The sequence below is a fragment of the Pseudomonas aegrilactucae genome (genome assembly GCF_019168305.1).
In the GTDB taxonomy this organism is placed as follows: Bacteria; Pseudomonadota; Gammaproteobacteria; order Pseudomonadales; family Pseudomonadaceae; genus Aquipseudomonas; species Aquipseudomonas aegrilactucae.
Genome location: NZ_JAHTBI010000080.1, coordinates 1 through 54453, shown reverse-complemented (window position 1 = coordinate 54453; position 54453 = coordinate 1). Strand labels below are relative to the sequence as shown.

Annotated in this window: 58 protein-coding genes, 1 pseudogene and 1 riboswitch (1 of these 60 only partly in view); of the genes and pseudogenes, 37 read left to right on the top strand and 22 right to left on the bottom strand. The window is 64.7% G+C overall.

The genetic code is table 11. The annotated features are described in order from the left end of the window. Nucleotides 1-685 carry the 5' end (the start) of a ribonucleoside-diphosphate reductase subunit alpha gene (locus KUO17_RS20810; protein WP_217977393.1) on the bottom strand. It extends 2195 nt beyond the left edge of the window, so 685 of the gene's 2880 nt are visible here — the first part of the coding sequence; it begins with the start codon at nucleotides 683-685; its stop codon lies off the left edge, out of view. Nucleotides 686-1411: 726 nt separating this feature from the next. Between KUO17_RS20810 and KUO17_RS20805 the strand changes: the two genes are divergently transcribed. From KUO17_RS20805 to KUO17_RS20795, 3 genes are read left to right on the top strand one after another with little or no spacing between them, the layout of a single operon-like run. Continuing rightward, nucleotides 1412-2137 carry a response regulator gene (locus tag KUO17_RS20805; protein WP_217977392.1) on the top strand — a complete coding sequence of 242 codons (726 nt, stop codon included), beginning with the start codon at nucleotides 1412-1414 and terminating at the stop codon, nucleotides 2135-2137. Then, nucleotides 2134-3759, top strand: a complete 1626-nt coding sequence (locus KUO17_RS20800; protein WP_217977391.1) for an ATP-binding protein — start codon at nucleotides 2134-2136, stop codon at nucleotides 3757-3759. The genes KUO17_RS20805 and KUO17_RS20800 overlap by 4 nt, the downstream gene beginning before the upstream one ends. After that, on the top strand, nucleotides 3740-4255 hold the full coding sequence (locus KUO17_RS20795) for a (2Fe-2S)-binding protein (protein ID WP_217977390.1): 516 nt from the start codon (nucleotides 3740-3742) through the stop codon (nucleotides 4253-4255). Before KUO17_RS20800 ends, KUO17_RS20795 begins: the two co-directional genes overlap by 20 nt. A 9-nt stretch (nucleotides 4256-4264) precedes the next feature. Here KUO17_RS20795 and KUO17_RS20790 read toward each other — a convergent pair whose 3' ends face one another. Both KUO17_RS20790 and KUO17_RS20785 read right to left on the bottom strand, forming a co-directional pair. Next, entirely contained in the window at nucleotides 4265-4966 is a 702-nt protein-coding gene (locus KUO17_RS20790) for a 4'-phosphopantetheinyl transferase family protein (protein ID WP_217977389.1), read from the bottom strand. A 161-nt stretch (nucleotides 4967-5127) separates the two neighbouring features. Further along, a complete protein-coding gene (locus KUO17_RS20785) occupies nucleotides 5128-5919 on the bottom strand; it encodes a dienelactone hydrolase family protein (RefSeq protein WP_217977388.1) in 792 nt (263 codons plus the stop codon). A gap of 134 nt (nucleotides 5920-6053) precedes the next feature. On the opposite strand from KUO17_RS20785, the gene KUO17_RS20780 reads away from it, so the two are divergent. The 4 genes from KUO17_RS20780 to KUO17_RS20765 all read left to right on the top strand — a co-directional run bounded on the left by KUO17_RS20780 (nucleotide 6054) and on the right by KUO17_RS20765 (nucleotide 10410). Beyond that, nucleotides 6054-6656, top strand: coding sequence for a hypothetical protein (locus tag KUO17_RS20780; protein WP_217977387.1), 603 nt, complete (start codon nucleotides 6054-6056; stop codon nucleotides 6654-6656). 110 nt (nucleotides 6657-6766) lie between these two features. Then, complete coding sequence (locus KUO17_RS20775; RefSeq protein ID WP_217977386.1) at nucleotides 6767-7444, top strand: response regulator; 678 nt, start codon at nucleotides 6767-6769, stop codon at nucleotides 7442-7444. After that, nucleotides 7441-8787, top strand: a complete 1347-nt coding sequence (locus tag KUO17_RS20770) for an ATP-binding protein (protein WP_217977385.1) — start codon at nucleotides 7441-7443, stop codon at nucleotides 8785-8787. Before KUO17_RS20775 ends, KUO17_RS20770 begins: the two co-directional genes overlap by 4 nt. A 294-nt stretch (nucleotides 8788-9081) precedes the next feature. Next, complete coding sequence (locus tag KUO17_RS20765; RefSeq protein WP_217977384.1) at nucleotides 9082-10410, top strand: dicarboxylate/amino acid:cation symporter; 1329 nt, start codon at nucleotides 9082-9084, stop codon at nucleotides 10408-10410. 151 nt (nucleotides 10411-10561) lie between these two features. Here the strand turns inward: KUO17_RS20765 and KUO17_RS20760 are convergent, their stop codons facing one another. Continuing rightward, nucleotides 10562-11056: a SprT family zinc-dependent metalloprotease gene (locus tag KUO17_RS20760; protein ID WP_217977383.1), complete on the bottom strand. Its 495-nt coding sequence runs from the start codon at nucleotides 11054-11056 to the stop codon at nucleotides 10562-10564. Nucleotides 11057-11184: 128 nt separating this feature from the next. Then, on the bottom strand, nucleotides 11185-11784 hold the full coding sequence (locus KUO17_RS20755; protein ID WP_163944059.1) for a Yip1 family protein: 600 nt from the start codon (nucleotides 11782-11784) through the stop codon (nucleotides 11185-11187). 269 nt (nucleotides 11785-12053) lie between these two features. Between KUO17_RS20755 and ttcA the strand changes: the two genes are divergently transcribed. Both ttcA and KUO17_RS20745 read left to right on the top strand, forming a co-directional pair. After that, nucleotides 12054-12878, top strand: a complete 825-nt coding sequence (gene ttcA, locus KUO17_RS20750; RefSeq protein WP_217977382.1) for a tRNA 2-thiocytidine(32) synthetase TtcA — start codon at nucleotides 12054-12056, stop codon at nucleotides 12876-12878. A gap of 5 nt (nucleotides 12879-12883) precedes the next feature. Next, on the top strand, nucleotides 12884-13555 hold the full coding sequence (locus KUO17_RS20745; RefSeq protein ID WP_217977381.1) for a DNA-3-methyladenine glycosylase I: 672 nt from the start codon (nucleotides 12884-12886) through the stop codon (nucleotides 13553-13555). Nucleotides 13556-13666: 111 nt separating this feature from the next. On the opposite strand, the gene KUO17_RS20740 is transcribed toward KUO17_RS20745, so the two are convergent. The 3 genes from KUO17_RS20740 to arsC are packed head-to-tail and all read right to left on the bottom strand — an operon-like array spanning nucleotide 13667 to nucleotide 15031. Then, nucleotides 13667-14083, bottom strand: a complete 417-nt coding sequence (locus tag KUO17_RS20740; protein ID WP_217977380.1) for a DUF2069 domain-containing protein — start codon at nucleotides 14081-14083, stop codon at nucleotides 13667-13669. Then, the gene (gene wrbA / locus KUO17_RS20735; RefSeq protein ID WP_217977379.1) at nucleotides 14076-14681 is read right to left on the bottom strand and encodes an NAD(P)H:quinone oxidoreductase; all 606 of its coding nucleotides are present in this window, start codon (nucleotides 14679-14681) and stop codon (nucleotides 14076-14078) included. The genes KUO17_RS20740 and wrbA overlap by 8 nt, the downstream gene beginning before the upstream one ends. Further along, a complete protein-coding gene (arsC, locus tag KUO17_RS20730) occupies nucleotides 14678-15031 on the bottom strand; it encodes an arsenate reductase (glutaredoxin) (protein WP_217977378.1) in 354 nt (117 codons plus the stop codon). Before arsC ends, wrbA begins: the two co-directional genes overlap by 4 nt. A gap of 86 nt (nucleotides 15032-15117) precedes the next feature. On the opposite strand from arsC, the gene KUO17_RS20725 reads away from it, so the two are divergent. Next, the gene (locus KUO17_RS20725) at nucleotides 15118-15582 is read left to right on the top strand and encodes a TlpA disulfide reductase family protein (RefSeq protein ID WP_217977377.1); all 465 of its coding nucleotides are present in this window, start codon (nucleotides 15118-15120) and stop codon (nucleotides 15580-15582) included. Nucleotides 15583-15695: 113 nt separating this feature from the next. Here the strand turns inward: KUO17_RS20725 and KUO17_RS20720 are convergent, their stop codons facing one another. From KUO17_RS20720 to KUO17_RS20705, 4 genes are all read right to left on the bottom strand, one after another. Further along, a complete protein-coding gene (locus tag KUO17_RS20720) occupies nucleotides 15696-16100 on the bottom strand; it encodes an META domain-containing protein (protein ID WP_217977376.1) in 405 nt (134 codons plus the stop codon). Continuing rightward, nucleotides 16097-16534 carry a hypothetical protein gene (locus KUO17_RS20715; RefSeq protein WP_217977375.1) on the bottom strand — a complete coding sequence of 146 codons (438 nt, stop codon included), beginning with the start codon at nucleotides 16532-16534 and terminating at the stop codon, nucleotides 16097-16099. The genes KUO17_RS20720 and KUO17_RS20715 overlap by 4 nt, the downstream gene beginning before the upstream one ends. A gap of 31 nt (nucleotides 16535-16565) precedes the next feature. After that, entirely contained in the window at nucleotides 16566-17555 is a 990-nt protein-coding gene (locus tag KUO17_RS20710; RefSeq protein ID WP_217977374.1) for a 2-hydroxyacid dehydrogenase, read from the bottom strand. Nucleotides 17556-17622: 67 nt separating this feature from the next. Beyond that, nucleotides 17623-20376 (bottom strand): response regulator, encoded by a 2754-nt coding sequence (locus tag KUO17_RS20705; RefSeq protein WP_217977373.1) that lies wholly within the window; start codon nucleotides 20374-20376, stop codon nucleotides 17623-17625. Between the two features lie 215 nt (nucleotides 20377-20591). Between KUO17_RS20705 and KUO17_RS20700 the strand changes: the two genes are divergently transcribed. The 6 genes from KUO17_RS20700 (at nucleotide 20592) to KUO17_RS20675 (ending at nucleotide 27569) form a co-directional block, all read left to right on the top strand. Then, entirely contained in the window at nucleotides 20592-21308 is a 717-nt protein-coding gene (locus KUO17_RS20700) for a response regulator transcription factor (RefSeq protein WP_217977372.1), read from the top strand. A 153-nt stretch (nucleotides 21309-21461) separates the two neighbouring features. Beyond that, nucleotides 21462-22364, top strand: coding sequence for a cysteine synthase CysM (gene cysM, locus KUO17_RS20695; protein WP_217977371.1), 903 nt, complete (start codon nucleotides 21462-21464; stop codon nucleotides 22362-22364). Continuing rightward, entirely contained in the window at nucleotides 22364-23722 is a 1359-nt protein-coding gene (gene rlmD, locus KUO17_RS20690) for a 23S rRNA (uracil(1939)-C(5))-methyltransferase RlmD (RefSeq protein WP_217977370.1), read from the top strand. The genes cysM and rlmD overlap by 1 nt, the downstream gene beginning before the upstream one ends. 98 nt (nucleotides 23723-23820) lie before the next feature. Then, the gene (gene relA / locus KUO17_RS20685) at nucleotides 23821-26061 is read left to right on the top strand and encodes a GTP diphosphokinase (RefSeq protein ID WP_217977369.1); all 2241 of its coding nucleotides are present in this window, start codon (nucleotides 23821-23823) and stop codon (nucleotides 26059-26061) included. A gap of 111 nt (nucleotides 26062-26172) precedes the next feature. Further along, on the top strand, nucleotides 26173-27003 hold the full coding sequence (gene mazG / locus KUO17_RS20680; RefSeq protein WP_217977368.1) for a nucleoside triphosphate pyrophosphohydrolase: 831 nt from the start codon (nucleotides 26173-26175) through the stop codon (nucleotides 27001-27003). A 26-nt stretch (nucleotides 27004-27029) separates the two neighbouring features. After that, nucleotides 27030-27569 carry a DUF2058 domain-containing protein gene (locus tag KUO17_RS20675; RefSeq protein ID WP_163951070.1) on the top strand — a complete coding sequence of 180 codons (540 nt, stop codon included), beginning with the start codon at nucleotides 27030-27032 and terminating at the stop codon, nucleotides 27567-27569. A 48-nt stretch (nucleotides 27570-27617) separates the two neighbouring features. Here the strand turns inward: KUO17_RS20675 and KUO17_RS20670 are convergent, their stop codons facing one another. The 4 genes from KUO17_RS20670 to purM form a co-directional block, all read right to left on the bottom strand. Beyond that, nucleotides 27618-27800, bottom strand: coding sequence for a hypothetical protein (locus KUO17_RS20670; protein WP_217977367.1), 183 nt, complete (start codon nucleotides 27798-27800; stop codon nucleotides 27618-27620). A 262-nt stretch (nucleotides 27801-28062) separates the two neighbouring features. Next, nucleotides 28063-28773: a DUF3108 domain-containing protein gene (locus KUO17_RS20665; protein WP_217977366.1), complete on the bottom strand. Its 711-nt coding sequence runs from the start codon at nucleotides 28771-28773 to the stop codon at nucleotides 28063-28065. A gap of 8 nt (nucleotides 28774-28781) precedes the next feature. Further along, entirely contained in the window at nucleotides 28782-29435 is a 654-nt protein-coding gene (gene purN / locus KUO17_RS20660; protein ID WP_217977365.1) for a phosphoribosylglycinamide formyltransferase, read from the bottom strand. Next, the gene (gene purM / locus KUO17_RS20655; RefSeq protein WP_217977364.1) at nucleotides 29435-30493 is read right to left on the bottom strand and encodes a phosphoribosylformylglycinamidine cyclo-ligase; all 1059 of its coding nucleotides are present in this window, start codon (nucleotides 30491-30493) and stop codon (nucleotides 29435-29437) included. The genes purN and purM overlap by 1 nt, the downstream gene beginning before the upstream one ends. 330 nt (nucleotides 30494-30823) lie before the next feature. On the opposite strand from purM, the gene KUO17_RS20650 reads away from it, so the two are divergent. The 6 genes from KUO17_RS20650 (at nucleotide 30824) to KUO17_RS20625 (ending at nucleotide 35701) form a co-directional block, all read left to right on the top strand. After that, on the top strand, nucleotides 30824-31864 hold the full coding sequence (locus KUO17_RS20650; RefSeq protein ID WP_217977363.1) for a DUF2066 domain-containing protein: 1041 nt from the start codon (nucleotides 30824-30826) through the stop codon (nucleotides 31862-31864). A gap of 13 nt (nucleotides 31865-31877) precedes the next feature. Beyond that, nucleotides 31878-32951 (top strand): AI-2E family transporter, encoded by a 1074-nt coding sequence (locus tag KUO17_RS20645; RefSeq protein ID WP_217977362.1) that lies wholly within the window; start codon nucleotides 31878-31880, stop codon nucleotides 32949-32951. Nucleotides 32952-32967: 16 nt separating this feature from the next. Next, on the top strand, nucleotides 32968-33450 hold the full coding sequence (locus KUO17_RS20640) for a hypothetical protein (protein WP_217977361.1): 483 nt from the start codon (nucleotides 32968-32970) through the stop codon (nucleotides 33448-33450). 131 nt (nucleotides 33451-33581) lie between these two features. Then, nucleotides 33582-34286, top strand: coding sequence for a DnaA regulatory inactivator Hda (gene hda / locus KUO17_RS20635; RefSeq protein ID WP_217977360.1), 705 nt, complete (start codon nucleotides 33582-33584; stop codon nucleotides 34284-34286). 114 nt (nucleotides 34287-34400) lie between these two features. Continuing rightward, on the top strand, nucleotides 34401-35033 hold the full coding sequence (locus KUO17_RS20630; protein WP_217977359.1) for a C40 family peptidase: 633 nt from the start codon (nucleotides 34401-34403) through the stop codon (nucleotides 35031-35033). A 134-nt stretch (nucleotides 35034-35167) separates the two neighbouring features. After that, the gene (locus tag KUO17_RS20625) at nucleotides 35168-35701 is read left to right on the top strand and encodes a C40 family peptidase (protein ID WP_217977358.1); all 534 of its coding nucleotides are present in this window, start codon (nucleotides 35168-35170) and stop codon (nucleotides 35699-35701) included. A gap of 46 nt (nucleotides 35702-35747) precedes the next feature. On the opposite strand, the gene KUO17_RS20620 is transcribed toward KUO17_RS20625, so the two are convergent. Together KUO17_RS20620 and KUO17_RS20615 are read right to left on the bottom strand one after the other, a co-directional pair. Further along, on the bottom strand, nucleotides 35748-37064 hold the full coding sequence (locus KUO17_RS20620; protein WP_217977357.1) for a PQQ-dependent sugar dehydrogenase: 1317 nt from the start codon (nucleotides 37062-37064) through the stop codon (nucleotides 35748-35750). A gap of 77 nt (nucleotides 37065-37141) precedes the next feature. Continuing rightward, nucleotides 37142-37720 carry a hypothetical protein gene (locus tag KUO17_RS20615; RefSeq protein ID WP_217977356.1) on the bottom strand — a complete coding sequence of 193 codons (579 nt, stop codon included), beginning with the start codon at nucleotides 37718-37720 and terminating at the stop codon, nucleotides 37142-37144. 152 nt (nucleotides 37721-37872) lie between these two features. Beyond that, nucleotides 37873-38096: riboswitch (cobalamin riboswitch) on the top strand. Nucleotides 38097-38234: 138 nt separating this feature from the next. Between KUO17_RS20615 and cobO the strand changes: the two genes are divergently transcribed. The 14 genes from cobO to KUO17_RS20545 all read left to right on the top strand — a co-directional run bounded on the left by cobO (nucleotide 38235) and on the right by KUO17_RS20545 (nucleotide 50713). Next, nucleotides 38235-38846: a cob(I)yrinic acid a,c-diamide adenosyltransferase gene (gene cobO / locus KUO17_RS20610; protein WP_217977355.1), complete on the top strand. Its 612-nt coding sequence runs from the start codon at nucleotides 38235-38237 to the stop codon at nucleotides 38844-38846. Next, nucleotides 38843-40138, top strand: a complete 1296-nt coding sequence (locus tag KUO17_RS20605) for a cobyrinic acid a,c-diamide synthase CobB (protein ID WP_217977354.1) — start codon at nucleotides 38843-38845, stop codon at nucleotides 40136-40138. Before cobO ends, KUO17_RS20605 begins: the two co-directional genes overlap by 4 nt. After that, the gene (gene bluB, locus KUO17_RS20600; protein ID WP_217977353.1) at nucleotides 40135-40782 is read left to right on the top strand and encodes a 5,6-dimethylbenzimidazole synthase; all 648 of its coding nucleotides are present in this window, start codon (nucleotides 40135-40137) and stop codon (nucleotides 40780-40782) included. Before KUO17_RS20605 ends, bluB begins: the two co-directional genes overlap by 4 nt. After that, nucleotides 40782-41690, top strand: coding sequence for an adenosylcobinamide-phosphate synthase CbiB (gene cbiB / locus KUO17_RS20595; protein WP_217977352.1), 909 nt, complete (start codon nucleotides 40782-40784; stop codon nucleotides 41688-41690). Before bluB ends, cbiB begins: the two co-directional genes overlap by 1 nt. Continuing rightward, nucleotides 41683-42675 carry a threonine-phosphate decarboxylase CobD gene (gene cobD, locus KUO17_RS20590; protein ID WP_217977351.1) on the top strand — a complete coding sequence of 331 codons (993 nt, stop codon included), beginning with the start codon at nucleotides 41683-41685 and terminating at the stop codon, nucleotides 42673-42675. Before cbiB ends, cobD begins: the two co-directional genes overlap by 8 nt. Next, nucleotides 42672-44126, top strand: a complete 1455-nt coding sequence (locus tag KUO17_RS20585; protein WP_217977350.1) for a cobyric acid synthase — start codon at nucleotides 42672-42674, stop codon at nucleotides 44124-44126. Before cobD ends, KUO17_RS20585 begins: the two co-directional genes overlap by 4 nt. 1 nt (nucleotide 44127) lies before the next feature. Next, complete coding sequence (gene cobU / locus KUO17_RS20580; RefSeq protein WP_217977349.1) at nucleotides 44128-44649, top strand: bifunctional adenosylcobinamide kinase/adenosylcobinamide-phosphate guanylyltransferase; 522 nt, start codon at nucleotides 44128-44130, stop codon at nucleotides 44647-44649. Next, nucleotides 44646-45701, top strand: coding sequence for a nicotinate-nucleotide--dimethylbenzimidazole phosphoribosyltransferase (cobT, locus tag KUO17_RS20575; protein ID WP_217977348.1), 1056 nt, complete (start codon nucleotides 44646-44648; stop codon nucleotides 45699-45701). Before cobU ends, cobT begins: the two co-directional genes overlap by 4 nt. Beyond that, nucleotides 45698-46267, top strand: coding sequence for an alpha-ribazole phosphatase family protein (cobC, locus tag KUO17_RS20570; protein WP_217977347.1), 570 nt, complete (start codon nucleotides 45698-45700; stop codon nucleotides 46265-46267). The genes cobT and cobC overlap by 4 nt, the downstream gene beginning before the upstream one ends. Continuing rightward, complete coding sequence (locus tag KUO17_RS20565) at nucleotides 46267-46995, top strand: adenosylcobinamide-GDP ribazoletransferase (RefSeq protein WP_217977346.1); 729 nt, start codon at nucleotides 46267-46269, stop codon at nucleotides 46993-46995. The genes cobC and KUO17_RS20565 overlap by 1 nt, the downstream gene beginning before the upstream one ends. Before the next feature lie 104 nt (nucleotides 46996-47099). After that, a complete protein-coding gene (locus KUO17_RS20560; RefSeq protein WP_217977345.1) occupies nucleotides 47100-48293 on the top strand; it encodes a glycoside hydrolase family 5 protein in 1194 nt (397 codons plus the stop codon). 40 nt (nucleotides 48294-48333) lie between these two features. Further along, the gene (locus KUO17_RS20555; protein ID WP_217977344.1) at nucleotides 48334-48738 is read left to right on the top strand and encodes a MarR family winged helix-turn-helix transcriptional regulator; all 405 of its coding nucleotides are present in this window, start codon (nucleotides 48334-48336) and stop codon (nucleotides 48736-48738) included. Nucleotides 48739-48801: 63 nt separating this feature from the next. Continuing rightward, nucleotides 48802-50010, top strand: a complete 1209-nt coding sequence (locus KUO17_RS20550) for an MFS transporter (RefSeq protein WP_217977343.1) — start codon at nucleotides 48802-48804, stop codon at nucleotides 50008-50010. Between the two features lie 151 nt (nucleotides 50011-50161). Further along, a complete protein-coding gene (locus KUO17_RS20545) occupies nucleotides 50162-50713 on the top strand; it encodes a glutathione peroxidase (RefSeq protein ID WP_217977342.1) in 552 nt (183 codons plus the stop codon). A 6-nt stretch (nucleotides 50714-50719) separates the two neighbouring features. Here KUO17_RS20545 and KUO17_RS20540 read toward each other — a convergent pair whose 3' ends face one another. After that, a complete protein-coding gene (locus tag KUO17_RS20540; RefSeq protein ID WP_217977341.1) occupies nucleotides 50720-50980 on the bottom strand; it encodes a DUF2798 domain-containing protein in 261 nt (86 codons plus the stop codon). A gap of 114 nt (nucleotides 50981-51094) precedes the next feature. On the opposite strand from KUO17_RS20540, the gene KUO17_RS20535 reads away from it, so the two are divergent. After that, nucleotides 51095-52030 carry a LysR family transcriptional regulator gene (locus KUO17_RS20535; protein ID WP_217977340.1) on the top strand — a complete coding sequence of 312 codons (936 nt, stop codon included), beginning with the start codon at nucleotides 51095-51097 and terminating at the stop codon, nucleotides 52028-52030. 40 nt (nucleotides 52031-52070) lie between these two features. On the opposite strand, the gene KUO17_RS20530 is transcribed toward KUO17_RS20535, so the two are convergent. The 3 genes and pseudogenes from KUO17_RS20530 to KUO17_RS20520 form a co-directional block, all read right to left on the bottom strand. Further along, complete coding sequence (locus KUO17_RS20530; protein WP_217977339.1) at nucleotides 52071-53345, bottom strand: OmpP1/FadL family transporter; 1275 nt, start codon at nucleotides 53343-53345, stop codon at nucleotides 52071-52073. A gap of 144 nt (nucleotides 53346-53489) precedes the next feature. Next, complete coding sequence (locus KUO17_RS20525; protein WP_217977338.1) at nucleotides 53490-53972, bottom strand: hypothetical protein; 483 nt, start codon at nucleotides 53970-53972, stop codon at nucleotides 53490-53492. A 182-nt stretch (nucleotides 53973-54154) separates the two neighbouring features. Continuing rightward, a pseudogene (locus tag KUO17_RS20520) lies at nucleotides 54155-54453 on the bottom strand (hypothetical protein); the annotation flags it as partial.

Here is a 54453-nt window from a genome sequence, read left to right as displayed (position 1 = left end):
TGTCCATCAGCAGGCGGGCGGTCACGAACGAGTAGTTCGGCTCGCGCTCTACCAGGGTACGGGCGGTCATCACCAGGGCAGTGTTGACGTCCTTGATGGCCACGCCGTCGTACAGGTTCTTCAGGGTTTCGCGCTGGATCAGTTCGCCATCGACTTCGGCCAGGCCTTCGCAGGCCTCGGTGATGATGGTGTTCAGGCGGTTCATGTCCAGCGGCGCGAAGCTGCCGTCGGCCAGGCTGATGCGGATGCTCGGGTGCGGTTGTACCGAGGCGTCTTCGTTGGTGCGGGTGGCACGTTCCTTGGCACGCTGGTCACGGTAGATCACGTAGTCGCGGGCCACTTTCTGCTCGCCGGCACGCATCAGGGCCAGTTCGACCTGGTCCTGGATCTCTTCGATGTGGATGGTGCCGCCCGACGGCATGCGACGCTTGAAGGTGGCGGTGACCTGTTCGGTCAGGCGGGCGACGGTGTCGTGGATGCGCGACGAGGCGGCGGCAGTGCCGCCTTCAACTGCGAGGAACGCTTTGGTGATGGCCACGGTGATCTTGTCGTCGGTGTAGGCGACGACAGTGCCGTTACGCTTGATCACGCGCAGTTGGCCCGGAGCGGTAGCAGCCAGATCCTGGTTCGAATCGGCCTGCGGCGCCAGGGCCTGCGGGTTCTCGCGAGTTGTGTCGGTTTGCATGGGTGTCTCCACGTTCTCTATGTTTGTTCAGATGCCTTGTGGGCATCCACCGTTCCGTCCGAAAGCTCGAGCACTGGCCCGCCAACGCATCACGCGCCTGGCTGGGCAGGGTGTACCGGCTTCGGACAGATCAGGAAAAAGGGGCAATCGCTTGCCGCTCCCTGGCCGAAGTCAAAGGTCCTGGGCCGCGGCCCAAAAACGGTTGCTGACGGGGTTGAACCTGCAACACCCGTACCCGAAACAAGACCCGTGGCGGGTTTGCATCGGTCGCCTCCGCAGGAGCGGTTTGGCTGCGAATCTGGATCAAAGTTCAAGCAAAAAAAGCGTTGTGCAAGGCTTGAGTTGTTTGCTCGACTTGTGCTTGGGTTTTTTCGTCAAAACCCAACATGTAGTGTTTTGTCGCGCTGGGGATACAAGATAATGCGGTATCGGGGGTATTGCAAGGCAGCCCCCTGTGGATAACATGTGTGTAGATTGTGAGTGATTTGGGGCAAAGCCTTGTAGGCCGCGTCTCACCGCCATTCCACCGTTGGTCACTCTTTTTTTTGCCCGGTCAGCACGTCGCAGGGGCATTTTTAAGGGCGCGAACCCTATCACAAAAAACGCACTTGTCCAGCCGAATTGGCGCGGCTTTTTCCGGCGCCTGGCAGTGGTAGTATCGCGGGCCCATGTTGCCCTTTGTCGAAGGGCTGCCCCCACATTATAAAAAGCCCAGCGAGGTGCCCCGTGGAGCCGTCCAGCAGTCAGGTGTTGATCGTCGAGGATGATGAGCGTCTAGCCGAGCTGACCCGTGACTACCTGCAGGCCAACGGCTTCGAGGTGGCGGTGGAGGGCGACGGTGCCAGGGCGGCGGCGCGCATCATCGCCGAGCAGCCGGCGCTGGTGATCCTCGACCTGATGCTGCCTGGCGAGGATGGCCTGAGCATCTGCCGCAAGGTGCGCGCGCAGTACCCCGGGGTGATCCTCATGCTGACCGCGCGCAGCGACGAGCTGGATCAGGTGCAGGGGCTGGACCTGGGCGCCGACGACTATGTGTGCAAGCCGGTGCGTCCGCGCCTGTTGCTGGCGCGCATCAACGCGTTGCTGCGCCGCAGCGAGGCACCCGCACCGGGCGCCGAGCGCCAGAGCCTGCAGTTCGGCCCGTTGCGCGTCGACAACACGCTGCGCGAAGCCTGGCTGGGCAGCGCCGGTATCGAGCTGACCAGTGCCGAGTTCGACCTTTTATGGCTGCTGGTGAGTAACGCCGGGCGCATCCTGTCGCGCGAGGAGATCTTCACTTCCCTGCGCGGCGTGGGCTACGACGGCCAGGACCGCTCCATCGACGTGCGCATTTCGCGTATCCGCCCCAAGATCGGCGACGACCCGATCCACCCGCGCATGATCAAGACGGTGCGCAGCAAGGGCTACCTGTTCGTCGCCGAAGCCGCCGTCGCCCTGGGCCAGGCGGAATGAACTCGATCTTCCTGCGTATCTATGGCGGCATGCTTGCCGCCCTGGTGCTGGTGGCGGTACTCGGGGTGCTCAGCCTGCACCTGCTCAACGAGGTGCGCGCCGAGCAATACCGCGAACGCCTGGCCCACGGCACCTTTACCCTGATGGCCGACAACCTGGCACCCATGAGCGAGGTGGAGCGTACCCGCGCCCTGGCGATGTGGGAGCGCCTGCTGGGGATTCCGCTGGCGCTGGAGCCGGTCGAGCAGGCCGGCCTTGAGGGCGGCCAGCGTACCCGCCTGCAACGTGGCCAGGTGCTGGTAGAACGCACCGGGCCGCATGCGGCGCGGGTACTGCGCCAGGTCCGCGGGCACAACCTGCTGCTGACCGGCGAGGTGCAGCAGATCAGCGAGCAACTGGCCCGCGCCACCATCTATCTGCTGGCCGACGAGCTGGTGCGTTACCCGGTCGGCGAGCAGCCGCGGCGCCTGGCCGAACTCAAGCAGAGCAAGGGCTTCGGGTTCGACCTGCGCCTGCTCAGCCTCGACCAGACCGACATGGACGATGACCAGCGCCGCCGGGTCGACGAGGGCGACACGGTGATGGCACTGGGCAAGGACGGTGATTCGATTCGTGTGTTTGCCGGCATGGTCGCCACGCCCTGGGTGCTGGAAATCGGCCCGCTGTACCAGATGAACCCTTACCCGCCGCAGTTGCTGGTGTTGATCGCCGCGCTGGGGCTGTGCCTGATCGGCCTGATCGTGTACCTGCTGGTGCGCCAGCTGGAGCGGCGCCTGTCGGGGCTGGAGGTGGCGGCCACGCAGATCGCCCAGGGCAGCCTGGAGGTGCGCGTGGCGGCCGATGACGCCGACTCGGTAGGGCGCCTGGCGGCGGCCTTCAACCATATGGCCGAGCACCTTCAGCAATCCTTGACCATGCAGCGCGAGCTGGTGCGGGCGGTGTCCCATGAGCTGCGCACGCCGGTGGCGCGCCTGCGCTTCGGGCTGGAGATGATCGAAAGCGCCAGCAGCGAACAGGCCCGTGAAAAATACCTGCTGGGCATGGACAACGATATCCAGGACCTCGACCGGCTGGTGGACGAGATGCTCACCTATGCGCGCCTGGAGCAAGGCGCGCCGGCGCTGAATTTCCAGCGCGTCGACCTGGATGCCTTGCTCGACCAGGTGATCGCCGAGCTGGCGCCGCTGCGCCGCGAGGTGCGCGTGCTGCGCGGGCCGTGCCAGGTCGGTGAGCAGGGGGCCTGGGTGGAGGCCGAGCCGCGTTACCTGCACCGCGCCCTGCAGAACCTGGTGAGCAACGCCATGCGCCATGCCGAATCGCAGGTCAGCCTGAGCTATCAGTTGGGCACCCAGCGCTGTCGCATCGATGTCGAGGACGACGGCCCCGGCGTGCCGCAAGCGGCCTGGGACCGTATCTTCACGCCGTTCACCCGGCTCGATGACAGCCGCACCCGTGCCTCGGGCGGTCACGGCCTGGGGTTGTCGATCGTGCGGCGGATCATCTACTGGCATGCCGGGCGCGCCCTGATCGGCCAGAGCGAACGCCTGGGCGGCGCCTGTTTCAGCCTGAGCTGGCCGCGCCAGCCTGCACAGGGGCACGGCGATGACACTGACGCTGGCTGAGCTGCTCACCGCGCAGCGCTTCGACGCGCTGCTGCTGGGGCTGTATGGGCCCCAGTTGATGCCGGCGCAACGGCCGGTGCTGGTATCGCAATGGTCCAAGTACTATTTCAGCCTGCTGTGGCGCGAGGCGCTGGCGGGGCAGGCGCCGCTGCTGGCGGCCACGCTGGCGCTGGACGGGCGTGGGCTGCCTGTTGCGGTATCGGCCCAGGTGATGGGGGCTGGCGTGGCCGAGGTGCTGGAGCAGCACCTGCCCTGGGTGGTTGCTCGACTGGCAACGCTCGGTGATGTGCCGGCGGCGGTGCTGTGGGGCAATGCCGGTGACTGCCTCGAGCAATTGGCCGGCGAGCAGCCGGTGGTACGCCAGCTGTTGGAAACCCCGGGCAATCCTCTATATGCCGCGGTGCGCCACGACGCTCAGGGGCGACGTGTCAGGCGCACCTGTTGCCTGAGCTACAAGGTGGCGTGGGTCGGGCACTGCGAGCACTGCCCGCTCTGAGCGCGGGGTTCAGACGCTGACCAGGCTCAGCAGCTGATCACCTTGCACACTGAACTGGCCGCTGATCTCGCGGCCGTGGTGCCACTGTGCCGACAGGTCGGTGAGCAGGCGCAGGCGTGCGCTGCCGTCGCTGGACCATTCGATGATTTCGGCGTGCTCGAAATAGAAGCGCTTGAGCGCGATCGGGTACAGCGCCTTGAACAGGCTTTCCTTGAGCGAGAAGGTCAGGGTGGCGGTCAGGCTGAGCTGGCTGCGGTCCATGCGCTCGAGCTCTGCGGCGGTGAGTATTTCGCCCGCCAGGCGCTCGGCACGCTCGTCGCCCAGCAGGTTTTCCTGATCCAGGCCCAGGCCCTGGCAGTCGCTGGCGTGGGCCACCACCGCGGCGGCCCAGCCTTTGCCATGGGTGATCGAGCCGCTGATGCCGGTTGGCCAGATCGGTGCACGGTCGTCGCCGGTGGCGGGCAGGTAATCGCGCCCGTCCAGGCGTTGCAGGGCGGTGCGGGCGCACACGCGGCCGGCCAGGTACTCGGCCTGGCGCTTGGCCACCGAGCGTTGCAGGCTTGGGGTCTGTTCGATGGCGGCGCGCTGGAAGTCGTCGGCGGCGAGGTTGGCCGGGTCGAAGGCGCAACTGACCAGCACCGCACCGGGGACCGGGTGGGGCAGGGGCCAATGGTGCTGGAGCGGGGCGCAGCAGAGCGGGAGTCGGTTCATGGGCGTTATTGTGCCGGGGGTGTGGCGCAGGTGCCAGTGGTGCTGGCGTTTTGCGTTGACCGTACTGGCCTCTTCGCTGGCAAGCCAGCTCCCACAGGTACAGCGTGCTATCAAAGGCAGCGCAGAGCCTGTGGGAGCTGGCTTGCCAGCGAAGAGGGCCTTCAGTCGAACACCTTCTTCAGGAACGCCTGCAAATCAGCCCACGAGCGTTCATCCGCCGCCTTGTTGTACCCGATATCCGGCCCACCATGCTCGCCATGGCTCAAGCGGTCGGCATCCGGGTTGGTAAAGCCGTGCTTGGCCCCCTCGATGCTGACGAACTGATAGTTGGCGCCCGCCTTGTCCATCTCCTGCTTGAACGCGGCCACCTGCTCGGGCGTGACCATGCTGTCGTTGGTCCCATGCTCCACCAGCACTGGCGTCTTCACGCTGTTGAGCGTTGCCGGGGTGTCGGTGACCAGCGCCCCATGAAAGCTCGCCACCCCCGCCAGCGCTTCACCCCGGCGCGCGGCATCCAGCACTACCTTGCCGCCGAAGCAGTAGCCGATCGCGGCGATCTTTTCGGCGTCGGTCTGCGGCTGGATCTTCAGCAACTCGACCCCGGCATCGAAACGTGCGGCGGCTGCCTTGGGGTCCTTGAGTGCCGCCTGCATGAACTTGCCGGCATCGGCCGGGTGCTCGGTCTGCTTGCCGTCGCCATACATGTCGATGGCCAGGGCGCTGTAACCCAGGCCGGCGAGGTCGCGCGCGCGGCGCTTGGCATAGTCGTTCAGCCCCCACCACTCATGCACCACCACCACGCCCGGGCGTTGGCCCTCAACGGCATCGTCATAGGCGTAGTAGCCCACCAGGCGCTTGCCGTCGGCGTCCTGGTAAGCGATTTCGCGGGTCTGCACGGCAGCCTGGGCAAGCCCCGTAGCGCCGATCAGGGCAAGTGCGAGCAAGTAACGCATGGTCGATTCTCCTTGTTTTCCAGGTTGTGCGTGTCGTTCAGCCGGTGTTCAGGTGGCATTCAGCGGCGGTTCAGGGCGCCCTGCTTACTCTAGCTTCCACACCAACACCGCGCATCACTCTGGAGTACACACGTATGAAAAGCCTCAATACCCTGCTGATTGCCATGACCGTGCTGGGTGCCAGCTCCCTGGCCCAGGCCGCCGATACCACCTTCGCCGGCCTCACCTACGGCCAGACCAGTGACAAGATCAAGAAGTCCGGCCTGCTTGGCAGCAACGTCGACCACCTCAACACCGACGGCATCATCAGCAAGGATGGCACCTGGGGTGCACGCCTCGGCCAGCAGAACGACCAGGGCCGTTACTACCTCACCTACGACAACGTCTCCAACAACCACAGCGGCCTGAAGATGCGCCAGGAAAACCTGCTGGGCAGCTACGATGTGTTCTACCCGCTGGGCAGCAGCACCAAGGCCTTCGGTGGCGCCAGCCTGGGCGTGACCAAGCTCAGCCAGGAATCTTCCGGCTACAGCCGTGACACCGACACCGGGTATGCCTACGGCCTGCAGGCCGGCCTGTTGCAGCAGGTCAGCGACAACGCCTCGGTCGAGCTGGGCTACCGTTACCTGCGCAGCAACGCCACCACCGAGCTGTCCGAGCATGACGGTGCCAAGCTGGGTGCTCTGCGCCTGAAAAGCAGTGCGCAAACCTACCTGTCGGCCAACTACCTGTTCTGAGTGGCGCGCATCACCCGAACCGGCCCGCATTGCGGCCGGTTCGCTGTTATTCTGCCGCCATGCGGCGTGATGCCCGGCCAGGCCGGCCGGGCCTGGTTGGGGAGGAGCGTATGAAACTGCTGGTGGTCGAGGATGAAGCCCTGTTGCGTCATCACCTGCACACCCGTCTGAGCGAAACCGGGCACGTGGTGCAAGCGGTGGCCAACGCCGAGGAGGCGTTGTACCAGGCCGAACAGTTCCATCACGACCTGGCCATCGTCGACCTGGGCCTGCCGGGCATGAGCGGCCTCGACCTGATCCGCCAGTTGCGCAGCCAGGACAAGACCTTTCCCATCCTGATCCTCACCGCCCGCGGCAACTGGCAGGACAAGGTCGAGGGGCTGGCGGCGGGCGCCGACGACTACGTGGTCAAGCCGTTCCAGTTCGAAGAGCTGGAGGCGCGCCTGAACGCGCTGTTGCGTCGTTCCAGCGGGTTTACCCAGTCGACCATCATTGCCGGCCCGCTGCGCCTGGACCTGAACCGCAAGCAGGCATTGCTTGACGAGCAACCCCTGGGCCTGACGGCGTATGAGTACCGCATCCTGGAGTACCTGATGCGTCATCACCAGCAGGTGGTGGCCAAGGACCGATTGATGGAGCAGCTCTACCCCGACGACGGCGAGCGTGACCCGAATGTCATCGAGGTGCTGGTCGGGCGCCTGCGGCGCAAGCTTGAGGGCGACAACGGCTTCAAGCCGATCGACACCGTGCGCGGCCTGGGCTACCTGTTCACCGAGCGCTGCCGATGATTCGTTCGCTGCGCCTGCGCCTGATGCTGGCCGCGGCGGTACTGGCGCTGCTGTTCATGCTGGCGCTGCTGCCGGCGCTGCAGAAGGCCTTCAGCCTGGCACTGCAGGAGTCCATCGAGAAGCGCCTGGCCTCGGACGTGACCACGCTGATCTCGGCGGCGCGCATCGAGGGCGGCCGGCTGCAGATGCCGGTGTTGCTGCCGGACGAGAAATTCAACCTGCCCGACAGCCGCCTGCTTGGCTATATCTATGATCGCCAGGGCAACCTGGTGTGGCGCTCGCGGGCCACCGCCGAAGAGAACATCAACTACACCCCGCGCTATGACGGGCGCGGCAACGAGTTCGCACGTATCCGCCAGGACCATGGCGAGGAGTTCTTCGTCTACGACGTCGAGGTCAAGTTGCTGGGCGGCAAGAGCGCGGCGTTCAGCATTGTCGCCCTGCAGCCGGTGCGCGAGTACCAGCAGACCCTCAATGGCCTGCAGGAAAAGCTCTACCTGGGCTTTGGCGCAGCCTTGCTGGCCTTGCTGCTGCTGCTCTGGGCCGGCCTCACCTGGGGGTTGCGTTCATTGCGGCGCATGAGTGTGGAGCTGGACGAGGTCGAGTCGGGCGCCCGCGAAGGCCTGAGCGCCGAGCACCCCCGTGAGTTGCTGCGTCTGACCGGCTCGCTCAACCGCCTGCTGCGCAGCGAACGCGAACAGCGCGGGCGTTACCGCGACTCGCTGGACGACCTGGCCCACAGCCTGAAAACGCCCCTGGCCGTGTTGCAAGGGGTCAGCGAAAGCATGGCCCAGCGCGATACCGAACGCGAGCAGGCCAGGGTGCTGCAAAGCCAGATCGAACGCATGAGCCAGCAGATCGACTACCAGTTGCAGCGCGCCAGCCTGCGCAAGAGCGGCCTGGTGCGTCACCGGGTGGCGCTGCGTCCGTTGCTCGACAGCCTGTGCAGCACGTTGGCCAAGGTCTACCGCGACAAACAGGTGCAGGTGACGTACGCGGTGCCCGAGCAGGCGCTGGTGCCGATGGAGCAGGGCGCCTTGCTGGAACTGCTCGGCAATCTGCTGGAAAACGCTTACCGCCTGTGCCTGGGTCAGGTCCGCATCAGTCTGCATGTCAGCGACGCTGTGCTGGAACTGTGCGTCGAAGACGACGGCCCCGGTGTGCCGCCTGGTCAGCGCGAACGCATCCTCCAGCGCGGCGAGCGCCTGGACCGCCAGTACCCTGGCCAGGGCATCGGCCTGGCCGTGGTCAAGGACATCATCGAAAGCTACGACGCCCACCTCACCCTGGATGACTCGCCGCTGGGCGGCGCGGCCTTTCGCATTCGCTTCCCACTCGACTGAGTATCGCCAAGCCTGGCAGTGGGCGGATTACCGCCATTCTATTGCCCGATATTTCGACTCTGGGCGGAAATCCGCCAACCGGCACGCCAGGCTTGCTGTCCAAGCGTGCAAAAAATCCCCATGAATACAGGCTTTGCACTGCTACAGCGCATTCTGGCATCAGGCTTGCTATTGACTCAGCAGAGTTCTGCCACGCAGCTCGACAAAACAAATCCCTCCAGTGCAGGAGGGTTCGCGCTTTAGGTACCGCTCACCTCCTGGGAAGGATGGGGTCGGTACATTGAGGAAATAGCCATGACGACGCGTCAGCCGCTGTACAAATCGCTGTATATCCAGGTGATCGTAGCCATCACCATCGGTATCTTGCTGGGTCACTTCTATCCGGAAACCGGCGTGGCGCTCAAGCCACTGGGCGACGGGTTCGTCAAACTGATCAAGATGGTCATTGCCCCGATCATCTTCTGTACGGTAGTCAGCGGCATCGCCGGCATGCAAAGCATGAAGTCGGTCGGCAAGACCGGCGGCTACGCGCTGCTGTACTTCGAAATCGTCTCGACCATCGCCCTGGTCATCGGCCTGGTCGTGGTCAACGTGGTCAAGCCGGGTGCCGGCATGCACATCGACGTGACCACCCTCAACGCCAGCAGCGTGGCTGCCTATGCCGCCGCCGGCGCGCAGCAGACCACCATCGGCTTCCTGCTCAACATCATCCCTAACACCGTGGTCGGCGCGTTCGCCAACGGCGACATCCTGCAAGTGCTGATGTTCTCGGTGATCTTCGGTTTCGCCCTGCACCGCCTGGGTGCCTACGGCAAGCCGCTGCTGGACCTGATCGATCGCTTCGCGCACGTCATGTTCAACATCATCAACATGATCATGAAGCTGGCGCCGGTCGGTGCCTTCGGTGCCATGGCCTTCACCATCGGCCAGTACGGCGTGGGTTCGCTGGTGCAGCTGGGCTACCTGATGGCCTGCTTCTACATCACCTGCCTGCTGTTCATCCTGGTCATTCTGGGCGGTATCGCCCGTGCGCACGGCTTCAGCGTGCTCAAGCTGATCCGCTACATCCGTGAAGAGCTGATGATCGTGCTGGGTACTTCCTCGTCCGAGTCGGCCCTGCCACGCATGCTGGCCAAGATGGAGCGCCTGGGTGCGAAGAAATCGGTCGTCGGCCTGGTGATTCCTACCGGCTACTCGTTCAACCTGGACGGTACCTCGATCTACCTGACCATGGCTGCGGTGTTCATCGCCCAGGCCACCGACACGCCGATGGACATCGGCCACCAGATCACCCTGCTGCTGGTGCTGCTGGTGGCTTCCAAAGGTGCTGCTGGCGTGACCGGTAGCGGCTTCATCGTATTGGCCGCGACCCTGTCGGCCGTAGGCCACCTGCCGGTTGCCGGCCTGGCGCTGATCCTGGGTATCGACCGCTTCATGTCCGAAGCGCGTGCCCTGACCAACCTGATCGGTAACGCGGTTGCCACCGTCGTGGTTGCCAAGTGGGTCAACGAGCTGGACGAAGACAAGCTGCAATCGGAGCTGGCTTCCGGTGGTGCGCCGCTGATCGATACCCGTCCTACCGATGACCTGGGCGTGGCCGAAGGTGCTGTGCGCCAGAGCTGAGGTTAGCCTGTAACGCCAAAAGCCCATCTTCGGATGGGCTTTTTTGTGCCTGCTGTGCTGGCCCCTTCGCTGGCAAGCCAGCTCCCACAGGTACAGCGGTAATTCCAAGGCCTGCGCATATCCTGTGGGAGCTGGCTTGCCAGCGAAGCTTTTACTCCACCCGCGTCTCGCCAGTGAACACCAGGGCCTGCCGACACCGCCGGCACAGGTACCGCCGCCCCTGGCGCACCAGCCCATGGCGTTGCGCCGAGAACGGAAAGTCACTCCCTGCACAGGGGCACTTGTAGATATAGCGCGTCACGCTACGGCGCTTGACCGCATAGTTGTGGCAGCGATTGGGCGGCAGTTCATACACCCCGCGCATGATCAATTGCCACTCTTGCCCGTGGGGTTGAATGTGATCGCCGAACAACTGGTGCGCTACCAGGTGCGCGACCTCGTGGGGCACGGTCTGCTTGAGGAAGTCTTCACTGTTTTCACGGTACAGCTGCAGGTTGAAGCGCAGCAGGTTCTCGTGCAGGTGCGCGACACCGGCCTTCTGCCCGCGCAGCTTGAAACTCACTTCGGGGCGCAGGAAGGTGCGTTTGAAAAAACGTTCGGCTTGCTGGTAACAGCGTTCGACGCGGGTAGTGAGCAGCTCTGGCATAACGGTTGAATACTCCTGGCCGACAATTATGCCGCAACCCGGGCGGCGTTGCCGAGACCGCTGGTCCACACAGCATCAGGCCGCCTTGCGGCGGCCTGATGGGTACAACCCCTATGTTGGCGTATTTTCTAGTTGGTGTAGACGGGCCCCACGCCCAGTCCCCAGACGATCACGGTGAAGGCCATGATGGCGACCAGCACCACCAGCCCCACCGCCAGCACCGAACTCGAGAACAGAAAGCCTTCATCGGAAGGGATGTTCATGAAGGTCGGCAAACCGACGTACAGCAGGTAGACCGTGTAGCAGATGGCCGCCGTGCCGACGATCATCCCCAGCCACAGGTGCGGGTAAAGCGCCGCCAGGCCGCCGATGAACAGCGGGGTGGCGGTGTAGGTGGCAAACGCGATGCATTGGGCCATGCTCGGGGTGGCATCGTAGGTGCGTGCCATCCAGTGGATGAAGGCGCCCATCACCGCCACGCCGCCGAGCATGGCCAGGTACGACATCACGGTCATCCAGATCGCGCTGTCGACCGTGAGCATGACCGGTGCGCGGTTGCCGATCACCCAGCCGACCTGGGTGGTGCCGATAAAGGCCGAGACGGCGGGGATCGCCGCCAGGATCAAGGTGTGGGTCAGGTACATGTGGCTGATGGTTTCGTCTTCGCCACGGATTTCTTTCCATTCCTGGTCAGGATGGGTGAACAGCCCCAGAACGTGATGGATCATGCCAGTCACTCCCTCGTTGTTGCCATCGCCCCCCAGCGGAGCGCGTACACGGCCCAGAGGTTGGGCCTGACGGGATCAGGTCACGCTTGCTGTGGCCTTATGACGCAGTATAGGAAGGCGTTCGCCGCACAAACCCGCTTTTTTAGAGCAAATCGCGCTGTCAGGCGCGCCCTTGATTCCCTTGCAGTCTTTATCGGATGGGCCTACGCGCAGGCGGGGTTTATGCGTAAAATGTGCGGCTTTTGTCACACCTCGCGGATTCAAGCGCTATGGGCACCCTCTCGGTCAACCAGAACAAACTGCAAAAACGCCTGCGTCGCCTCGCAGGCGAAGCCGTCGCCGACTTCAACATGATCGAGGAAGGCGACAAGGTCATGGTCTGCCTGTCCGGCGGCAAAGACAGCTACACCATGCTCGATGTGCTGCTGCACCTGCAGAAGGTGGCACCGATCAAGTTCGACATCGTCGCGGTGAACATGGACCAGAAGCAGCCGGGGTTCCCCGAGCACGTGCTGCCGGCGTACCTGGCGACGCTGGGCATCGAGTACCACATCGTCGAGAAGGACACCTACTCGGTGGTCAAGGAACTGATCCCCGAGGGCAAGACCACCTGCTCGCTGTGCTCGCGCCTGCGTCGCGGCACGCTGTACACCTTTGCCGACGAGATCGGTGCGACCAAGATGGCCCTGGGGCATCACCGCGACGACATCGTCGAGACCTTCTTTCTCAACATGTTCTTCAACGGCACGCTCAAGGCCATGCCGCCCAAGCTGCGTGCCGACGACGGGCGCAACGTGGTGATCCGCCCACTGGCCTACTGCGCCGAGAAGGACATCCAGGCCTATTCGGACATGAAGGAATTCCCGATCATCCCGTGCAACCTCTGTGGTTCGCAGGAGAACCTGCAGCGCCAGGTGGTCAAGGACATGCTGGTGGAGTGGGAGCGCAAGACGCCCGGGCGCACCGAGAGCATCTTCCGCGGCCTGCAGAACGTGGTGCCGTCGCAGCTGGCGGACCGCAACCTGTTCGACTTCACCAACCTGCGCATCGATGAAAACGCCGCCCCGCGTTTTGTCGATGTACTGAATATCTGACGGGTATGCGCGATTATCAGTGGCTGCATGAATTCTGCCTGAACCGTTTCGGTTCGGCGGCGGCGCTCGAGGCGCACCTGCCCGAGGCGTTCAGCCCGGCGCAGTTGCGCCAGATCAGCGATGACCGTTACCTCTCGACCATGGCCCTGCGGGTGTTTCGCGCGGGGCTCAAGCACAGCCTGGTGGATGCCAAGTGGCCGGCGTTCGAGCAGGTGTTCTTCGGTTTCGACCCGGAAAAGGTCGTGCTGATGGGGGCCGAGCACCTGGAGCGCCTGATGCAGGACACCCGCATCATCCGTCACCTGGGCAAGCTCAGGAGCGTGCCGCGCAATGCGCAGTTCATGCTGGATATTGCGAAGGAACATGGCAGTTTCGGTGCGTTCATCGCCGACTGGCCGGTGACCGATATCGTCGGTTTGTGGAAGTACCTGGCCAGGCACGGCAACCAGATGGGCGGGCTGTCGGCGCCGCGCTTCCTGCGCATGGTGGGCAAGGACACCTTCGTGCCCACCAATGACGTGGTGGCGGCGCTGGTGGCGCAGGATGTGATCGACAAGCAGCCGACCAGCCAACGCGACCTGGCCACGGTACAGCAGGTGTTCAACCAGTGGCATGCCGACAGTGGGCGGCCGCTGTGCCAGTTGTCGATGATGCTGGCGTATACCGTCAACCATTGAGCTTTGTGTTGCCCCCCTTCGCTGGCAAGCCAGCTCCCACAGGTTCTGCGCTGCCGTTGAGAGCACTGCATATGCCTGTGGGAGCTGGCTTGCCAGCGAAAGGAGCGCCGCCTACTCGGCGCCTTCCCCCGCCATCCGCCGCTCATACTGAAAGCGCCAGCGCACATACAACAGCGCACTCACGAACAACCCCAGGCTGATCGCCACCTCCAGCCACCCCAGCAGCGCCCGCGCCGGGTCGAACGCGGCCAGCACGCCCTTGATGAAGTACAGGTTCACCACAAAGCACGTCCATGCATGCGCCCGTGCACTGCCCATCAGCATACCCGGCAGCACCAGCAGCAGCGGCACCAGCTCGATGGCCAGAATCACCCCGGTGCGTGCGCCGTGCAGGTCGGCAAACCACAGGTTGTTCACCGTCAGCAGCGTGATCAGGCCCAGGAACGTCGCCAGGCTCACTACCCGCGTCACACGCAGGCGCGGCGCCAGCCATTGCAGCGGTGGCAGCACCTTGGGCTTCTTAGCCACGGCCGTTCTCCAGCAGCAGGGCGGTACTCGCCAGGCGTTGGCCCAGGGCACGGCACAGGGCGATTTCGTCGGCGTCCAGGTCGCGCTTGCCATCGGCCCCGGCATGGTGGCTGGCGCCATACGGCGTGCCACCGCCACGGGTTTCGAGCAAGGCCGACTCGCTGTAGGGCAGCCCCATGATCAGCATGCCGTGGTGCATCAGCGGCAGCAGCATCGACAGCAGCGTCGATTCCTGCCCGCCGTGCAGGCTGGCGGTGGAGGTGAATGCCGCTGCCGGCTTGCCCACCAGGCCGCCGCTGAGCCACAGGCTGCTGGTGCCGTCGATGAAGTACTTGAGCGGCGCCGCCATGTTGCCGAAACGCGTCGGGCTGCCCAGGGCCAGGCCCGAACAATGGCGCAGGTCGTCGAGGGTGGCATACAGCGCGCCGGTCTCGGGAATGTCCGGGGCCACGGCTTCGCATTCGGTGGAAATCGCCGGCACGGTGCGCAGACGCGCCTCCAGCCCGCCCAGTTCCACGCCGCGGGCAATCTGCCGGGCCATTTCGCTGGTGGAGCCATGGCGGCTGTAGAACAGGATCAGGATGTACGGCGCGCTCACGGCAGAATCTCCAGCACCTTCTCGGGCGGACGGCCGATCACGGCCTTGTCGCCCGCCACCAGGATCGGCCGTTCGATCAGCTTCGGGTGCTTGACCATGGCGTCGATCAACTGCGCGTCGCTCAAGGCCGGGTTGGCCAGCTCGAGGCTTTTGTATTCGTCTTCACCGCTGCGCAGTAGCTGGCGTGCACCGATGCCCAGCTTGCCGAGCAGGTCGTCGAGCGTGGCGGCATCGGGCGGGGTTTCCAGATAGCGCACCACGGTCGGGGCCAGGCCACGGGCTTCGAGCAATTCCAGGGCGCTGCGCGATTTGGAGCAGCGAGGGTTGTGATACAGGGTCAGGTCGGTCATGTTCGGGTCGCATCTGGCAGGGTGTGGCGGCTATTCTAACCGCAGCGAATTGGCATTTTGCCTGAATCTTGAAGAAGGATTGACCCATGACAAGGCGATTGGCGGCAGCCCTGGCCATTACCGCGAGCCTGCTGCTCGTTGGATGCGGTGCGGACTACGGCCTCGACCAGAACGGCAATACGGTGAAGGCCGAGCAGATCGAAGGACGCTGGGTGGTGCTCAACTACTGGGCCGAATGGTGCGGGCCGTGCCGTACCGAGATCCCTGAACTGAATGCCGCCGCCAAGGACTGGCAGGCCCAGGGCGTGACCGTGGTGGGGGTGAATTTCGACGGGTTGCGCGGCGAGGAACTGAAGAAGGCCAGCGAAGCGCTGGGCATCGGCTTCACCGTGTTGGCCGACGACCCGGCCGAACGCTACGAACTGCCGCGCAGCGAAGCCTTGCCGGTGACCTACATCATCGATGACAAGGGCAAGGTGCGTGAGCAGTTGATGGGCGAGCAGACGGCCGAAGGGCTGGCCGAGAAGATCAAGGTGCTCAAGGGCGCCTGATCGGCGCTGCGCCTTTCGCTGGCAAGCCAGCTCCCACAGGGGCAGCACTGCTCTCAAGAACAGTGAAGAGCCTGTGGGAGCTGGCTTGCCAGCGAAGGGCGCGATGCGGTCTGTCAGCCTTCCTCAGGCCAGAACCGCAACGGCTTGCCCTGTTCAGGCCAGAAGCGCACCTGCTCGATCGGCGAGATATCCCAGCGCTGCACGGTTTCCAGTGCCTGGAGGAAGCGTTTTTCCTGCTCCATCAAGGCCGGCGCGCATTGCTTGCGGGTACGGCCGACCTTGCCAAAACTGAGCTTGTCGTCCTGCAGCGTATACGGCGCGAACCAGTGGTTGCAGCCGGCATTGCCATAGGCCCGGCCATCCTCGGCCAGGGTCAGGGTCAGGTGGCTGTAGTCGATCAGCGGACGTTCGCCGATCCACTCCAGCACATAGCTCTGTTCCTGCTTGAGCTTGATCGGCTCGGCTGCGCAGCCCGCCAGGGTTGCCGCAGCGATAGCGCAGAACACCACGGGTTTCACTTTGCAGCCTCCTGACAGTTGCGGCACAGGTGCTTGTCGCCCTGGGTGCTCCAGCCCAGCTCGGCGATGCGAGCCACGGCCGCCGGTTTCTGCGCCTTGCTGCCCAGCTTGGCATCCACGGCAAATTCGAACGCCAGGCTGGCCTCGCAGCCATTGCAGTTGACTTGCCAGGTGTGGATCGCCAGTTCGCCGAACACCGGGCCCGCCGCCACCGCAACCCATTGGCCGGTGGGGTTGATCAGGTGGCGCACGGTCTCGACCGTCAGGCGCATCGACAGGGTCTTGCTGCCCTTGAGGGTCACCAGCAGGACGTCGCCCTTCTGGATCGAGCCGCCGTTGCCGGTGACCTGGTAGCGGCCCGGCACCAGCGAGCGGCATTCGATCAGGGTGTGTTGCGGGTTAAACAGGGTGTAGCGGAAATCGTGTTCGACCATGGGTCCTCCAAATATGCCGCGTATCCTAGCATCAACCCTCGACCAGATTCTGCGGATTACCTGCCGCCCAGCGGGCAATGTTCTCAAGCGTGGTCGCGGCAATCGCTGCCAGCGCTTCGCGGGTCAGGAACGCCTGGTGCGCGGTGACGATCACGTTGGGGAAGGTCAGCAGCCTTGCCAGCACGTCGTCCTGCAGCGGCAGGTCGGAGCGGTCTTCGAAAAAGAGCTGCGCTTCCTCCTCGTACACATCCAGCCCCAGGTAGCCGAGCTGGCCGCTCTTGAGCGCCTCGATCAGCGCCGGGGTGTTCACCAGCGCACCGCGCCCGGTATTGATCAGCATCGCGCCAGGTTGCAGGCTGGCCAGGCTTTGCGGGTTGATCAGGTGCTGGGTCTGCGCGGTCAGCGGGCAGTGCAGGCTGATGATCTGGGCTTCTCGCAGCAGGTCCGGCAGGTCCAGGTAACGCGCACCCAGCGCCTGGACCTGCGGGTTGGGGCAGGGGTCGTAGGCCAGCAACTGGCAGCCGAAGCCGGCCATGATGCGCGCAAAGGCCAGGCCGATCTGGCCGGTGCCGACCACGCCCACGGTCTTGCCGTGCAGGTCGAAGCCGGTCAGGCCGTGCAGGCTGAAGTCACCTTCGCGGGTGCGGTTGTAGGCACGGTGCAGGCGTCGGTTGAGCGCAAGTATCAGCGCCACCGCATGTTCGGCCACGGCATGCGGCGAGTAGGCCGGCACACGTACCACCGCCAGCCCCAGGCGCCTGGCGGCCGCCAGGTCGACATGGTTGTAGCCGGCCGAGCGCAGCGCGATCAGGCGTGTGCCGCCGGCCTGGAGGCGTTCCAGTACCGGTGCACCGAGGTCGTCGTTGATGAAGGCGCAGACCACCTCGTAGCCGGCCGCCAGGGCTGCGGTGTCTTCGCTCAGGCGGGCGCTCTGGTAGTGCAGCGCCAGCTGCGCCGCCCCCGGCGCCGTGCTGAAGCTGTCCTGATCATACGGTTGGCTGCTGAAGAGCAAGGCGTGCATGGCATCGTTCCTGACAATCGAATGCCGCCAGTGTAGCCAACCGATACAACCCTGGCCTTGCCCGAGATCAGGCGCTCAGTCGCGCCGCCAGCGTGAGGCGGCTGATGGCCTGGTCCAGCTCGTCGAGGGCTTGCTGGGCTTCGGGGGCGTCCTGTTTGAGCAGCGTTTCGCTGCGCTGGCAGGCGGCGCGCAGCTGCGGTACGCCACAGTAGCGGGTGGCACCGTTGAGGCGGTGCACGCGCTCGATGGTGGCATGCCGGTCAGCGGCCTCGCGGGCTTCACGGATGGCATCCCGGTCCTCGTCCAGCGAAGCCAGCAGCATGGCCAGCATGTCGGCGGCCAGATCCGGCTTGCCGGCTGCCAGGCGCAGGCCTTCGTCCGGGTCGAGCACCTTGAGTTCCTGACTGTCCACGGGTGTTTCGGCGCTGCGCTCGCTGGCCGGGCTGCCCAGTTGCAGGCCGGTCCACTTGAGCACCACCTGGGACAGCTGGCGCTCGCTGATCGGCTTGGTCAGGTAATCATCCATGCCGCTGTGCAGCAGGGCGCGCTTCTCGTTGGCCATGGCGTGGGCGGTCAGGGCCACGATCGGCAACGCAGGGTCGGTGCGCGTGCTTTCCCAGCTGCGGATCTGTTCGGTGCACTCGCGCCCGTCCATCACCGGCATCTGCACATCCATCAATACCAGGTCGAAGGTGTCGTTCTGTACCGCGCTGATCGCCGCATGCCCGCTGTCGACCGCCAGCACGTCGGCGCCCAGGTCCTCGAGCAAGGTCTGCACCAGCAGCAGGTTGGCCGGGTTGTCGTCGACGCACAGCACCTTGGGTTGGCGCTGGCCGCTGGGTACCTTGATTTCGTGGCTGATGCGCCGTGGCTGCACCAGCTCCAGCAGCGCCCGGCGTACCTTGCGCGTGCAGGCGGGCTTGGCGTGCAACTGGCCATGGGCGTTGGGCAGGTGCGGGTGGTACAGGGCCTGTTCGGTGGTGGGGCACAGCACCAGTGCCTGGCAGGCGAACTGCTCCAGGCGCTGGATATGTACGCCCAGGCGCTCCGGCGGCAGGTCTTGCAGGTTTACCCCCAGGATCGCCAGCTCGAACGGCTGGCCGCCAAGGTGGGCCGCTTCCACGCCCTTGAGCAATTGATCGATAGTGGTGAACGCGGTGACGTCCAGGCCGCAGTCCTCGAGCTGATGCACCAGGGCCTGGCGTGCCAGCTCGTGGCCGTCGACCACCGCCGTGCGCCGCCCCTGCAGCGGCGGCAGCGGCAGGTCTTCGGCGTCATCGCGGGCTTTGGGCAGGTTGAGGCTGATCCAGAACTGCGAGCCCTCGCCAGGCGTGCTGTCGACGCCGATCTCACCGCCCATCTGCTCGATCAGACGCTTGGAGATCACCAGCCCCAGGCCGGTGCCGCCGGGCTGGCGCGAAAGTGAATTGTCGGCCTGGCTGAAGGCCTGGAACAGGGCGCGCACATCCTGGCTGGACAGGCCGATGCCGGTGTCCTGTACGCAGATGCGCAACTGCACGCTGTCCTCGCCGTCTTCCTCCAGCATGGCGCGGGCCACGATGGTGCCTTCGCGGGTGAACTTGATCGCGTTGCTCACCAGGTTGGTGAGGATCTGCTTGAGCCGCAGCGGGTCGCCCACCAGCGACAGCGGTGTGTCGCGGTACACCAGGCTGACCAGTTCCAGCTGCTTGGCGTGGGCGGCCGGGGCGAGGATGGTCAGGGTGTCCTGGATCAGGTCGCGCAGGTTGAACGGAATGCTGTCGAGCACCAGCTTGCCGGCCTCGATCTTGGAGAAGTCGAGAATCTCGTTGATGATCCCCAGCAGGCTGTCGGCGGACTTCTCGATGGTGCCCAGGTAGTCGAACTGGCGTGGCGTGAGTTCGCTTTTCTGCAACAGGTGGGTAAAGCCCAGAATGCCGTTGAGCGGCGTTCGGATCTCGTGGCTCATGTTGGCCAGGAATTCGGACTTGATGCGGCTGGCCTCCAGGGCCTCCTTGCGCGCCATGTCCAGCTCGATGTTCTGGATCTCGATGGTTTCCAGGTTCTGGCGCACGTCTTCGGTGGCCTGGTCGATGCTGTGCTGCAACTCTTCATGGGCGTTGTGCAGGGTTTCGGCCATGCGATTGATGCCGCTGGCCAACTCGTCGAGTTCATGGCTGCCCATGCTCGGCAGGCGCTGTTCGAGGTTGCCGTCCTTGAGCTGGTTGACCGCGAACTTGATCTGGCTGATGGGGCCGTTGATGGTGCGGCTCATGCGCAAGGCCAGCAGGGCGGTTGCGCCCAGGCCGATGAAAATCAGCAGCAGGCTGGCGAACAGGCTGCGGTAGCCACGCAGCAAGGTGCCGTCATGCGACAGCTCGATCTCGACCCAGCCCAGCAGGCGGTCGGCCTCGGCCGGGATACGTTCGCCGGCAAGGTCGCGGTGACGGCCGAACACCGGCAGCAGATAGCGCGTGGCATCGTTGCCGCTGCGTTGCAGCAACTGGGTGCCGCTACCGCCCGGCTGCTGGTTGAGCATGCTCGGGCCGGCGTGGACCAATGGGTTGCGGTCGGGCTCCAGGAACGAGACGGCGCGCACATCGGCCTGCTCCAGCGCTTCGGCGGCGATGCGCTCCAGTTGCGCCGGGTCGTTGCGCACCAGCGCGGGGGCCACCAGGGGCGCCAGCTGTTCGGCGATCATCTTGCCGCGCTGCAGCAGTTGGGTCTGCAGCTCGTTTTGTTGCAACCAGGTGAAATAGCCTCCCAGCACCAGCGCCATCATGCCGGCAGGCAGCAAGGCCAGCAGCAGGACGCGGCTTCTGATTCCCAATCGATTCAGCACGCCCACTCTCCTGTGCTCGTCTAGCGCTGTAGGACCTTCGTCGGCTCATTCCGACGGTTGAGCGGGGAAAATTACCGCGACTGCCTAGGTAATGCACTCATTTGTATCTATTTTTGTCGATTGTAGGGCGCATCCTACGCTTTGGTCGGCTCAATTTGCCTGGGGAGGGGGGGATGCTCAATAATTGCGCAATTGAGATGTGCCAGCACCCGCCAATGAATCCCGCCGCCACCTCTGCCTCAAACATACTTGCCATCGAGGACGATCCGGTGCTGGGTGCGCACCTGCATGAGCAGCTTGTGCGCAACGGTTTTCGGGTGACCTGGTGCCGTGATGGCGGCGAGGGGCTGCAACTGGCCAGCCAGCGCGGTTTCGATGTCGTGCTGATGGACATCCTGCTGCCGGGCATGAGCGGGTTGGAGGCACTGGCGCAGTTGCGCAGGACCAGCTCGGTCCCGGTGATCCTGATCTCGGCGCTGGGCGCCGAGGCCGACCGTATCACCGGGTTTGAGCACGGCGCGGACGACTACCTGCCCAAGCCGTTCAGCATGCTCGAGTTGCGCGTGCGCATCGAGGCGATCCTGCGTCGGGTGGCGCTGGAGCGTCGGCACCCGCCCAGGGTGAGCATGCTCGGTGGTCAGTTGCACTTCGACGAACGGGCCTGTGATGTCAGTCATGCCCGGCAATGGGCCGGCCTGACGCCCAGCGAGTACCGCCTGCTCGACACCCTTTACCGCAACGAGGAGGAGGTGTTGAGCAAGGCGTTCCTTTATCAGCACGTGCTGCAACGCGGCTATGCACGGCATGACCGCAGCCTGGACATGCACGTGAGCCAGATCCGCCGCAAGCTCAAGGCCGTGGGCTACCTGGAGCGTCAGGTGCGCACGGTGTGGGGCAAGGGCTACGTGCTCAGCGCTGGCGAGGTCAGTTGACGTGCTCGGTCGTCAGTCCCGGCAAGCCAGTTGTCCGCAGCCGGCGTCGACGCTTATAGCTTGCAGCTATAACCCCCAACCATTGCGTGATATGGGCCCACGCCGTTTGCCGGTATGATAGGCGCCCCCGCAGTCCGGATTGCGAACTACGCCATGACCTTGCAGTACCCTACCATCGCCGATTGCGTCGGCCACACGCCCCTGGTTCGCCTGCAGCGCATGGCTGGCGACACCACCAATACCCTCCTGCTCAAGCTCGAAGGCAACAACCCGGCAGGCTCGGTCAAGGACCGTCCGGCGTTGTCGATGATCACCCGCGCCGAACTGCGCGGGCAGATCAAGCCCGGTGCCACGCTGATCGAGGCCACCTCCGGCAACACCGGCATCGCCCTGGCGATGGCGGCGGCGATCAAGGGTTACAAGATGATCCTGATCATGCCCGACAACTCCAGCGCCGAACGCAAGGCGGCCATGACCGCCTATGGCGCCGAGCTGATCCTGGTCAGCAAGGAAGAGGGCATGGAGGGCGCGCGCGACCTCGCCGAGCGGCTGCAGGCCGAAGGCCGTGGCCAGGTGCTCGACCAGTTCGGCAACGGGGACAATCCCGAGGCCCACTACCTCAGCACCGGCCCGGAAATCTGGCAGCAGACCGGCGCCAGCATCACCCATTTCGTCAGTTCCATGGGCACCACGGGCACCATCATGGGCTGCTCGCGCTACCTCAAGGAGCAGAACCCCAACGTGCAGATCGTCGGCCTGCAGCCGATGGAAGGCTCGGCGATCCCCGGGATCCGCCGTTGGCCCCACGAGTACCTGCCGAAGATCTTCGATGCCAGCCGCGTCGACCGCGTGGTCGACATGGCCCAGAGCGAAGCCGAGGACACTACCCGTCGGCTGGCCCGCGAAGAGGGCATTTTCTGTGGCGTGTCCTCCGGTGGTGCGGTGGCGGCAATGCTGCGCCTGTCGCGCGAGCTGGAGAACGCCGTGATGGTGGCGATTATCTGTGACCGTGGCGACCGTTACCTGTCGACCGGCATTTTCGACGCGGATCGCTGATGTCCAAAGCCAAACGCAACAACGGCCTGCGCTTTCAACCGGCCGGTGGTACCCGTACGCCCCAGGTGCCGACGGGCAAGAAGCAGCGCCTGAGCATCGAGCGCCTGGCCGGTGACGGTCGCGGCATCGCCTTTGTCGAGGGGCGCACCTGGTTCGTCAGTGGCGCACTGGCCGGCGAGGAGGTCGAGGCGCGTGTGCTCAATGCCCACGCCAAGGTGGTCGAGGCGCGCCTGGAGCGTGTATTCACCCCCAGCGAGGCACGTCGCCCGGCACCCTGCAAGCATTTTGACCGCTGCGGTGGCTGCAACCTGCAGCACCTGCCACATGCCGATCAGCTTGAGCTCAAGCAGCGCCTGCTGGCCGAACAGCTGCAGCGGGTGGCCGGTGTGGTGCCCGAGCAGTGGGCCGCGCCGTTGTCCGGCCCCGAGTTCGGCTACCGGCGCCGTGCGCGGGTAGCGGTGCGCTGGGACGTCAAAGCCAAGCGACTCGACGTGGGTTTTCGCGCCGAGGCCAGCCAGGACATCATCGCCATCGACGATTGCCCGGTGCTGGTACAACCCTTGCAGTCGATTCTGCGTCACTTGCCACTGCTGCTGCGCAGCCTGAGCAAGCCGCAGGTGGTCGGGCATGTCGAATTGTTCAGTGGCACCGCGCTGGCACTGCTGCTGCGTCATACCGCGCCGTTGCCCGAAAGCGACCTGGCATGCCTGCAGGCGTTTTGCAGCGAGGCGGGCGTACAACTCTGGTTACAAGGTGAGGGCGAACCGGCACCGGTCGATGCGGCTGACACGCTAGGGTTTACTCTGGAGCCGTGGAAGCTGGAATTGGCCTACAGGCCGGGTGACTTCGTGCAGGTCAACGCACAGGTCAATACCGCGATGATCGAACAGGCCCTGGCCTGGCTCGCACCGCAGCCCGACGAGCGTGTGCTCGACCTGTTCTGCGGCCTGGGCAACTTTGCCTTGCCGCTGGCCAGGCAGGCCCGCGAGGTGGTGGCGGTGGAGGGCGTGCAGGCGATGGTCGAGCGCGCTGCGGCCAATGCGCGTAGCAACAATCTGCATAACACGCAGTTTTTTCAGGCCGATTTATCCCAGCCACTGACGACGTCAGGCTGGGCGGCCGGTGGCTTTTCTGCGGTACTCTTGGATCCACCGCGTGACGGTGCCTACGAGGTGGTCCGCAAGATTGCCGCACTCGGCGCCAGGCGTCTGGTCTATGTGTCGTGCAACCCGGCGACACTGGCCCGCGACACCGTCGAGCTGGTCAAACAGGGTTACCGGTTAAAATGTGCCGGGATCCTCGACATGTTTCCGCAGACTGCGCATGTCGAGGCCATGGCGTTATTCGAGGTGGGTTAGCGACGCTGGCCTGCTCGGTGTTGCCCCTTCGATCTGGCAGGGTGACACCTGTGTTTTCAAGCGCATCACGCATGCGCTGTAGGGAAAGGTAGACAAAGATGGTACAGGTGAGAGTGCACCAGCCGGTCAACACCGACGGCAGTATCAATCTCGAAGCATGGCTGGATCATGTGGTCAGCGTCGACCTGGCGCTGGACCGGGAAGCCCTCAAGGCGGCCTGCGAGTTTGCTCAGGACATCGAGAAAAAGGGTAACCCGGCCAAGCATTCCTGGGCCGACGGTACCTCCAGCTTCCAGGCGGGCCTGGAGATCGCCGAGATCCTCGCCGACCTCAAGCTGGACCAGGACTCGCTGGTGGCGGCAGTCATCTACCGCGCGGTGCGTGAAGGCAAGGTGACCCTGGCCGAAGTCGGCCAGCGCTTCGGCGCAGTGGTGTCCAAGCTGATCGACGGTGTGCTGCGCATGGCGGCCATCAGCGCCAGCCTCAGCCCGCGGCATTCGCTGGTACTGGGCTCGCAGGCGCAGGTGGAGAACCTGCGCAAGATGCTCGTGGCCATGGTCGACGACGTTCGCGTGGCGCTGATCAAGCTGGCCGAACGCACCTGTGCGATCCGTGCGGTGAAGGGCGCCGATGACGAAAAGCGCAACCGCGTGGCCCGCGAAGTCTTCGATATCTATGCGCCGCTGGCCCACCGCCTGGGCATCGGGCATATCAAGTGGGAACTCGAAGACCTTTCGTTCCGTTACCTGGAGCCCGACCAGTACAAGCAGATCGCCAAGCTGCTGCATGAACGCCGGCTCGATCGCGAGCGCTTCATCAGCGACGTGATGAACCAGTTGCAGAACGAGCTGCTGGCCACTGGCGTCAAGGCCGATATCAGCGGCCGGGCAAAACATATCTATTCGATCTGGCGCAAGATGCAGCGCAAGGGTCTGGAGTTCAGCCAGATCTACGACGTGCGTGCGGTGCGCGTGCTGGTACCGGAAATGCGCGACTGCTACACCGCGCTGGGTATCGTGCACACCTTGTGGCGGCACATCCCGAAAGAATTCGACGACTACATCGCCAACCCCAAGGAAAACGGCTATCGCTCGCTGCACACTGCGGTGATCGGTCCCGAGGGCAAGGTGCTGGAAGTGCAGATCCGCACCCACGCCATGCACGAGGAAGCCGAGCTTGGCGTGTGTGCGCACTGGCGTTACAAGGGTACTGACGTCAAGCCGAGCTCCAACCACTACGAAGAGAAGATCTCGTGGTTGCGCCAGGTGCTGGAATGGCACGAGGAACTGGGTGATATCGGTGGCCTGGCCGAGCAGTTGCGCGTTGATATCGAGCCGGACCGGGTCTACGTGTTCACCCCCGACGGGCATGCCATCGACCTGCCCAAGGGCGCCACGCCGCTGGACTTCGCCTACCGCGTGCACACCGAGATCGGCCACAACTGCCGTGGCGCCAAGATCAACGGGCGCATCGTGCCGCTCAACTACAGCCTGCAGACCGGTGAACAGGTCGAGATCATCACCAGCAAGCACGGTAACCCGAGTCGTGACTGGCTGAACTCCAACCTGGGCTACGTCACCACTTCGCGGGCGCGGGCCAAGATCGTGCACTGGTTCAAGCTGCAGGCGCGCGACCAGAACGTCGCGGCCGGCAAGACCCTGCTCGAGCGCGAACTCAGCCGCCTGGGCCTGCCGCAGGTGGACTTCGAGCGCCTGGCCGAAAAGGCCAACCTCAAGACTGCCGAAGACATGTTCGCCTCGCTGGGCGCCGGCGACCTGCGCCTGGCGCATCTGGTCAACGCCGCGCAGCAACTGGTGGAGCCGGACCGCATCGACCATGTCGAGCTGGTACCGCGCAAGGCCACCGGCTACAAGCCGGGCAAGCGTGGCGACATCCAGATCCAGGGCGTGGGCAACCTGCTGACGCAGATGGCCGGGTGCTGCCAGCCGCTGCCGGGCGATGCGATCGTCGGCTACATCACCGTGGGCCGTGGGGTGACCATTCACCGCCAGGACTGCGCCTCGGTGCTGCAACTGGCCGGACGTGAGCCGGAGCGGATCATCCAGGTCAGCTGGGGGCCGGTGCCGGTGCAGACCTACCCGGTGGACATCGTCATCCGTGCGTACGACCGTCCGGGGCTGCTGCGCGATGTGTCGCAGGTGTTGCTCAACGAGCGGATCAACGTGCTGGCGGTGAACACGCGCTCGAACAAGGAAGACAACACCGCGTTGATGTCGCTGACCATCGAGATCCCCGGCCTGGACGCGCTGGGGCGCTTGCTGGGGCGGATCTCGCAGTTGCCCAACATCATCGAGACGCGGCGCAACCGTACGCCATAAGGCCGCCTTCGCTGGCAAGCCAGCTCCCACAAGGTTCTGCATGCACCGTAGACCCTGTGGGAGCTGGCTTGCCAGCGAAGGGGCCGCAACTGTCGATCCAGAGACCTGAAGATGTACACCCTAGACGACCTGCTCCACCTCATGGCACGCCTGCGCGACCCGCAATATGGCTGCCCATGGGACCTCAAGCAGACCTACGCCACGATCATCCCGCACACCCTGGAAGAAGCCTACGAAGTGGCCGACGCCATCGAGCGCAGCGACTTCGAACACCTGCAGGGTGAACTCGGCGACCTGCTGTTCCAGGTGGTGTATTACGCCCAGCTGGCCCGCGAAGAAGGCCGTTTCGAATTTTCCGGGGTCATCGACAGCATCACCCGCAAGCTGATCCGCCGTCACCCGCATGTATTCCCCACCGGTGAGCTGTACGCGCCGCTGGACCTGCCCTCGCTCGACGAAGAGCAGGTCAGGCAGCGCTGGGAGCAGATCAAGGCCCAGGAGCGCGCCGAAAAGGGCGAGCCTGAACAACTGTCGCTGCTCGACGATGTGCCGGCGGCCTTGCCGGCCTTGTCGCGCGCCGCCAAACTGCAGAAACGTGCCGCCCAGGTCGGGTTTGACTGGGACGATGCACTGCCGGTGCTGGACAAGGTGCGCGAGGAGCTCGATGAAGTGCTCCAGGCCATGGCCGACAACGATCCGGCGGCGTTGGCCGACGAGGTAGGCGACCTGCTGTTCGCTACCGTCAACCTGGCCCGCCACCTCAAGCTGGACCCGGAAAACGCCCTGCGTGGCGCCAACCGCAAGTTCGAACGACGTTTCCGATTTATCGAACAGGCATTGCGCGACAGGGGGCGTCCGATTGAAGATTGCACCCTCGAAGACTTGGATGCGCTCTGGGGCGAAGCCAAACGTCAGGAAAAGAACCTGCCCAGCTGCGGCTGAGCTGTTGCATAAGTGAGTGAACACCGATGAGCCTTTCCCTTCGTGACCAACTGCTCAAAGCCGGCCTGGTCAACCAGAAGCAGGTCAAGCAGGTCAGCAAAGAACAGAAGAAACAGAAACGCCTGGAGCACAAAGGCCAGGTCGAGGTAGACGATACCCAGCAGCGCCTGGCCAAGGACGCCATGGCTGAAAAGGCCAAGCGTGATCAGGAGCTCAACCGCCAGCAACAGGAGAAGGCCGAGCAGAAGGCCCGTGCCGCCCAGGTCAAGCAGTTGATCGAAGTATCGCGCCTGCCCAAGCTGACCACCGAGGACTACTACAACTTCGTTGACGACAAGAAGGTCAAGCGCCTGTCGGTCAACGCGCTGATGCGCAGCAAGCTCAGCAGCGGTTCGCTGGCGATCGTGCAGCACGGCGGTGGCTACGAGGTGATCCCGCGTGAAGCGGCGCTGAAGATCCAGGAGCGCGACCCGCAGCGCATCGTGCTGCTCAATACCCAGGTCGAAGCACCGGATGCGGATGACCCGTACGCCGCCTACGTCATCCCGGATGACCTGATGTGGTAAGCATGACAAACCCCGCCTAGGCGGGGTTTGTTGTTGCTGGAGGGGCAGTTATTGAGGCTGGCGCCTGGCTTCGAGGAACTCCAGCTCGATGCGGTAGCTGTGGGCTTCCTGTTCATTGTGGAACATGCCGACCAGTTGGTCCTGCTGGTGCACATCCCAGATGCGCACGCCGGCGGCCACGCCTTCGTGGGACAGTTTCGATTCATCGCGCTCAGTTACTTTGACAGTCATCTGCTAACTCCAAATCCAGTTAACTGCGGCACCGTGTCGCAGGACTCTTTTATAGAATCTGTTAGCAGCCTAAGTAAATGCCTGCCGCATGAAACATCTTTCATGCCTTGCGGGCCCCTTCGCTGGCAAGCCAGCTCCCACAGGGTTTTGTGAGCGCCCGAGTACCCTGTGGGAGCTGGCTTGCCAGCGAAGAAGCCAGCGCAAATCTCAATAAAAAACCCCGCACCAGGCGGGGTTTCGGGTGAAGCTGGCAGGCGGGCTATCAGTTGCCCTTGACCGCCTTGCCATCGACCGTACCGTCCTGCAGCACGATCACATACTCCTTGCCGTCGGTCTCGACCTGGCGCAGTTGCACCAGCAGGTAGTCCCAGTCCTTGGCGAACCACAGCTCGGTGACGCGCTTGCTCTGGCTCGGGTCGCGCACGCGCTCGACCTTGATCGCGGCCACCTGGCCGGTCTTGGTGGTGACCTTCTCCGTACCCAGCACGCGGAAGTCGTAGGTGTCGATCTCGTCGCCATCCACCACCTGGTAGGTCATGCTCTTCTTGCCGGCCGCCACGTCATGCTGCAGGGCCAGTTGATAGGAAGACTTGTCCAGCACGCCACGGTTGAGCGGCAGGTTGACCGCGTCGCCACGGTCTTTGCCGGTGATCTTCTTGCTCGACCAGTCGAAGTCCAGGTCGACTTTCTTGGCTTTGCCCAGGCCGCCACGCTCGAAGTGGTAGGTCTGCGGCAGCAGGGTGTCCTTGTCCAGGCGCAGGGTACTTTGCTCGGTCAGGCTGGCGATCACCATCGAGGCCTTGAAGTTGAGGCTCCAGGTCCCGTTGGCGTTCTTTTCCAGGCTGCGCTCGGCGGTGCCGCTCATGGGCAGTTGCTTCCAGTCAGCGGTGTAGCTGGCCGAGAAAGGCTTCAGATCGGCTGCCTGAAGCGGTAAAGCGAGCACGGCGAGTGCGAAGAGCAGGGCACGACGCATAAAATCTCCTAGGGTCGAATCAAGTGGCCGCTGGCCGCCAGGGGCTGGCCATCCAGTAGAGCACCGTGCTCGCCCAGGCGCAAACGGCCTTCGGCGAACCAGCGCACCGCCAGCGGATAAATCGCGTGTTCCTGGCTGTGAACCCTCTGCGCCAGACGTTGCGGCGTGTCATCCGAGACTACCGGGATTACAGCCTGTACGACCAGCGGCCCGCCATCGAGTTCCTCAGTGACGAAATGCACGCTGCAGCCATGCTCGCTATCCCCCGCCTCCAGCGCGCGCTGGTGAGTATGCAGGCCCTTGTACTTGGGCAGCAGGGAGGGGTGGATATTGAGCAGGCGGCCCTGGTAGTGCCGCACGAAGCCGGCACTGAGGATACGCATGAAGCCGGCCAGTACCACCAACTGCGGCGTGAAGCCGTCGATCAGCTCGACCAGCGCCGTGTCGAATGCCTCGCGGCCGTCGAAGGCCTTGTGGTCGAGCACGGCGGTGTCGATGCCCGCATCGCGGGCGCGCTGCAGGCCATAGGCATCGGCGCGGTTGGAGATCACTGCACGGATCCGCACCGGGCTGTCGCCGGTGCGGGTGCTGTCGATCAATGCTTGCAGGTTGCTGCCGGTGCCAGACAGCAGCACCACTACATCACAAGGCGTACTCGGCATCAGTGCGCCTTGAGGTTCTTCAGCTCGACCTGGGCAGCGCCTTCGGCGGCCGTGGCGATCTGGCCGATCACCCATGGCTGCTCGCCGGCTGCACGCAGTACGTTCAGGGCGTTCTCGACCTGGTCCTGGCCAACGCAGATGACCATGCCGACGCCGCAGTTGAGCACGCGGTGCATTTCGGTCTCGTCGACGTTGCCTTGCTGCTGCAGCCAGTCGAACACCGCCGGGCGCTGCCAGCTGGCCACGTCAACCACGGCCTGGGCGCCTTTTGGCAGTACGCGCGGGATGTTGTCGAGCAGGCCGCCACCGGTGATGTGGGCCATGGCCTTGACCGCGCCGGTGTCCTTGATCAGCTTGAGCAGCGGCTTGACGTAGATGCGCGTCGGCGCCATCAGCAGTTCGGTCAGCGGCTTGCCGTCGAGCTGGATGGTCTCGATGTCGGCACCGGCGACTTCGATGATCTTGCGGATCAGCGAGTAGCCGTTGGAGTGCGGGCCCGACGACGGCAGCGCGATCAGTGCGTCGCCAGCGGCAACCCTGGAGCCGTCGATGATCTCGGCCTTTTCCACCACGCCGACGCAGAAGCCGGCCAGGTCGTAGTCTTCGCCTTCGTACATGCCAGGCATTTCAGCGGTTTCGCCGCCTACCAGCGAGCAGCCTGCCAGTTCGCAGCCAGCGCCGATACCGGTGACCACGTCAGCCGCGGTGTCGACGTTGAGCTTGCCGGTGGCGTAGTAGTCGAGGAAGAACAGCGGCTCGGCGCCACACACCACCAGGTCGTTGACGCACATCGCGACCAGGTCCTGGCCGATGGTGTCGTGCTTGTTCAGGTTCAGTGCCAGGCGCAGCTTGGTGCCGACGCCGTCGGTGCCCGAGACCAGTACCGGTTGCTTGTAGCCTGCCGGGATTTCGCAGAGGGCGCCGAAGCCCCCCAGGCCGCCCATGACTTCCGGGCGCGCCGTGCGCTTGGCGACGCCTTTGATGCGTTCGACCAATGCTTCACCGGCGTCGATGTCTACACCGGCGTCCTTGTAGCTCAGGGAGGGTTGCTTGCTCATGATCCAGGCCTTTAGGGGGAGGGATTCGGGGGAATCGACCGTGACCTGCCAGGCAATGCGAGGGTTTTCCTGCTGCCTGACCGTCGCCGGTCTGCGAAGGCGCGCGATTTTATCAGGGTTACCCGGTAGCGGCCATCCTCAGGCCGACGGGCAGGGCCCGAATCATCATAAAAACATTGATTCGGTGCTGCGGCTGGTTGCCGCGCCACCGGCTGTATAAGGTATAGGGAATGAAATTTGACCGCACGGCTGAATGTTTTGCCGGCGCGGGCGGTCAGAGCTTCACGTTCGATTGACCGCGCTTTCTATTTACCTGGACAGGAATCCTCCATGCGTTTGCGTTCATACCTGGCCGTTGGCTGCCTTGCCTTGTTTGGCCTGAGCGTTCAGGCCCAAACCCTCACCGGCTTGTATCAGGTACGCGAGCCGGTCAATGGCCAGGGCGCCGAAGCCCGCGCCCAGGCCACTCAGAATGCCCTGAGTACGCTGGTGCTGCGCCTCACCGGCGACCCCAAGGCACCGCAGAGCGCGGGCCTGGCAGCCTTGCGCAAGGACCCGCAGCAAATCATCAGCCAGTTCGGCTTCGAGGCCGGCCCGCCCGAGACGGCGCTGGTGGAGTTCGATCCTGGCAGTACCGAGCGTGCACTGCGCAAGGCCGGGCTGGCGCTGTGGGGCAGCAACCGCCCGGCGATCCTCGGCTGGTGGCTGAACGACAGCGTGGGCGGCTCGAGCCTGGTCGGCGATGGCCAGAGCAGCGCCGAGCCGCTGCGCCGTGCAGCCCAGCACCGTGGCCTGCCGCTGCGCCTGCCGCTGGGTGACCTTCAGGAACAACTGGTGGCGACCGCCAGCAACCTTGAAGGGACCGACCCTGCGCCGTTGCGCGAAGCCTCCGAGCGCTACGCCGCCGACGCATTGCTGGCGGTGCATGCCACCGAGACCGATGGCAATTGGCAAGGCACCTGGCGCCTCTGGCTGGGTGACCAGCGCGAGCAGGGCAAGGTAGAGGGTGCCGATCAGGCCGCCCTGGCCGACGCGGTGATGCTGGCGGTGAGCACGCGCCTGGCGCCGCGTTTCGTCGCGCGGCCCGGCGCTACCGGCGACAATCAGGTGCAGGTGCAGGGCATGACCCTGGAGCACTATGCTCAACTGGGGCAGTTGCTGGAGCCACTGGGTGGGTACCTGATCCATGTCGACGGCGATACCCTGACCTACCAGGTCAGCGGCAGCGCCGATCAGTTACGTGCGCAGTTGAGCCTGGGCAAGTTGCAGGAAGTGCCGGTCGAGCCCGCGGCACCGGCGGCCCCCGCCGAGCCCGGCGCGGAGCAAGCGGTGGCTCCTGCACCGTTCAAAGGTTTGCGGTTTCGTTGGTGAGGAGCGTCATTAGATGATGGATACACGCCGTTGGGTGTGGTTGGTGGTGGCGCTGGTAATCGGCACGCTGCTGTACTTTTTGCATGGGATTCTTTCACCGTTCCTGGTGGGCATCCTGCTGGCGTACCTGGCCGACCCGCTGGTCGACCGCCTGGAGCGCGCCGGCCTGTCGCGCACCTGGGGGGTGGTGGCGGTGTTCGCACTGTTCAGCCTGGTGTTCCTGGCGATGCTGCTGGTGCTGATACCGATGCTGGCCAAGCAACTGGTGCGCCTCTACGAGCTGGCGCCACAGATGCTCGACTGGTTGCAGCACGTGGCGCTGCCGTGGGTGCAGGCGCGGCTGGGGCTGGCCGACGGGTTCTGGAAGTTCGACAAGATCAAGGCTGCGATCAGCGAGCACATGGGCCAGACCACCGATATCGTCGGTATCGTGCTGTCCCAGGCCACGGCCTCGGGCCTGGCGCTGGTGGGCTGGCTGGCGAACCTGGTGCTGATTCCGGTAGTGGGCTTCTACCTGCTGCGCGACTGGGACCTGATGATGGCCAAGCTGCGTCGGCTGCTGCCGCGCCAGCGCGAAGAGCAGGTGGTGTCGCTGGCGGGGGAGTGCCACGAAGTGCTCGGTGCCTTCGTACGCGGCCAGTTGCTGGTAATGCTGGCGCTGGGCGTGATCTATGCGGCGGGCCTGATGCTGGTGGGCCTGGAACTGGGCCTGCTGATCGGTATCCTGGCGGGGCTTGCGGCCATCGTGCCGTACATGGGCTTCATCATCGGTATCGGTGCGGCACTGGTTGCCGGCATGTTCCAGTTTGGCGGCGAGCTGTACCCGATGCTCGGGATCGTCGCGGTCTTCATGGTTGGTCAGGCGCTTGAAGGCATGGTGCTGACGCCGATGCTGGTGGGCGATCGCATCGGCCTGCACCCGGTGGCGGTGATCTTCGCGATCCTGGCCGGTGGCGAACTGTTCGGTTTCACTGGCGTGCTGTTGGCGTTGCCGGTGGCGGCGGTGATCATGGTGCTGCTGCGGCACATGCACGACCTGTATAAGGAGTCGGACATGTATGCTGGTGAAATAGACCCGGACCTATAGAAGGACACCCTGCGTGATGGAGCATGAAACGGAGCACGCCTGCGCATTGGCAGGCGTGATGGATGCATTGCCGCTGCTGGCTGATGATCTGGATGAGGATGATGTGGCAGCGGCCCTGCAGCAGCAGGGCTACTCGCGGCGGGATGCCGAAAAGCTCACTATGTTCGTGCCGTCGGCGTTTTCCTGGGTGGTGCTCAAGCGCCTGGGGCTCGAATCGCTGCCCAGTCATTTCACCGCCTATGACCAGGACGACAATGCGGTCAGGATCCCGGTTGCCGGCCAGCACTACTTCACCGCAGCGCTGACCCTGGCCTATAACACCTTCGAGAATGGCTGGAGCACTGCCGTACCGCGGCACACCTTTGAGTGCGTTGCCGGGCGCAGTAGCGAGATGAATGCAGCCAACAAGGTGCTGGACAAGGAAGGATCGCTCGAAGGGGCAGAGATCAACACGGTGGAGCTGTTTCGCCTGAGTGCAGAAGAACTGCTGGAGGATTGACCCATGTTCCCCCACTGCGCCGTGCAAGCCTTTGATTTTGCTGACGCATTGTGCGGCCGGCGTGACGGGTATAAACTTTGCAGACTTTTCACAAAAGGCCCCTTGCGGTTCTTCGGGACTGCCCAGCCAGCATGAAACCGATCCAGTTGCCCCTGGGTGTGCGTCTGCGTGATGACGCCACCTTCATCAACTACTATCCGGGTGCCAACGCCGCCGCTTTGGGCTACGTCGAGCGACTCTGCGAAGCCGACGCCGGCTGGACCGAAAGCCTGATCTACCTGTGGGGCAAGCAAGGCGTGGGGCGCACCCACCTGCTGCAGGCAGCGTGCCTGCGCTTCGAGCAACTGGGCGAACCGGCGGTGTACCTGCCCCTGGCACAATTGCTCGACCGCGGTGTCGAACTGCTCGACAACCTGGAGCAGTACGAACTGGTCTGCCTGGATGACCTGCACGTGATTGCCGGCAAGCCGGACTGGGAAGAGGCCATGTTCCACCTGTTCAACCGCCTGCGCGACAGTGGCCGGCGCCTGTTGCTGGCGGCCTCCAGCTCCCCGCGCGAACTGCCGATCAAGCTGGCCGACCTCAAGTCGCGCCTGACCCTGGCACTGATTTTCCAGATGCGTGCGCTGTCGGACGAAGACAAGTTGCGCGCCTTGCAACTGCGTGCGTCACGCCGTGGCCTGCACATGACCGACGAGGTCGGGCACTTCATTCTTACCCGCGGCACGCGCAGCATGAGCGCGTTGTTCGACCTGCTCGAGCGTCTTGACCAGGCCTCCCTGCAAGCGCAGCGCAAGCTGACGATCCCGTTTTTGAAAGAGACATTGGGCTGGTAGGGCCGTCCCAGAGCCTCGGCACATAAAAGTCACATTTTTTTCGATTGAATTTGCAAATCGATCCGATAGAAGGCATAGTCTCGGCTTCTTTAAATTCAAGCCACGGTCGTGCCCATGCTAAATCGCTTCGCACCCCTCGTGCCTCTCGCACTTGTGACCCTGCTGTTCGGTTGCGCGACCACCGGTCCCGTTCACCAGCAACAGGCTCCAGCTCCGATTACTGCCCAGGCTGCTGCCAAGCCTTCCACCGATGCGTCGGTGTTCGAAGAAGAACTGGCCACCGAGCAAGACCTGGAAGCCTTCTCCTCCAGCAGCAAGCCTTACCAGTTGCCAGCCCTGGCCGACAACATCCTCGAACGTGGCATGTCCCTGATCGGTACGCGTTACCGTTTCGGCGGCACCTCCGAGAAGTCCGGTTTTGATTGCAGTGGTTTCATTGGTTACCTGTTCCGCGAAGAGGCCGGCATGAACCTGCCGCGCTCGACCCGCGAAATGATCAACGTGAAAGCCCCGCTGGTGGCCCGCAACAACCTCAAGCCAGGTGACCTGCTGTTCTTCAGCACCAATGGTCGCGGTCGCGTGAGCCATGCGGGCATCTACCTGGGTGATGACCAGTTCATCCACTCCAGCAGCCGTCGCAGCGGTGGTGTACGCATCGACAACCTCGGTGATCGCTACTGGAGCAAGACCTTCATAGAAGCCAAGCGCGCGCTGGCCATGGCACCGACCACGCTGTCGCGTAACTGAGCCTCACGCGTTTCTCCCGCACGGCGGCGTAGCTGAAAAGCTCGCCGCCGTGCGTGTTTACAGAAAACGTCTAATCTAATTTCTCACCTATTTCCGACTCAGGGTCGGGCGGCTTCAGACAGGATGTTCTGACGATGTCGACAATCGCGCGTGTTGCTGTACTTTCCCTGGTGGCGCTGCTCGGTGCCTGCTCCAGCCATGCCCCGCGCCAGCCCAGGGTGGTCGAGCCTGCGGTGATGGCGCCTCAGGTGTATTTCTCGCCAGTGGCCGAGGACGTGCTGTTCCGGGCGCTGGGCCTGGTGGGTACGCCGTACCGCTGGGGCGGCAATACCCCGGATTCGGGCTTCGACTGCAGTGGGCTGATTGGCTACGTGTACCGTGATGCGGCGGGTATCGCCTTGCCGCGTTCGACCCGCGAGATGATCGGCATCCGGGCGCCGAACATCGACAAGGGCGCCCTGCAGTCGGGTGACCTGGTGTTCTTCGCCACCAATGGCGGCAGCCAGGTGAGCCATGCGGGCATCTACGTGGGCGAGGGGCGCTTCGTGCACGCGCCGGCCACGGGTGGCACGGTGCGCCTGGATTACCTGTCCAACAGCTACTGGCAAAAGACCTACCTGAATGCCAAGCGTGTGCTGCAGCCGGCGCATCTGGCGCGTAATCCCTGATCTGGCCTGCTCGGCTCCTGCACTACTGCAGGAGCCGGCGCGGCGATTACTGCGCCTTGCTCACCCGCCAGATCACATTGCCTACATCATCCGCCACCAACACCCCGCCGCGCTGGTCATTGACCACCCCCACCGGTCGCCCCATGGCCTTGCCATCATCATTCAAAAACCCGGTCAGCAGGTCGATCGGCTTGCCGGCCGGCATGCCCGCCGTGCCGAACGGTACGAAGATCACCTTGTAGCCACTGTGCGGCTTGCGGTTCCATGAACCATGCTGGCCGATCAGCGCGCCCTGCTCGAACGGCGGCGGCAGTGCGCCAGGCTGCGCAAAGGTCAGCCCCAGCGAGGCCGTGTGCGGCCCTACGGCGTAGTCCGGGGCAATCGCACTGGCCACCCGTTGTGCATCCTGCGGCTGCACCCGCACGTCCACATGCTGCCCGTAGTAGCTGTAGGGCCAGCCGTAGAAGCCACCGTCCTTCACCGAGGTGATGTAGTCGGGTACCAGATCGCTGCCGATTTCGTCACGCTCGTTCACTGCCGTCCACAAGCGCCCGCTGTGGGGTTCCCAGGCCATGCCATTGGGGTTGCGCAGGCCGGTGGCGAACAGTCGCTGCTGGCCGCTGGCCGGGTCGACTTCCCAGATCGCCGCACGGCCTTTCTCCTGGTCCATGCCGTTTTCGCCCACGTTGCTGTTGGAGCCCACGGTCACGTACAGCTTCTTGCCGTCGGGGCTGGCAATCACGTTCTTGGTCCAGTGGTGGTTCAGCGTGCCACCGGGCAGGTCGACTACCGGGCTGCCTGGGCCCTCGATCGAGGTCGCCCCGGGCGTGTATTTGAAACGCAGCAACCGGTCGGTGTCGGCCACATAGAAGTCATTGCCAACCAACGCCATGCCGAAGGGAGAATTGAGCCCTTCGACAAAGGTGGTGCGGGTTTCTGCCACGCCATCCTGGTCGCTGTCACGCAGCAGGGTGATGCGGTTGGCGCTGGGCACGCCGGCGCCTGCGCGGTCCATGACCTTGCCCATCACCCAGCCCTTGATGCCCTTGCCATCCTCGGGCTTGGGTGGAGCGTTGGTTTCGGCCACCAGCACGTCGCCGTTGGGCAACACGTACAGCCAGCGTGGGTGGTCGAGCTTGTCGGCAAAGGCGGCGACGCGAGTGCCAGGCGCCGCCTTGGGCGTGACGCCTGCCGGCCAACCGATCGCCGGGGCGATGTTCACCGTGGGGATCAGGGTCTTGTTCGGCTCCGGCAACTGCGGCGAGGGGCCGGTGCCATCGGTGACCTGCAGCCGGGCGTTCTCGCCACAGGCCGCTAGCCCGGTAGTGAATGCCAGCAGTACAGCAATGCGCAGTGTGCCCATGATCGGTGTTCCTCGCGAAGCATGCCTGGATAGAAAGTAGAGGTGGGCACGTCAGCGAGGTTCCATCGGGCCAGTCTTCAGACCTGCTTGAGCAACAAGGCGATACCCGGGTGATAGCGCCCGACATCGTCGTGCAGCTTGCGGTAACCATAGGGGAAGGACCAGGCGATGGCGCAGGCATTCTGCTTTTGCAGGTCGTCCACCAGGTCTTGCAGCTCTTCGGGGCTGGCGTGCTGGCCGGCCTTGTACGGGCTGACGAACAGGGCGGCGACCTTGAGCTGGCTGGCATAGGCGATGTGTCGGGCCAGGGCCACGCTTTCCTGCAGCGCCTCGGCGAGGTCGAGCTTGCCGACCTTTGGCCAGCGCTGCGAGACCTGCAGGTAGGCCTTCTCTTCCTTGCTGGCAATCAGCATGTCGCAGTGCGCGTCGCGCTCACCTTCCTCGCGCTGCTTTTTGGTCTGTGCACCTTGCAGGGTGACCAGTTCGGCCTGCCAGGCGGCCGCGCAGAGCACGCCGGTGTTGGCCTCCTGGCCCTGCCAATAAGGGGCTTCGCCATCGCCCAGGGTCTGGTTGAAGCGTTCCAGGCACTCGGCCCAGCGTTCAAGCGCCGGACGCAGAAACTCCAGGCGGGCATTGTTGATGATCAGACCTTGCATGCTGTGCTCCCTTGTTATTGTTGGTCGAGACGCGCCACGATTGATGGCTATGTGATATCACTCAGGCAAGTGTTGCACAAGATGACAGAAGCGCCATTGATCCAGGCCGCTTGGCAGCACCATTGATTGACGCTCATGGCCCAACCCTCTAACCTTCGCGGCGTGTTTCAGGTGCTCTGTGGCCTGTGGGTCGGCAGGGTGAAACAGGGAAGCCGGTGGGCGCGCAGGGCGCGCGATTCCGGCGCTGCCCCCGCAACGGTAAATGAGTCGGGCTCACGCGATGCCACTGGGCTGCCACCCCCCGGGAAGGCGCGCGGGCCGGGTTGTCGCAGACCCGCTCATGAGCCCGGAGACCGGCCTGTCACAGCTCAACGGCATCACGGAGGGTGATGCGCGGTTGTCTCGGCCTGGTGGCCGGGCCTGCGCGTTTTCCGTGTGCCATCGCCAACCTGCTGTCGCGCCGCGCCGAACCTGTACTGCCCGTCCTGGCCGACAGCCGCTCACGGAGCCTCCGATGACCGATACCCCCGATCGCGACGAACGCCATCTGGCGCGCATGCTGCGCAAGAAAGCGGTAATCGACGAACGCATTGCCAACTCGCCCAACGAATGCGGCCTGCTGCTGGTACTCAGCGGCAACGGCAAGGGCAAGAGCAGCTCGGCCTTTGGCATGCTCGCGCGGGCCATGGGCCACGACCTGCAGTGTGGCGTGGTGCAGTTCATCAAGGGGCGCAACAGCACCGGCGAAGAGCTGTTCTTCCGGCGCTTCCCCGAGCAGGTGCGTTACCACGTGATGGGCGAGGGCTTCACCTGGGAAACCCAGGACCGCCAGCGTGATATCGCCGCCGCCGAGGCTGCCTGGGCGGTATCGCGCCAGATGCTGCAAGATCCGGGCATCCACTTCGTGGTGCTCGACGAGTTGAACATCGCCCTCAAGCACGGCTACCTCGACCTCGACCAGGTGCTCGGCGACCTGCAGGCGCGTCCGCCGATGCAGCACGTGATCGTCACCGGTCGCGGCGCCAAGCCCGAGATGATCGAACTGGCCGACACCGTGACCGAGATGGGCATGGTCAAGCATGCCTTCCAGGCCGGCATTCGTGCCCAGAAGGGCGTCGAACTATGAGTGATGCGCGTCATTGCCCGGCCGTGCTGATCGCAGCACCCGCGTCAGGCCAGGGCAAGACCACGGTGACTGCGGCACTGGCACGCCTGCACCGTAACCAGGGGCGCACGGTGCGTGTGTTCAAGTGCGGCCCCGACTTTCTCGACCCGATGATCCTCGAACGTGCCAGCGGCGCGCCGGTGTACCAGCTCGACCTGTGGATGGTCGGTGCCCAGGAGAGCCGCCGCCTGCTGTGGGAAGCGGCGGGAGAGGCCGACCTGATCCTGATCGAAGGGGTCATGGGCCTGTTCGACGGCACGCCCTCCAGCGCCGACCTGGCGCGCCATTTCGGCGTGCCGGTACTGGCGGTGATCGACGGTACGGCCATGGCCCAGACCTTCGGCGCGCTGGCCCTGGGGCTGGCGCACTATCAGCCGGACCTGCCGTTTGCCGGTGTGCTGGCCAACCGCGTAGGTTCGTTGCGCCACGCCCAACTGCTCGAAGGCAGCCTTACCCAGGGCCTGCGCTGGTATGGCGGGCTGTCGCGCGAAACCGGTATCGAGCTGCCCAGCCGTCACCTGGGGCTGGTGCAGGCCAGCGAACTGACCGACCTGGACCTGCGTCTGGATGCGGCTGCCACGGCACTGGGCAACAGTTGCGAGTCGGCGTTGCCGCCACCGGTGACCTTCGAGGCGCCGCAACCTGAGCCCGTGGCGCCGTTGCTGGCCGGCGTGCGCATTGCCGTGGCCCGTGACGAAGCCTTTGCCTTCACCTACGGTGCCAGCCTGGATCTGCTGCGCGACATGGGCGCCGAGCTGTGTTTCTTCTCGCCGATTCACGACATCGAACTGCCGGCGGCCGACAGCCTGTACCTGCCCGGCGGTTACCCTGAATTGCATCACCACGCACTGGCCGCGAACGCGCCGATGCTGGCAGCGATCCGTGCCCATCACCAGGCAGGCAAGCCGTTGCTGGCCGAGTGCGGCGGCATGCTTTACCTGCTCGATGCGCTGACCGACGTGGCTGGCGAGCGTGCCGAGCTGGTCGGCCTGCTGGCCGGCGAGGCGGTGATGCAGAAACGCCTGGCGGCGTTGGCCCTGCAGGCGGTAGCGCTGCCTGAAGGCACCCTGCGCGGGCATACCTATCACCATTCGCTGACCACTACCGCACTCGAACCCGTCGCCCGCGGGCAAAGCCCCAACGGCGGGCGCGGCGCCGAGGCGGTGTACCGCTGCGGGCGGCTGACGGCCTCCTATGTGCACTTCTACTTTCCGTCCAACCCGTCGGCGCTGGCGGCGTTGCTGGCACCATGAGCGACCAGGCATTCAGTGAAGCCGAGCGGGCGGCGGTGTACCGCGCCATCGGCGAGCGTCGCGACATGCGTCATTTCAGCGGTGGCGAAGTGGCCCCCGAGCTGCTCGCGCGCCTGCTGCAGGCCGCGCACCAGGCGCCTAGCGTAGGTCTGATGCAGCCCTGGCGGTTTATCCGTATCACCCGGCGTGATCTGCGCCAGCACATCCAGGCGCTGGTGGAGCATGAGCGGGTGCGTACCGCCCAGGCACTTGGGCAACGCTCCGACGAATTCATGAAGCTCAAGGTCGAAGGCATCAACGACTGCGCCGAAGTGCTGGTGGCTGCGCTGATGGATAACCGCGAGCCGCATATTTTCGGCCGTCGCACCTTGCCCGAGATGGACCTGGCCTCGCTGTCCTGCGCCATCCAGAACCTGTGGCTGGCGGCCCGCGCCGAAGGCCTGGGCATGGGCTGGGTGTCGCTGTTCGAACCCCAGGCGCTGGCCGACCTGCTGGGCATGCCGGCCGGTGCCAAGCCGCTGGCGGTGCTGTGCCTGGGGCCGGTCGAGGCGTTCTACGAGGCGCCGATGCTGGTACTTGAAGGCTGGGCCACGGCGCGACCATTGAGCGAGATGCTCTACGAAAACCATTGGGGAGAGCGTTGATGAGTGTGGCTTTGCTGAGCGTGGCCGGGGTGGCGCTGGACGCGCTGCTGGGCGAGCCCCGGCGCGCGCATCCGCTGGTGGCGTTCGGCCGTTATGCCGGGCGCCTGGAGCAGCGTTTCAATGCCGGCGGGCGTGGCTGGCGCAGCCATGGCGTCACGGCCTGGTTTCTGGCGGTGGTGCCGTTGACCCTGCTGGCGACCCTGCTGTCCTGGTTGCCGTACATCGGCTGGCTGGTAGAGATTCTGGCGCTGTACTGCGCCCTTGGCCTGCGCAGCCTGGGCGAGCATGTGCGGCCAGTGGCTCAAGCCCTGCGCGCCGGTGAGCTGGACGAGGCACGCCGGCGCGTGGGTTATCTGGTGAGCCGCGAAACCGGCGAGCTGGATGATACCGCCGTGGCGCGGGCCGCCACCGAGTCGGTGCTGGAAAACGGCAGCGATGCGGTCTTCGCTGCGCTGTTCTGGTTTGCCGTGGCCGGTGCGCCTGGTGTGGTGCTGTACCGCCTGAGCAATACGCTGGACGCCATGTGGGGGTATCGCAACGAACGCTTCGAGCGTTTCGGCTGGGCTGCTGCACGCATTGACGACCTGCTCAACTACCTTCCGGCGCGGCTGGTCGCACTGACCTACGCGTTGCTGGGCAAGACCCGTCTGGCACTGCGTTGCTGGCGCCGCCAGGCCCCGCTGTGGGACAGTCCCAACGCGGGGCCGGTGATGGCCGCCGGTGCCGGTGCGCTGGGCGTGGAGTTGGGCGGTGCGGCGGTGTATCACGGCGAACTGCACGAGCGCCCGCAGCTGGGCGAGGGCCCGGTGGCCGATGCCGATGCCATCGAGCGCGGCTGGCAACTGGTGTGCAAGGGCGTGTGGTTGTGGTTGCTGGTGTTGTGCGTGGGGGCTGAATTCTATGCTTGAACACGGTGGTCGTTTGCAGCGGGCGGTGCTGGAGTACGGCATTGCGCAGCAAGACTGGGTCGACTTGTCCAGTGGCATTGCGCCCTGGCCGTTCCCGGTGCCCGAGGTGCCATTGCGTGCCTGGGCGCGCCTGCCCGAGACCGACGATGGCCTGGAGCAGGCGGCCTGCGACTATTACGGGGTGCCACAACTGCTGCCGGTGGCAGGCTCGCAGGCGGCGATCCAGGCCCTGCCGCGCTTGCGCCGCAGCGGCAAGGTGGGCGTTCTGTCGCCGTGCTACGCCGAGCATGCCGAAGGCTGGCGGCGTGCCGGGCATCGCGTGCGCGAGGTCAGCGAAGCCGAGGTGGAGTTCTTCCTCGACAGCCTCGAGGTGCTGGTAGTGGTCAACCCGAACAATCCCACCGGCAGCCTGACAAGCCCCGAACGCCTGCTGGACTGGCATGCGCGCCTGGCCCGGCGCGGCGGTTGGCTGGTGGTGGACGAAGCATTCATGGACAACACCCCCGAGCACAGCATCGCGGGTGAAACCTGGCGCAACGGGTTGATTGTTTTGCGCTCGTTCGGCAAGTTCTTCGGCCTGGCCGGGGTGCGCCTGGGCTTTGTGCTGGCCGAGCGGCAATTGCTGCAACTGCTGGCCGAACAGCTGGGCCCGTGGACGATTGCCGGGCCTACGCGGGTGCTGGGCCAGGCGTGCCTGCTCGACACCCTGGCCCAGCAGCAACAGACCGCCCGCTGTGCCCAGGCCAGCGCCCGTCTGGCCCGGGTACTGACTGACGCCGGGTTTGCTCCGGCGGGCGGCTGCGACCTGTTCCAGTACCTGGTGCTGGAGCAGGCCCCGCAATTGCATGCCTTCATGGCGCGGCGCGGCATCCTGCTGCGCCTGTTCGCCCACCTTGGCAGCCTGCGCTTCGGTCTGCCGGCTACCGAGGCCGACTGGCAGCGCCTGGTCCAGGCGCTGGACGACTACTGCAAGGAACAGCCATGACCACCCTGATGGTGCAAGGCACCACCTCCGATGCCGGCAAGAGCACCCTGGTGACGGCACTGTGCCGCTGGCTGACCCGCCAGGGCGTCGGCGTGGTGCCGTTCAAGCCGCAGAACATGGCGCTCAACAGCGCGGTGACCGCCGACGGCGGCGAGATCGGCCGGGCCCAGGCGGTACAGGCCCAGGCGGCCGGGCTGGCGCCGCATACCGACATGAACCCGGTGCTGCTCAAGCCCAACAGCGACACCGGTGCCCAGGTGATCGTGCATGGGCGTGCGGTCACCAGCATGAACGCGGTGGCCTATCACGACTACAAGGCCATCGCGATGCAGGCGGTGCTGGCCTCGCACCAGCGCCTGAGCGCTGCGTACCCGGTGGTGATGGTCGAAGGCGCGGGCTCGCCTGCCGAGATCAACCTGCGCGCCGGCGACATTGCCAACATGGGCTTTGCCGAGGCGGTGGACTGCCCGGTGATCCTGATCGCCGATATCAACCGCGGCGGGGTGTTTGCGCACCTGGTCGGCACCCTGGAGTTGCTGTCGCCCAGCGAGCAGGCGCGGGTGCAGGGCTTCGTCATCAACCGCTTTCGCGGTGACATCGGCCTGCTCCAGCCGGGGCTCGACTGGCTTGAGGCACGCACCGGCAAGCCGGTGCTGGGCGTACTGCCGTACGTGATGGACCTGCACCTGGAAGCCGAGGACGGTCTTGACCAGCGCCAGGGTGAGAAGGCGGCGCAAGTGCTCAAGGTGATCGTGCCGGTGTTGCCACGCATCAGCAACCACACCGACTTCGACCCGTTGCGCCTGCACCCGCAGGTCGACCTGCAGTTCATCGGGCCGGGCCAGGCGATCCCGCCGGCCGACCTGATCATCCTGCCCGGCTCCAAGAGCGTGCGCAGCGACCTGGCGCACCTGCGCGAGCGCGGCTGGGAGGCGGCGATAACCCGCCACCTGCGCTACGGCGGCAAGCTGCTGGGCATTTGCGGTGGCCTGCAGATGCTCGGTACCCAGGTCGACGACCCGCTGGGGCTGGAAGGGCCCGCAGGCAGCAGCGCCGGCCTGGGCTGGCTGGATTACCGTACCCGGCTTGAGGCCGAAAAGCAGTTGCGCAACGTCAGCGGCACGTTGCAACTGGAACAGGCGGCCATCAGCGGCTACGAGATTCATGCCGGGGTCACCCGTGGCCCGGCGCTGGAGCAACCCGCCGTGCACCTGGCCGATGGCCGCTGCGATGGCGCGATCAGTGCCGACGGGCAGATCCTGGCCACCTACCTGCATGGCCTGTTCGAGTCGCCTCACTCCTGCGCCGCGCTGTTGCGCTGGGCGGGCCTGAGCGATGTCGACCAGGTCGATTATCACGCCCTGCGTGAACTGGACATCGAACGCCTGGCCGACCTGGTGGACCACCACCTGGATGGCGGCCGTCTGCGTCAACTCTGCGGGCTCGACTGACATGCTCAACCTGATCCTCGGCGGTGCCCGCTCGGGCAAGAGCCGCCTGGCCGAACAGCTCGCCAGCGACAGTGCGCTGGCGGTGACCTACATCGCCACCAGCGAACCGCTGGACGGTGAAATGAACACGCGCGTGCAACTGCACCGCGCACGACGCCCGGCAGAATGGGCGCTGATCGAAGAGCCGTTGGCGTTGGCCCAGGTGCTACGCGAAAACGCCGGCCCCGATCGCTGCCTGCTGGTCGACTGCCTGACACTCTGGCTGACCAACCTGCTGATGCTCGACGACCCCGAACGCCTGGCCGCCGAGCGCGACGCGCTGCTGGCCTGCCTGGCGGACCTGCCGGGCGAAATCATTCTGGTCAGCAACGAGACCGGCCTGGGCGTGGTGCCCATGGGCGAGCTGACCCGCCGTTATGTCGATGAAGCCGGCTGGCTGCATCAGGCGATTGCCGAACGTTGTCAGCACGTGGTGCTGACCGTCGCCGGCCTGCCACTTACGCTCAAAGGAGCCCGTACATGAGTAACCCCTGGTGGCAGAACCCGTGTCGCACGATCAACCACGCCGTGCGCGAGCAGGCGTTGGCGCGCCAGAAGGAATTGACCAAGCCGGCTGGCTCGCTGGGTCGGCTGGAGCAGATCGCTGTCGAGATGGCGGGTTTGCAAGGTCAGCTCAAGCCCCGTGTGCAGGCTGTATGGATCGCGATTTTTGCGGGTGATCATGGCGTCGTCGTAGAAGGGGTGTCGGCGTACCCGCAAGTGGTCACCCGCCAGATGCTGCAGAACTTTGTCGGCGGCGGCGCCGCCATCAGCGTGCTGGCCCGCCAGTTGGGTGCGCAGTTGGAAGTGGTCGACCTGGGTACTGTCGACCTCGCATTGGAGCTTGCCGGCGTGCGTCATATGCGTATTGGTGCGGGCACGGCCAACTTCGCCCAAGGGCCGGCGATGACTGCCGAACAGGGGCGCCTGGCGCTGCAAGCCGGGCGCGAGAGCGCATTGCGTGCCCGTGATGAGGGGGCGCAACTGTTTATCGGCGGTGAAATGGGTATCGGCAATACGGCCGCCGCCAGTGCGCTGGCCAGCGTGGTGCTCGACTGCCCGGCCAGCCACCTGACCGGGCCCGGCACCGGGCTGAATTCGGCCGGTGTGGAGCACAAGACCCGCGTGATCGAGCGCGCGTTGCTTACCCATGCGGCCTTGTCTGATGATCCGCTGGAGCAGTTGCTGTGCTTTGGCGGATTTGAAATTGCCGCGCTGGTGGGGGCGTACCTGGCGTGCGCGCAGGAAGGCATCGTGGTGCTGGTGGACGGCTTCATCTGCACGGTGGCGGCGCTGCTCGCGCAACGTATCAACCCGGGTTGCCGTGCCTGGCTGCTGTTCGGGCATTGCGGTGCCGAGCCTGGCCACCGCCTGGTGCTCGATGCGCTGCAGGCGCAGCCGTTGCTGGAGCTGGGTCTGCGCCTGGGCGAGGGCAGCGGGGCGGCGTTGGCGGTGCCGCTGTTGCGTCTGGCGTGTGACCTGCACGGGCAGATGGCGACCTTCGCCGAGGCGGCGGTGGCGGACCGTTCGACATGATCGTCGACCTGCTGCGCCATGGCGAAACCGAGCTGGGCGGCGGCCTGCGTGGCAGCCTCGACGATGCGTTGACCGAGCTTGGCTGGGCGCAGATGCGTGCGGCGGTGGCCGAGGCCGGCCCGTGGGACCGGCTGGTGAGTTCGCCGTTGCAGCGTTGCGCGCGCTTTGCCGAACAGACTGCCACGCGCCTGGGCTTGCCGTTGCAGTTGGAGGCGGGGTTGCAGGAGCTGCATTTCGGTGCGTGGGAAGGGCAGAGCGCGGCCGAGCTGATGCTGACTGACGAGCAGGGCCTTGGTCAGTTCTGGGCCGACCCGTATGCCTTCACCCCGCCGGATGGCGAGCCGGTGCTGCGGTTTGCCGAGCGTGTGCACGCGGCGATGGCGCGACTGCGCCAGGCGCATGCCGGCGAGCGCGTGTTGATCGTGACCCATGGCGGCGTGATGCGCCTGTTGCTGGCGCAGGCGCGTGGCTTGCCGCGTGAGCAACTGTTGCAGGTGGTGGTTGGGCATGGCGCCGTGCACCGTTTGCTGTGCGAGGCTGATGGCCGCTTCGTGGAAGTGGGCTGATGCTGCCCTTCTGGATTGCCCTGCAATTTCTCAGCAGCCTGCCGGTACGCCTGCCGGGTATGCCGGCGCCCGAGCAGATGGGACGCTCGTTGCTGTTCTATCCGCTGGTGGGGCTGTTGTTCGGGAGCCTGCTGTGGGGCCTGAACCTGGCCCTGGCAGGCAGCCCGCTGCTGCTGCACACGGCGTTGTTGCTGTGTGCGTGGGTGTGGCTCAGTGGCGCGCTGCACCTGGACGGCCTGGCCGACAGCGCCGATGCCTGGCTGGGCGGTTTTGGCGATCGCGAGCGTACCCTGACCATCATGAAAGACCCGCGCAGCGGGCCGATCGCGGTGGTGACGCTGGTGCTGGTGCTGCTGCTCAAGTTCTGTGCCTTGCTGGCACTGGTTGAACGTGGCCAGGTGCTGGGCCTGCTGTTGGCGCCGCTGCTCGGGCGGGCGGCGATGCTCGGGCTGTTTCTGTGCACGCCCTATGTGCGGGCGGGGGGCTTGGGGCAGGCGCTGGCCGAGCATCTGCCGCGCGGCGTAGCCAAGGGCGTGCTGGCGTTGACCGCGCTGGGCTGTGTGCTGGTTGCGGGCTGGAGCGCGGTGGTTGCGCTTGGCGTGGCGCTGGTGGTGTTCGTGGCCTTGCGTCAGGTGATGACCAAGCGCCTGGGCGGCACGACCGGGGATACGGCGGGCGCGCTGCTGGAGTTGCTGGAGGTCGCGGTGCTGGTGGGGTTGGCGCTGTGAAACCTTGCTGAGTATTGCCCCCGTAGCGATTTGTAATCAAACGCCCAGGGTCACCTCGCCCGATCGCGACTAGCCTTGCCCCTCTTCACATCAGGGTGCACCGCATGCGACCTCTTCTTCTCGCCTCGCTCCTCGTGCTTTCCGGCGCGACTGCCCAGGCCGCCGACCTGATCGGGTTCTGGGATACGCCGCAGCGTGGCGGCAACAGTTTCAACCGCCTGCCCCCCGAGCAGGCCTATTACCAGGCCTTGCGCGACTACGGTGCAAGCTGGGTGCGGGTGTCCTATGACAAGTGGAAGCCGGCACAGCGGGATTTCCTGCTGGGCAGCGCCGATGCTTACCAGGGGTTGGTCGAGGCTGACCTGGCCACCCTCAAGGCCAACCTGGACCGCGCGCATGCCGCAGGCCTGAAGGTGGTGATCGCGCCGCTGTCACTGCCGGGCATGCGCTGGGCGCAGAACAACGGCGATCAGTTCGATGATCGGCTCTGGCAGGACACCGCCTACTGGGGGCAGTCCGCCGCGTTCTGGCGCGACCTGGCGCAGGCGTTGAAGGACCACCCGGCGGTGGCCGCCTATAACCTGATCAATGAGCCTGCGCCCGAGAAGCTCGGTGGGCTCGCCGAGCATGCCAGTGCCGAGCAGATGCAGCGCTGGTATGCCGAACACCAGGGCAGTACACGCGACTTGCCGGCATTGTACCGGCAGATCATCGCCGCGGTGCGCGAGGTCGACCCGCACACGCCGATCATGCTGGATGCCGGCTGGTACGCGGCCGCCGACAGCTTCGACTACTGGCCTGATGCACTGGCCGATCAACGTGTGCTGTACAGCATTCACATGTACGAGCCGTATGCGGCTACAAGCGCCGGCAACCTCGGCCGCACGGCGCCCTATGCCTACCCGGGGCCTGTGCCCTTTGCCGGGGGTGTGCGCGAGTGGAACAGCACGTTCGTACGCCAGTACCTGCAACGTCCGCTCGACTGGGCGCAGGCCCGTGGCATACCGCGCAACCGGCTGGTGGCGGGCGAGTTTGGTTGCATGCGCCGCTGGGCCGGGTGCACCCAGTACCTGGAGGACGTGCTGGGCACGCTGGAGCGCGCACGCCTGCATTGGGCCTTCTACAGTTTTCGAGAGGACAACTGGGACGGCATGGACTATGAACTGGGGCAGACCACAGTGCCCTGGGCCTATTGGCAAGCCATCGACAAAGGGCTGCCAGACCCGCTCCAGCGCAAACCTTCCAGCCTGGCGGAGCCGATTCGCACACGCCTTGCGCTGGGTGAGGCCGGTCACTGAGCACTTGCGTCCCGGCAGTTGCGGGTATATACACGTATCCATGTTGACCAGTCATTGCATCTGTACCCACCTGCGTCGTGCTGCCCGAGGGGTGAGCCGGCACTATGACGAGGCCCTTGAAGGCTTCGGCATCAACGTCGCCCAGTTTTCCCTGCTGCGCCACCTCCAGCGCCTAGACAAGCCGAGTATCTCGACCCTGGCCGAGGCCATGGGCCTTGATCGCAGTACGCTGGGGCGCAACCTGCGCGTGCTCGAGGCGGATGGCCTGGTGGCGCTTGCCGAAGGCAGCGACCTGCGCAACCGGCTGGTGTTGCTGACGGAGCAGGGCAAGGCCCGGCTAAGCGCTGCCACGCCTGCCTGGGAGTTGGCGCAAGAGGCGTTGGTGGTAGAACTGGGGGAAGACCAGCGCGATGAGTTGGTGCGGTTGCTGGAACGATTGGCCTGAGCCGTTGACGACCATAAGCGGGTATATACCCGCATAACCTTGCTGTGGTGTGGGAGAACAATAATGACATCGGTATGGCGCACGAGCGGTTGGGTGCTGATGGGGGCGGCGTTGATCCTGGCATTGTCGCTGGGCGTGCGGCATGGTTTCGGCCTGTTCCTGGCCCCCATGAGTGCCGATTTTGGCTGGGGGCGTGGCGTGTTCGCCTTCGCCATTGCCCTGCAGAACCTGATCTGGGGCCTGGCCCAGCCGTTTGCCGGGGCGCTGGCTGATCGCCTGGGCGCGGCCAGGGTGGTGATCGTCGGCGGGGTTCTCTACGCTGCGGGCCTGGTACTGATGGGCATGGCCGACTCGCCCCTGTCGCTGTCGCTCAGCGCCGGTCTGCTGATCGGTATCGGGCTGTCGGGCACGTCCTTCTCGGTGATCCTTGGCGTTGTCGGGCGCGCCGTGCCGGCTGAAAAGCGCAGCATGGCCATGGGTATCGCCAGTGCCGCCGGATCATTTGGCCAGTTCGCCATGCTGCCCGGTACACTCGGCCTGATCGGCTGGCTGGGCTGGTCGGCAGCGTTGCTGGTGCTGGGCCTGCTGGTGGCGTTCATCGTGCCGCTGGTGAGCATGCTGCGCGACAAGCCGCTGCCCGTCCAGGGGCATGAGCAGACCTTGCTCGAGGCCTTGCACGAGGCCTGTTCGCATTCGGGGTTCTGGCTGCTGGCACTGGGCTTTTTCGTGTGTGGTTTTCAGGTGGTGTTCATCGGCGTGCACCTGCCGGCCTACCTGGTCGACCAGCACCTGCCGGCCGCCATCGGCACCACGGTGCTGGCACTGGTGGGCCTGTTCAATATCGTCGGTACCTACACCGCCGGCTGGCTTGGCGGGCGCATGTCCAAGCCGCGTCTGCTGACTGCGCTGTACCTGCTGCGGGCAGTGGTGATCGTGCTGTTCATGTGGGCCCCGGTGACCTCGCTCAGTGCCTACCTGTTCGGCATTGCCATGGGCCTGCTGTGGCTGTCGACCGTTCCCTTGACCAACGGCACGGTGGCCACCCTGTTCGGGGTGCGCAACCTGTCCATGCTCGGTGGCATCGTGTTCCTGTTCCATCAGTTGGGTGCATTCCTGGGTGGCTGGCTGGGTGGCGTGGTGTATGACCGCACTGGCAACTACGACCTGGTCTGGCAGATCTCGATCCTGCTCAGCCTGTTGGCGGCGGCGCTCAACTGGCCGGTGCGTGAACGCCCCGTGGCGCGGTTGCAGGCGCAGACGGGGGCCGCATGACCTGGCGCCTGGCTGGCGTGGCGGTTGCCCTGCTGGTGCTGGGGCTGATCTGGTGGGGCTGGCAGAAGGGTGGCCTGGCGCTGATGCAGTTGGGCATGGGCGTGTGCTAGGCGTAAGCTCAGGCTCTGCACTCACGCACGGGAGAAGGGATATGTACGCACGCTGGTTGCTGGTTCCGTTGTTGAGCCTGGTCGGGGCGGGTGCCGTGCTGGCCGCCGAGTGCCCTGCGCTGTTGCAGGGCGAGTTGCCGAAATTGCGCGCCAAAGAGCAGGTCAACCTGTGCGAGCAGTTTGCCGGCAAGCCGCTGGTGGTGATCAATACCGCCAGCTATTGCGGCTTTGCCCCGCAGTTCGAAGGGCTCGAAAGCACCTACAAGGCCTATCACGCGCAAGGGCTGCAAATGCTCGGCGTGCCGTCCAACGACTTCAAGCAGGAAGACGCCGACAGCGAGAAGACCGCCAAGGTGTGCTACGCCAATTACGGCGTGACCTTCACCATGACCGAGCCGCAAAAGGTACGTGGGGACGATGCCACACCGCTGTTTCGCGAGCTGGCCCGGCAAAGCAATGCGCCCAAGTGGAATTTCTACAAGTATGTGGTGGATCGCCAGGGCAAGGTGGTGGCGAGTTTCTCCAGCCTGACCAAGCCTGACGACCCCGAGTTCAAGGCTGCCATCGAAAAGGCCATTGCATCTGCACCCTGATGGCGTTCAGTGCTTGCCCGGGTGAACGGTCCAGGCCACCAGCTTGAGCACGATCGGGCGTACTACCAGTACGCAGGCAAAGGCTACCGGCATGGCCAGCTGATAGGCCTTGAACACATTGCTCAGGTAGTTTTCATGGATACCGCTGTTGGCGGCGGTGATCACAAAGCACATCAGCATGGCCATGATCGACGACATGTAGAAGGCAAACACATACGGGGTGGCGCGTACGCCAAGCTTCAGGCGCGGGCGGGTTTGCGTAGTCATGCAAGGTTCTCTGCAGTGGGTGGTACGCCACACTAGCAAAGCACCCGGCAACGAGGTAGACGAGGCTGCGTTAGGTCTTTATAAAGAGAACCTTACGAATCCTGGGGATGTGCCGTGAACCTGCTGGGCTCCATTCGCAGCTTTATCAAGGTGGTCGAGGCGGGCAGTATCGCTGCGGGCGCGCGCAACCTGGGCTTGAGTGCGGCCGCAGTCAGCCAGAACATCGCCCGCCTGGAAGCCCACCTGCAGGTGCGCCTGCTGGCGCGAACCACCCGCAGCATGGCGCTTACTGCCCAAGGTAGAACCTATTATGAGAAGGTCAGGCACGTCGAGCGCGACCTGGAGCTTGCGCAACTGGCCGTCACCGCAGATGACAGTGAGCCCCATGGGCGCTTGTGCATCTCTTCGTCGTCGGCGTTTGCGCGGCATGTGCTGGCCCCGCTGATGCCCGCATTCAATGTGCGCTACCCACAGCTTTCACTTGAATTGCTTACGAGCGACGATCGTGTCGACCATGCCCGGCAATCGGTGGATGTAAGTGTACGCATTGCACCGCAGTTGGAAGACGGATTGCTGGCACGTCACATCGCACAGATCCCGTTCATTTGCTGTGCTGCGCCTGCTTACCTGGAGCGTGCGGGCTGGCCGGGTACGCCCGAGGCATTGAAAGGGCATCGCTGCCTGGTGTTTCGCTACCCGGTGGACGGACGTTTCCTGCGCTGGGGCTTCATGCGTGACGGGTTGCGTTTCGATGCGGAGTTTGGCGATGTGTCGATCAGTGACGACATCGATGTGCTGGCGCAGATGGCGGTGATGGGCGGTGGCATTACCCGCCTGGCAGAGTTCGTGGCCAGGCCGTACCTGCAGAGCGGGCAACTGGTGCCCCTGTTCGAGTACTGCCGGCCGATGCAGGTGTATGCGCAGACCGAGCCCATGGATGTGTACCTGTGCGTGGCCGACCGATCCGCGCTGTCGCCCAAGGTCCGGGCGTTCATGGGCTACGTGCAGGAGTGTCTGGCGCACCTGTGGCCGGTGCGGGATCAGGCATGAGAAAACCGCCCTTGCAGGCGGTTTTTTCATTCAGCCGAAATCAGAAGCGGTAGGTCAGCGAAGCACCCAGGCCGTGTGCACTGTTCTCGTACTTGGCATTGTACGAGCCCTTGAACGAAGGGTCGGTGATGGCGGTGCTCTGGTTGATCTTGACGTCTTCTTCCATCAGGTAGGAATAGGCCACGTCGATGGTCATGTCGTCGCTTGGGCTCCAGCCGGCGCCCAGGCTGAACACCTTGCGGTCACCGGTTGGGATACGGGGCGAACGGTCATGGTTGTTGGTGGGCGACTGGTCGACGGAGAAGCCTGCGCGCAGTGTCCACTCCTTGTTGACCTTGTAGGCAGCGCCGATGGCGTGTGCCCAGGTGTCATGCCAGTTCTGCTCTTCGGTGATCTGGCCCAGCGCCGGTGCCAGTGGGCCGGTGCCTTCGTTATTGACGACGATCGACTCCAGGCGGCTCCAGCGGGTCCAGGTACTGCCTGCGTAAAGCGTCCAGTTGTCATCCAGCTCGTGGGTGACCGAGAAGTCGACCGACTCGGGGGTCTTGATCTTCAGCGAGGCGTCGAACTTGCTGCCGCTGAACGGGCCGAAACCGGCGCCGTTGATCTTGGTGTCGCCCTTGAGCTTGTAGTCGACCATCGAGTGGTAGGTCAGGCCGACGCGGGTGCTGTCGGTGGCCTGTACCATCACGCCGATGTTGTAGCCGACGGCGGTGTCGTCGCCAGTGATCTTCACCTTGCCGTCGTTCTGGCCTGGGCTGGCGCGGTTCAGGGTGGCCGATTCCAGGGCGCCGTCGATGCGGTTGATGGTCGGGCCGAAACCGATCGAGACCTTGTCGTTGAAGGCATAGCTGATGGTCGGTTGCAGGGTCACGACCTGCACTTCGCTCTTGCTGCCGAAGTAGCGGCCGGCGAAGCCGTGTTCGTAGTCGGTGATCAGGCCAAACGGTACATACACGCCGAAGCCGAATGCCCAGTGGTCATCGATGGGCTTGACGTAGTAGCCCATGGGTACACCCACGACCGGGACCATGTCGCCGTCGTTGCTGCCGCCGAAGGTACCGCTGCCGCTGATATCGGACTTGGCGATGATGGCGGCGCCACCCACGGTGATTTGTTCACGCTTGAGGCGGGACATGCCGGCAGGGTTGCCAAACACGGTGCTGGCGTCATCGGCAGAAGAAGAACGACCCGCGAAACCTGTGCCCATGCCGCTGATGCTTTGTTCGTTGAGAGCAAAGCCACTGGCGAACAACTGAGTGGAGGCCAGGGCGACGGCGAGGCTGAGTGAGGTTTTGAGTATTGCTTTTTTCATTATTAGAAACTCCATGGGATCACCGGAGCGCAAAGTATCAACATTTTTGCGGCCGCGCTATAGGCTGTATCTCAGGAGATAGAGCTGTTTTGTAGGACAATCCGACCAGATTCGCCGCTTTTTGGCGTTTCTCTGTAGGCGGTTTCAGCAGGGCTGGAGGGTGTGCTTGCCGACACATGCCTGCCAGGCCTGGGTGAAGTCGCGTAACCGGGCGTTTGGTTGAAATGTTTGACGCCAGATTCTTGCCAAGCCTAGCAGATCGTCTGGATCCGGCATTTTCGGCGCCTGTTCTTCGATCAGCATCCAGGCGATGGCGGTGGCGTAGCGCAGGTTGACGGTCAGTTCCAGGTGCGGGCCGCTGAGAAAGGCGTGCTGGCTGGCGAGGCCGCGCACGAGGCTTGCGAGGTCGGGGTCGCGGGCCAGGAACTGGTCCCATAGCGACTGGTGGCGTAGTTCGGCAATTCGGTACAGGCCGTGTCCGCGGTGATCATGCAGGGCGTTTCCCATGCCCGATTGACTGGCCGCTACGCCCAGCAGCAGGGCCTCTGCGCAGGGGCATTGTCGGCCCAGGTAGAGCAGGGTGGGGCGGATGACAAATTCACTCAACTCGCTCGCGGCGATACCCATGGTGCCCTCGAACTTGGTAAATGGCCGGCGGGGTACTGGTGCTTGGCAGCAAGTGGGTCGGTCAGGCCCGCCGGAAGCGGACCAGGCCGCTTGAGTTGAAGTGTAGTGTCATATTTCCTCTGTAAAGGTCTGTTTTTAAATCAATTATGGTGGCTTGTTATGGCGTATATGACGCTTGGGTATTAGTGGTTGGTGTGGGTGCGGGTCGGGTGGTGTGTGTAATTGGTGTTTGGCGCGATGATAGCTGGTGTGAATGTGTGCCTATAAAAGGAGGGCGAAGCTACGCCGCTCTGGCTCTGGCTCTGGCTCTGGCTGTTGCCGTTGCCGTTGCCGTTGCCGTTGCCGTTGCCGTTGATCTTGATTTTCCGTCCCCCAGGAGGCCGAACGTAGGTGTCGTGCAGGGGGCAGGGCGCTAGCCCCTTCGGCGGTAGCCGAAGCAAGCGACTGTTAGAGTTGCGCAGCAACTCGGGTCGCGTGCCCC

Bases quoted from the DNA above. Each gene is read 5' to 3' on its own strand.
- KUO17_RS20540 (WP_217977341.1), bottom strand. From the start codon at position 50,980: ATGACTACGCAAACCCGCCCGCGCCTGAAGCTTGGCGTACGCGCCACC.
- KUO17_RS20630 (WP_217977359.1), top strand. From the start codon at position 34,401: ATGCTAAATCGCTTCGCACCCCTCGTGCCTCTCGCACTTGTGACCCTG.
- KUO17_RS20605 (WP_217977354.1), top strand. From the start codon at position 38,843: ATGAGTGATGCGCGTCATTGCCCGGCCGTGCTGATCGCAGCACCCGCG.
- KUO17_RS20715 (WP_217977375.1), bottom strand. From the start codon at position 16,534: ATGGTCGAACACGATTTCCGCTACACCCTGTTTAACCCGCAACACACC.
- cysM (WP_217977371.1), top strand. From the start codon at position 21,462: ATGACCTTGCAGTACCCTACCATCGCCGATTGCGTCGGCCACACGCCC.
- KUO17_RS20700 (WP_217977372.1), top strand. From the start codon at position 20,592: ATGAATCCCGCCGCCACCTCTGCCTCAAACATACTTGCCATCGAGGAC.
- purM (WP_217977364.1), bottom strand. From the start codon at position 30,493: ATGAGCAAGCAACCCTCCCTGAGCTACAAGGACGCCGGTGTAGACATC.
- cobD (WP_217977351.1), top strand. From the start codon at position 41,683: ATGCTTGAACACGGTGGTCGTTTGCAGCGGGCGGTGCTGGAGTACGGC.
- KUO17_RS20615 (WP_217977356.1), bottom strand. From the start codon at position 37,720: ATGCAAGGTCTGATCATCAACAATGCCCGCCTGGAGTTTCTGCGTCCG.
- mazG (WP_217977368.1), top strand. From the start codon at position 26,173: ATGTACACCCTAGACGACCTGCTCCACCTCATGGCACGCCTGCGCGAC.
- KUO17_RS20550 (WP_217977343.1), top strand. From the start codon at position 48,802: ATGACATCGGTATGGCGCACGAGCGGTTGGGTGCTGATGGGGGCGGCG.
- KUO17_RS20785 (WP_217977388.1), bottom strand. From the start codon at position 5,919: ATGCGTTACTTGCTCGCACTTGCCCTGATCGGCGCTACGGGGCTTGCC.
- cobO (WP_217977355.1), top strand. From the start codon at position 38,235: ATGACCGATACCCCCGATCGCGACGAACGCCATCTGGCGCGCATGCTG.
- KUO17_RS20710 (WP_217977374.1), bottom strand. From the start codon at position 17,555: ATGCACGCCTTGCTCTTCAGCAGCCAACCGTATGATCAGGACAGCTTC.
- KUO17_RS20555 (WP_217977344.1), top strand. From the start codon at position 48,334: ATGTTGACCAGTCATTGCATCTGTACCCACCTGCGTCGTGCTGCCCGA.
- bluB (WP_217977353.1), top strand. From the start codon at position 40,135: ATGAGCGACCAGGCATTCAGTGAAGCCGAGCGGGCGGCGGTGTACCGC.
- KUO17_RS20565 (WP_217977346.1), top strand. From the start codon at position 46,267: ATGCTGCCCTTCTGGATTGCCCTGCAATTTCTCAGCAGCCTGCCGGTA.
- KUO17_RS20675 (WP_163951070.1), top strand. From the start codon at position 27,030: ATGAGCCTTTCCCTTCGTGACCAACTGCTCAAAGCCGGCCTGGTCAAC.
- cbiB (WP_217977352.1), top strand. From the start codon at position 40,782: ATGAGTGTGGCTTTGCTGAGCGTGGCCGGGGTGGCGCTGGACGCGCTG.
- KUO17_RS20585 (WP_217977350.1), top strand. From the start codon at position 42,672: ATGACCACCCTGATGGTGCAAGGCACCACCTCCGATGCCGGCAAGAGC.
- arsC (WP_217977378.1), bottom strand. From the start codon at position 15,031: ATGACCGACCTGACCCTGTATCACAACCCTCGCTGCTCCAAATCGCGC.
- KUO17_RS20745 (WP_217977381.1), top strand. From the start codon at position 12,884: ATGCGCGATTATCAGTGGCTGCATGAATTCTGCCTGAACCGTTTCGGT.
- cobT (WP_217977348.1), top strand. From the start codon at position 44,646: ATGAGTAACCCCTGGTGGCAGAACCCGTGTCGCACGATCAACCACGCC.
- KUO17_RS20525 (WP_217977338.1), bottom strand. From the start codon at position 53,972: ATGGGTATCGCCGCGAGCGAGTTGAGTGAATTTGTCATCCGCCCCACC.
- KUO17_RS20780 (WP_217977387.1), top strand. From the start codon at position 6,054: ATGAAAAGCCTCAATACCCTGCTGATTGCCATGACCGTGCTGGGTGCC.
- KUO17_RS20545 (WP_217977342.1), top strand. From the start codon at position 50,162: ATGTACGCACGCTGGTTGCTGGTTCCGTTGTTGAGCCTGGTCGGGGCG.
- KUO17_RS20770 (WP_217977385.1), top strand. From the start codon at position 7,441: ATGATTCGTTCGCTGCGCCTGCGCCTGATGCTGGCCGCGGCGGTACTG.
- KUO17_RS20560 (WP_217977345.1), top strand. From the start codon at position 47,100: ATGCGACCTCTTCTTCTCGCCTCGCTCCTCGTGCTTTCCGGCGCGACT.
- rlmD (WP_217977370.1), top strand. From the start codon at position 22,364: ATGTCCAAAGCCAAACGCAACAACGGCCTGCGCTTTCAACCGGCCGGT.
- purN (WP_217977365.1), bottom strand. From the start codon at position 29,435: ATGCCGAGTACGCCTTGTGATGTAGTGGTGCTGCTGTCTGGCACCGGC.
- cobU (WP_217977349.1), top strand. From the start codon at position 44,128: ATGCTCAACCTGATCCTCGGCGGTGCCCGCTCGGGCAAGAGCCGCCTG.
- KUO17_RS20760 (WP_217977383.1), bottom strand. From the start codon at position 11,056: ATGCCAGAGCTGCTCACTACCCGCGTCGAACGCTGTTACCAGCAAGCC.
- KUO17_RS20790 (WP_217977389.1), bottom strand. From the start codon at position 4,966: ATGAACCGACTCCCGCTCTGCTGCGCCCCGCTCCAGCACCATTGGCCC.
- KUO17_RS20645 (WP_217977362.1), top strand. From the start codon at position 31,878: ATGATGGATACACGCCGTTGGGTGTGGTTGGTGGTGGCGCTGGTAATC.
- KUO17_RS20800 (WP_217977391.1), top strand. From the start codon at position 2,134: ATGAACTCGATCTTCCTGCGTATCTATGGCGGCATGCTTGCCGCCCTG.
- KUO17_RS20725 (WP_217977377.1), top strand. From the start codon at position 15,118: ATGACAAGGCGATTGGCGGCAGCCCTGGCCATTACCGCGAGCCTGCTG.
- relA (WP_217977369.1), top strand. From the start codon at position 23,821: ATGGTACAGGTGAGAGTGCACCAGCCGGTCAACACCGACGGCAGTATC.
- KUO17_RS20775 (WP_217977386.1), top strand. From the start codon at position 6,767: ATGAAACTGCTGGTGGTCGAGGATGAAGCCCTGTTGCGTCATCACCTG.
- KUO17_RS20670 (WP_217977367.1), bottom strand. From the start codon at position 27,800: ATGACTGTCAAAGTAACTGAGCGCGATGAATCGAAACTGTCCCACGAA.
- KUO17_RS20795 (WP_217977390.1), top strand. From the start codon at position 3,740: ATGACACTGACGCTGGCTGAGCTGCTCACCGCGCAGCGCTTCGACGCG.
- ttcA (WP_217977382.1), top strand. From the start codon at position 12,054: ATGGGCACCCTCTCGGTCAACCAGAACAAACTGCAAAAACGCCTGCGT.
- hda (WP_217977360.1), top strand. From the start codon at position 33,582: ATGAAACCGATCCAGTTGCCCCTGGGTGTGCGTCTGCGTGATGACGCC.
- KUO17_RS20765 (WP_217977384.1), top strand. From the start codon at position 9,082: ATGACGACGCGTCAGCCGCTGTACAAATCGCTGTATATCCAGGTGATC.
- cobC (WP_217977347.1), top strand. From the start codon at position 45,698: ATGATCGTCGACCTGCTGCGCCATGGCGAAACCGAGCTGGGCGGCGGC.
- KUO17_RS20650 (WP_217977363.1), top strand. From the start codon at position 30,824: ATGCGTTTGCGTTCATACCTGGCCGTTGGCTGCCTTGCCTTGTTTGGC.
- KUO17_RS20620 (WP_217977357.1), bottom strand. From the start codon at position 37,064: ATGGGCACACTGCGCATTGCTGTACTGCTGGCATTCACTACCGGGCTA.
- KUO17_RS20640 (WP_217977361.1), top strand. From the start codon at position 32,968: ATGGAGCATGAAACGGAGCACGCCTGCGCATTGGCAGGCGTGATGGAT.
- KUO17_RS20625 (WP_217977358.1), top strand. From the start codon at position 35,168: ATGTCGACAATCGCGCGTGTTGCTGTACTTTCCCTGGTGGCGCTGCTC.
- KUO17_RS20755 (WP_163944059.1), bottom strand. From the start codon at position 11,784: ATGATCCATCACGTTCTGGGGCTGTTCACCCATCCTGACCAGGAATGG.
- KUO17_RS20665 (WP_217977366.1), bottom strand. From the start codon at position 28,773: ATGCGTCGTGCCCTGCTCTTCGCACTCGCCGTGCTCGCTTTACCGCTT.
- KUO17_RS20530 (WP_217977339.1), bottom strand. From the start codon at position 53,345: ATGAAAAAAGCAATACTCAAAACCTCACTCAGCCTCGCCGTCGCCCTG.